This is a genomic window from Allobosea sp. 10L417 (assembly GCF_056395485.1).
This window is the reverse complement of record NZ_JBFTJP010000007.1, coordinates 112745-168284: the sequence shown is the minus strand read 5'-3', so window position 1 is coordinate 168284 and position 55540 is coordinate 112745. Positions and strand designations below refer to the sequence as shown.

The window sequence follows — 55540 nt, the reverse complement described above, 5'->3', positions numbered from 1 at the left end:
AGGCGCCGGACGCCTCATCTTTGCTGCGGCCCTGACCCTCGTCACGCTGGTTTCCGCCGGCCTCGGCATCTGGCAGGTGCAGCGGCGTAGCTGGAAGCTCGACCTGATCGCCCGGGTCGAGGCGCGGATTCACGCCGCGCCCGTGACTGCACCGGGTCCGCTGGAATGGCCGGCCATCGCGGCTGATACTGCCGAGTATCGCCGCGTCGCCATGCAGGGCCGTTATCTTGAGACGCCTGAAACACTGACGATGGCGGTGACCGAACGCGGCCCGGGCTTCTGGGTGATCGCCCCCTTCCGCGCCGATTCGGGTTTCACGGTCCTCGTCAACCGCGGTTTCGTGCCGGAGGATCGGCGCGGGGTCGAAGAGCGGCGCAAGGTGGCCGGCGAACAGGCGAGGGTGGTCGGGCTGTTGCGGCTCACCGAGCCGGGCGGCGGCTTCTTGCGCGCCAACGATCCCGCCGCGGGCCGCTGGTATTCTCGGGACGTTGCCGCGATCGCCTCGGCGCGAGGGCTTGGCGAGGTCGCGCCCTATTTCGTCGATGCCGACGCGGCGAGCGAACCAGGGCCGTTGCCGCAGGGCGGCATGACCCAGGTCAGCTTCCGCAACACGCATCTGATCTATGCGCTGACCTGGTTCTGCCTTGCCCTTTTGAGCGCCGGAGGCCTCATCTTCGTGCTGAGAGGCAAGGCCCGCGAGGAAGCGCCGGCCTCATAGTTCCAGCCGGCTCAGCCCTCGCCCTGCAATTGCCCGAGTTCATGCAGCAGCGCCGCGCCCGTCCTGATCCCGCTCTGGAAACAATCCAGTGTCATGTTTTCGTTCGGGGCGTGGTTGGCTTCATCATGGTTGGCATAGGGCGTGACATAGGCGGGGATGCCGAGGATCTTGGTGAAGACGTAGTTCGGCAGGCTGCCGAAACCGGCCGGGATCAGCAGCGGCTCCTCGCCATGGGCGGCGACGAAGGCGCGGCGTAGCGGCACCGTATAGCGCGAGGCGATCTGCGTCTTCGAGGGCTGCATGCCGGTTTCCTCGACGATGAACTCGACCTCCGGCGCATGCTTGGCGACATGGGCCGCAACCTTGCGCAGGATGTCCTCCGGGTCCTGCGCCTCGACGAGGCGGATATCGCATTTCACCAATGCCTCGTTCGGCAGCACGGTCTTGGTGCCCGGCCCGCCGTAGCCGCCGTGGAAGCCGTTGATCGTCAGCGTCGGCTGGAAGCACAGGCGATCATAGAACGGCCGGTCGAGCGGCGCGTCGAGGCGCTTGAGGTCGAGCCCTTGCTTGAATGCGTCCAGATCGAGCGGCAGGCGCTCGATCGCCTCCAGATCCTCGGAGGTCGGCGGCTGGACGTCGTCGTGCAGGCCCTCGATGGTAATCTCGCCATTGGCGTTCTTCATGGTGGCGAGCAGGTGGACCAGCGTCCAGATCGGGTTCGGCACGACACCGCCGAAATTGCCGGAATGGACGTCGCGGCTGGCATGGCGGCAGCGTAAATCGAAGGAGACGACGCCGCGCGAGCCGAACTTGATGGTGGGCGCGCCGCTGGCATGGCGCGGGCCGTCGGCGGTGACGGCGAGATCGGCCTTCAGCTTGTTCTGGTTGGCGCGCACGAAGCCGGCGATGCGCGGGCTACCGATCTCCTCCTCGCCCTCCAGCAGCAGGATGACATTGCAGGGCAGTTCGCCATGGACCTTGAGATGGGATTCGATCGCGAGGATCTGGGCGAAGTGCTGGCCCTTATTGTCGCCAACGCCGCGTGCATAGAGCCGGCCGTCTCGAATCGTGGGCTCGAAGGGCGGGGAAACCCATTTGTCGAGCGGGTCCGGTGGCTGCACGTCGTAATGGCCGTAGAGCAGCACAGTCGGCTTGCCCGGTGCCTTCTCCCAGCGGGCGAGGACCATGGGATGACCCTCGGTCTGCACGAGGCTGGTCTCGAGCCCGATCTCCGTCAGCATCTCGACCAGCAGCGCCCCGACCTCGGCGATGCCGATATTCTCGGCGCTGATGCTGGGGTGGCGCAGATAGGCGATCAGCCGGTCGAGGAAGGCGCTGCGGTTGGCTTCGATATGATCGAAGACCGGAGCAAGGGCGTCAGAGGAAGCCATTTCGTTATAGGCCTTTGCAGAAGAACGTTGCGATTGTGAATCAAGGGCGGCCCCGCAGGTCGGGCCAGCTCCCGAGCACGGCGCGGGCAGCCTAGAAGTTGATCCTGCAGCTCTCAACCGGTGCGCCTCGCCATTCCTGCCACAGCAGCCATGCGGCAAGGACAGGCCGCGAGGTCGACCGCCATACGCCCTCCGCCTGCGACGTCATGCTGATTTTCGAAAGCCGTCGTGGCGGCTACGCCGGTTTACGTTCGCGATCCGACGCGGCAGAACGGGTGGCAGCGGACCGTATTCAACACCTCGCGGCCGCTTCTGGGGATCATCAATGTTTAGAACGCCGGACTTCGACGAGCTGATCGACCGCCGCGGAACCCATTCCGCCAAATGGGACATGATGGAGAAGAATTATGGCGTGTCGGCTTCCGACGGCATCGCCATGTGGGTGGCGGACATGGATTTCCGGCCACCGGCCTGCGTCCAGCAAGCGGTCGAGCGCATGGCGAGCCATGGCGTCTACGGCTATTTCGGCGATGACCGCACGAACAGCGACGCCATTCGCTGGTGGATGAAGACCCGGCACGGCTGGGATGTCGCGCCGGAGGCGATCTTCACCACCCACGGCCTGGTCAACGGCACGGCGCTCTGCGTCGATGCCTTCACCGCGCCGGGCGACGGCGTCGTGCTGATGACGCCGGTCTACCACGCCTTTGCCCGCATCATCCGCTCCGCCGGGCGGCATGTCGTGGAGTGCCGGCTGGCGACAGAGGACGGGCGCTACGTCCTCGATATCGCTGGCTGGGATGCGCAGATGACCGGCCGTGAGCGGATGCTGATCCTGTGCTCGCCGCATAATCCCGGTGGGCGCGTCTGGACCGGCGACGAACTCCGCGAGATCGCCGCCTTCTGCAAGCGCCACGACCTGATTCTCGTTGCCGACGAGATCCACCACGATCTGGTCATGCCGGGATTCCGGCACACCGTCATGCCGCTGGCCGCTCCCGACATCCTCGATCGGCTCGTGATGATGACGGCGACCACCAAGACCTTCAACATCGCGGGCGCCCATATCGGCAATGTCATCATCCCCGACGAGGCTCTGCGCGAGCGGTTCCGCGCGCGGATGAACGCGCATGGCATCTCGCCCAACTCCTTCGGCATGGCGATGGCGACGGCCGCCTACAGCCCCGAAGGGGCGGCCTGGGTCGATCGGCTCGTGGCCTATATCGACGGCAATCGGAAGCTGTTCGACGACGGGGTGAATGCCATTCCCGGTCTGCGCTCGATGCCGCTTGAGTCGACCTATCTCGCCTGGGTGGATCTCGCGGGAACCGGCATGGAGCGGGCGGAGTTCACCGCCCGTGTCGAGAAGCAGGCGAAGATCGCGGTGAACCACGGACCGAGCTTCGGGGCCGGTGGCGACAGCTTCCTGCGCTTCAATCTTGCGACGCCGCGCGCCACCGTGGTCGAGGCCGTCGAGCGGCTGCAGCAAGCGTTCCGCGATTTGCAGTAGCGCTGCTGGACGGGCGGCTACGCCCGGCCGGCAGAACGCGCACTGCGCTCGGTGCGGGACAGCGACCGCGTCCCGCATCCATCTCTCCGCTTTCCGTCGAGCCCGCTCCGGCTTATTGATGGGGGCGGGAGACCTCATGAGACGCATCTCCGGATACCGTCGCCACCGCCTCGCTGACATCGGATAGCCGATGACGGCCGACGCTCCCCACCACGTCGTCATCGTCGGGGCCGGCTTCGGCGGGCTGGAAGCGGCGCGCAACCTTGCCGCCGCGCCGGTCAACATCACGGTCGTCGACCGGCGCAACCACCACCTCTTTCAACCGCTGCTCTATCAGGTCGCGACGGCGTCTTTGCCGACCTCGGAGATCGCGTGGCCGGCGCGCTCCCTGCTGCGGCGCTATCCGAACGTCACGACGTTGCTGGGCAGCGTCGTCGGCGTCGATGCGGACGCCAAGACTGTGCTGATCGATGGCGAGCCAGCGCTCGCTTTCGATAGCCTGATCCTCGCGACCGGAGCGCGCCACGCCTATTTCGGCCATGACGAATGGGAGCCCTATGCGCCCGGCCTGAAGACGCTGGAAGACGCGACGAAGATCAGGCGGCGGATATTGTCAGCCTTCGAACAGGCAGAGTGGGAGACCGACGAGACCCGGCGTGCCGAGCTGCTGACCTTTGTCATCATTGGCGCCGGGCCGACTGGCGTCGAGCTCGCCGGGACGATCGCCGAGCTGGCGCATGACACGCTGCGCGCCGATTTTCGCAATTTCGATACGCGCAACGCGCGGGTGGTTCTGGTCGAGGCGGGCCCGCGCATCCTGGCGGGCTTCACCGAGGACCTTTCGGCTTATGCCGAGCGGGCGCTGATCGGCCTCGGCGTCGAGGTCCGGACCGGGCACGCCGTGTCGCGCTGCACCGAGGACGGTATCGCGCTTGGCGATGCCTTCCTGCCGGCGAAGACGATTTTGTGGGCGGCGGGCGTTGCGGCCTCGCCGGCGGCTGAATGGCTGGGAGCGCCAGCCGACCGGGCAGGGCGGGTGATGGTCGAGCCCGATCTCTCCGTACCCGGCCACGCCGAGATCTTCGTGGTCGGGGATACGGCCCATGTCGTCTCGGCCGACGGCAAGCCCGTGCCAGGCGTGGCGCCCGCGGCGAAGCAGGAAGGGCGATACGTCGCCGGGGTGATCAAGGCCCGGCTGAAGGGCGCCGCCGCGCCGCCGCCCTTCGCCTACAGCAATGCCGGCAACCTCGCGACCATCGGCAAGCGCGCGGCCATCGTCGATTTCGGCTGGATCAAGCTGAAGGGGCGCATCGCCTGGTGGACCTGGGGTATCGCGCACATCTTCTTCCTGATCGGCCTGCGCAATCGCCTCGCCGTCGCGCTGAACTGGCTGTGGATCTATGTCAGTGGGCACCGCAGCGCCCGGCTGATCACGCAGGGACCGACGAAAGGCGGCGAAACCGACGTTCCTCGCTGACGGGCTGCCTGGCGCTCGTCAGGAGGGGAAATCCTCTGGCCTGAAGAAGGGCGTATCCTTCAGCTCGGGCTCGTCGAAGGCCTCGAGATCGCGGCGGATCTCGGCAATGTCCTGCCGGAAGAATGCCGCAACGATAGCCTGCGCCGCGCGCTCGCCGGCGATGGCGACACCGGGGATGTCGCTCGCGATCGCGCCATGGCTGACGAGGGCGCCGTGGTTGACGAGGTGGATACGCGAGAGCTCGGCCGGCGCGCCCGCGACACGCGGCTGCAATTCAAACCCCGGGCCGAGATAGGGCGCCCGCGCCAGTGCCGGGCGCGCAAGCGCGGCGGGCGGCACGTAGCGATCGCTCCAGCGCGCGATAAGCGGGGTCAACTCTGCCAGTTCCGGGATTTTGGCCGCATCGACCTGGAAGCCCGTCGCGACGATGAGGAAGTCGTGCCGGCGTTCGAGCCGGCCTTCCGGCGTGTCGATGTCGAGCACGACCTGCGCGCCCTCGCGCCGGACGCTCGCCACGCTGTGGCGGAAGCGAATATCGAGCCCGTCGGATTTCAGGGCACGTAGCACCGTTTCGTGTGGCGGCGGCGCCAGCATGTCATCGAGATAGGCTGCGAGCGCCCAGCGATCGGCATCGGGCAGGGCGCCCCAGCCATGGAAGTAGCCGGGATTGGCCGAGCCGCGGCCCTTGTTGATCTGCGGCAGATGCGGCCGGCGCAGATACATCTCGACGCGCGCCGCGCCTTGCTCCAGCGCCGTCGCGGCATTGTCCCAGGCCGAGGCGCTGCCGCCGATCACGCCGACCGACTTGCCGCGGAGCCCTGCGAAATCGATTGGGTCGTTGCCGTGGGCGGCGACGGTCGGCCTCAGCTCATGCGGCACGACATCCGGCCAGACATCGCCGCCCGCACCGCCACGCCCGGTGGCGAGGACGACATGGCGGGCAAAAACGCTCTTTGAGCCTTCGGCGGTCTCGATGTCGAGCGCGAGCAGGCCGTCCTGCGGCCGCAGCTTCGTCAGCGCGCTGCGATGCTGCACCGGCAAGGCCAGCACCCGCTGGAGCCAGCTGAGATAGTCGACCCAGGCAGCGTTGGGGATCTTGTAGAGCGCGTCCCAAGCCGCTTCGCCGAAGCTCGCCATGTACCAGGCGGCGAAGGTCAGCGAGGGGACGCCGAGGGCTGGCCCGGTCAGCGTCTTGGGCGAGCGCAGCGTGTCCATGCGCGCATAGCGGTTCCACGGGCCTTCGCGGCCCGGCTCGTTGGCATCGAACAGGCGGATATTGACGATGCCCTTGGCGAGCAGAGCCGAGGCGGCGGCGATGCCGTTCATGCCGGCGCCGATGATGGCGACGTCGAGGACCGGTTCACCTGCTTCCGTTGTCCGCGGATGGAGCCAGGGCTTTGCCGGGAAGCCGAGCAGGGCGAGGTCGCACCTCACCTGCGCTTCATGCCGGGCAAGGCCGTCGGCGATCGGGACCGGTGTGGCGATGCGCTTCATGATGGAACCTCCGCTGTTTCGCGGACGGCCCCCGCCGTGCCGAAGCTCTGGCCGGGGATCGAGGCGAGCAGGGCCTGCGTATAGGGGTGCTTGCGCTGGCCGAAGACCTCGGCCACCGTTCCGGCTTCCACGACTTCGCCGTTCTTCATCACCGCGACGAGATCGCAGACCTGCGCCGCCACGCGCAAATCATGGGTGATGAAGACGATGGACAGCCCGAGCCGCTCGCGCAGGCCGGCGAGAAGCTTCAGCACCTGCGCCTGCACGGAGACGTCGAGCGCCGAGACCGGCTCGTCGGCGACGAGGACGTCGGGTTCGAGCGCCAGCGCCCGCGCCAAACCGATGCGCTGGCGCTGGCCGCCTGAGAACTCGTGCGGATAGCGGTCGACCGCCGCCGGATCGAGCCCGACGAGGCCGAAGAGCTCGCGGGCACGCTCCAGCGCCTGCTTGCGCGGCATGCCGTTGACGACGAGGCCCTGAGCGACGAGGTCGCCCACCTTGCGGCGCGGGTTGAGCGAGGCGAAGGGATCCTGGAACACCATCTGGATATGCCGGCTGCGCGCCCGCATCTCGGCGCGGGAGAGCTTGGTCAAATCCTCGCCGTTCAGACGGATCGCGCCTGTGTCGGGATCGATCAGCCGGATGATGCAGCGCGCCAGCGTCGATTTGCCGGAGCCGGATTCGCCGACGATGCCGAGTGTCGCGCCCTTCGGCAGGGTCAGCGATACGGCCTTCACGGCGTTGGTGACGCGCTGGCCGCGGCCGAGGAAGCCGCCGGTGCGATAGGTCTTCGAGACGTTCTCTATCGTCAGGATCGCCTCGTCCGAAAGCGGGCGCGGCGGCGGCGGTTCGAGCGCCGGCACGGCCGCAATGAGCTGGCGGGTATAGGGGTGGCTGGGGCGGCTCAGGACGGTTTCGGGATCGCCCTGTTCGACGACCAGACCGTGCTGCATGACCACCACGCGATCCGCGATCTCGGCGACGACGCCGAAATCATGGGTGATGAAGAGCACGGCGGTGCCCTTGCGCGCCTGCAATTCGCGGATGAGCTTCAGGATCTGCGCCTGGGTGGTGACGTCGAGTGCCGTCGTCGGCTCGTCCGCGATCAGCACCTTCGGGTCGAGCGCCAGCGCCATCGCGATCATGGCGCGCTGGCGCTGCCCGCCCGAGAGCTCGTGTGGATAGGCCTTGGCCGCGCGCTCCGGCTCTGGGATCTGGACTTCCGTCAACAGGTCTTGGACACGGGCCGCGATCGCGCGTTTGCCGAGGTCGGTGTGGATGCTGAGCATCTCGCCGATCTGGTCGCCGATGCTGCGCAGCGGATTCAGCGCCGTCATCGGCTCCTGGAAGATCATGGCGATGCCGGCGCCGCGAATCTTTCGCATCTCGGCTTCGCCTAGCGCGGCGATGTCGCGGCCCTCGAAGAGGACGCGGCCGCGCTCGATCGCGACGCCGGTGGGAAGCAAGCGCATGATCGCATTGGCCGTCATCGACTTGCCGGAACCGGATTCGCCGACGACGCAGACGATCTCGCCCGCCTTCAGCTCCAGCGAGACGTCCTGCATCGCGTAGGGGCGGTCGGCTCCCTCCGGCAGGGCGACGGTGAGCCCGTCGAGAGTGAGGATCGCGCTCATCGTCCCTTGAGCCTCGGGTTGAGGGCGTCGTTCAGCCCCTGGCCGACGAGCGACACGCCGAGCACGGTAAGTACGATCGCGAAGCCGGGAATGGCCGAGACGTACCACTGCACGCGCAGCACGTCGCGGCCGAGCCCGATGAGGTTGCCCCAGGAGGCGACATTGGGATCGGAGAGCTTGAGGAAGGCGAGCGAGCTTTCGAGCAGGATCGCGACCGCCATGACGACGCTGGCGTAGACGATCACCGGCGGCAGGGCGTTGGGCAGGATCTCGCCGAAGATCAGCTTGAGATCGGAGAGGCCGATGGTGCGCCCGGCCTGTACGAACTCGCGGTTGCGCAGCGAGAGGAACTCGGCGCGGGTGAGACGGGCCGGTGCCGGCCAGGAGACGATGCCGATCGCGACCATCACCGTCGGCAGCGTCGAGCCGAAGACGACGACGAGGACCAGCAGCAGCAGGAAGTTCGGCAGGGTCTGGAAGGCTTCGGTGATGCGCATCAGCACAGTGTCGACCTTGCCGCCGTAGAAGCCGGCGAGCGCGCCGATGACGATGCCGATCGCAACGGCGATGACCGTGGCGATCACACCGATCAGCAGCGATATGCGTGCGCCATAGAAGATCTGGGCAGCGATGTCGCGGCCGGAATTGTCGGTGCCGAGCAGGAAGCGCGGGTTGGCCAGCGGCCATTGCAGCGGCCGGCCGGCGAGCGCCAGCGGATCGCGCGGGAAGAGCCAGCCGGCGCTCGCCGCCATGGCGAGGACGAGCAGCAGAAGGAACAGGCCGATTACGGCTGGCGGGCTGCGGAAATAGCGCTTGAGGGCGTCCATCGCTCAACCCTCCGGTGCGATGCGCGGGTCGAGCCGCGCGTAGAGGAGATCGACGATGAAGTTCACGACGATGACCAGCAGCGCCGAGACGAAGACGATGCCGAGCAGCGTGTTGAGGTCGCGCTGGATCACCGATTCATAGGCGAGGCGGCCGAGGCCCGGCAGCGAGAAGACACTCTCGACGACGACCGAACCCCCGAGCATCGTGCCGGCCTGCAGGCCGATCAGCGTCACCATCGGCAGCAGCGCGTTGCGCAGGACGTGGCGGGTGATGACGCGGGTCTCGTCCAGGCCCTTCGAGCGGGCGGTGCGGACGAAATCGAGGTTCAGCACCTCCAGCATCGCGCCGCGCATCAGCCTGAGATAGATGGCGAGGTAGATCAGACCCAGCGTCAATGTCGGCAAGATGAGATGGCGCGCGATGTCGAGCGTGCGGGCGAAGCCTGTCAGCCCGGCGCCGATATCCTCGAAATCGCCGGCCGGCAACCATTGCAGATGAACGGAGAAGACGACGATCGCCATCAGCCCGAACCAGAAGGACGGTGTGGCGTAGAAGATCAGGCCGAGCGTCGAGATCAGCGTGTCCTGCCAGCGATTGACGTCGCGCGCGGCGAGGACGCCGAACACGATGCCCGCGAAGAAGGCGAAGGAAAGCGCGGATGTCATCAGCAGCAGCGTCGCCGGCAGGCGCTCGACGATGACGCTGGCGACCGGCTTGCCGTAGATGGCGGAGTGGCCGAGGTCGAAGCGGACCAGCCGCCAGAGATACTGGCCGAGCCGCTCGGCGGTGGAGAGATCGAGCCCGTAGAAGCGGCGCAGCTCTTCGGCGAGTTTCGCGTCGCCGCCGCCCATCTGCGCCATCATGGCATCGACGGTGTCGCCGGGTGCGAACTGCAACAGCAGGAAGATGCCGATCAGGATCAGCAACAGCGTGGGGATCGAGGCGACGAGCCGCCGCCCCGCAAGGGTGAGGATACGCATGGTCTACGCGCCGTGTTGCTGCGGGCCGGGCGGAAGGGCGGCCCGCTCTCCTGTTCTCACTCGGCCAACCAAAGGTCGTGCCAGCTCGACGAGCCCCAGCGCGGGGTGTTCGAGTGGTTGCGGGCCTTGGCGCTGATCGTGGTGACGAAGATCTGCTCGATCGGCATCCAGATCGGCAGTTCCGTGTTCACCTTGCGGACGAAATCGCCGTAGAGCGCCTTGCGCTTGGTGGGATCGACCTCGGTCGCGGCGTCGTCGATGATCTTGTCGACGGCCTCGTCCTTCCAGTCCCATTGATTGGTCCAGGGCGCGCCCTTGGGTTGGCCGGAGCGGTACCAGACCGTCGTCGAGACGGCTGGGTCGTTGCGGTACTGGTGCCAGCCGGTGGCGAGGTCGAAGTCCCAATCGTTGTAGACGCTCTTCAGGAAGCCGCCGCCATCGACGCGCACGATATCGACCTTGATGCCGATTTGCGCCAGCGACTGCTGGATGAAGGTGGAGAACAGCGAGATGTCCTCGCCCCAGGGGGCAGGGGTCAGCCGGAGCGAGAAGCGCGTGCCGCCGGCGCCGGGCTTGTAGCCGGCCTCGTCGAGCAGCTTGACCGCGAGCGCCTTGTCGAACGGGTACTGCGGGCCGTTGTCGGCCGGGTAGAAATCGGTCGAGACCGAGGGGATCGGCCCGGTGCCGCGCTTGGCGAAATCGCCGAGGAAATTCTCGATGAAGAAGGGGATGTCGAGCGCATGCGCGATGGCGCGGCGCACGCGGATATCGGCGAGTTCCTTGCGGCGGAAGTTGAACTCGATCGTGTTGGTGCGGGCGTTGCCCTCATTGCCCTTGGTCGAGACGATGAAGCGCTTGTCCTGCGACAGGCGGGCCATGTCGGAGATCGTCAGGCCGGAGAACGGGCTGTAATGCAGCTGGCCGGCTTCGAGCTGTGCCGCGGCGGCCGAACGGTCGGTGATCACGCGCCAGATGATGCGGTCGAGATAGGGCGCGTTCTCGCGCCAGTAGTTCGGGTTGCGGTCGGCGATGATGTGCTGGCCGCGCTCATAGGTGACGAACTTGAACGGGCCGGTGCCGATCGGTGCGAGGTTGACCGGGTTGTTCCGGATGTCGCCCTTGCCCTCATAGAGATGGCGGGCCGAGACGTAGCCGAGGTCGGGCAGGGCGCGCAGCAAGAGGTTCAGCGGCATCGGCCGCTCGTAGCGGAAGATCGCTGTGTAGGGATCGGGCGTGTCGACGGCCGTGAGGAAGAGCTGCAGCGTCGTCCCGTAGTTCAGGATCTTCTTCCACATCTCCATCGCGGTGAACTGGACGTCCGCCGAGGTGAAGGGCTGGCCATCATGCCAGGTCACGCCCTTGCGCAGCTTGAAGGTGATGGTCTTGCCGTCGGGCGCCGCCTCCCAGCTTTCGGCGAGCACGCCGACCGGGTTGCCGTTTGCGTCGAGATCGACCAGCGCCTCCTGAATCTTGCCACCGATGATGTAGACGCCGGTCGAGGCCTGGAGGCTCGGATTGAGTTGGCGCTGCTCGGCGCCGTAGTGAACGCCGAAGACGCCGCCCTTGCGCGGCGTCTCCTGCGCGAAGGCCTTGAACGGGTTGACGACATTGGCCGCGATCGCGGCGGAGGTCATCAGGATTGAACGACGGGTGAAGTCCATGGAGGTCCTCGACGATCTGAGCTCGGAGGCTGAAAGGCGGAATGCAGGAGCCGTGCCGGTCAGGCCGGCACGAAGCTGAGCACGGAGCCGGAGGCGCGGGCTGCGGGCACGCTGGCGGCTTCGCCGTGGCGGATCGCGCCGGATGCTGCTGCGGCAGCGTCGAGATCGCGCGTGGCCAGCACGAGCGCAGCGACGCCAAAGGTTGCCGCGCCTTCCCGCACCGCATCCGGATAGCGCTCGGCAAAGGTCTCGGCGGCATAGAACAGGATGTCGGCGCGCGAACGGCCGGAAGCGACGCGCCAGACCGTGCCTTCCTGCCGAACCGGCTCGTCGATCAGCCGCGAAAGATGTTCGGCGGCCGCCTGCGGATCGGCCGACAGGGTCTCGATACGCCGGATGGCGACAGCGCCGTTGGCGTGCTTCTGCAGCACCGGCACCCAGACGTTCTCCCGCGTCAGATGCTGGCAGGCGAAGATACGGATACCGCCGGGCTGCTCCTCGAGCGGCCAGCGGAAGACATTGAACTTGGCGTCGGCCTCGCCGCCGCCGGGGAGCGGTACCGGTCGGCCGAAATGCACCGGGCCGATCGCAGGAAAGCCCCGTGCCGTGATCTCGGCCGCGCCGGCCGCGGCGTCGTCGGTGGTGAAGGCGATGCGCTCAATGCCCTCGTGCTTCGCCAGGAAGTCGCGCGTGGGCTTGTTCTGGTCGGTCTCGGAGACGATCCCGAGCAGCTCGAGATAGTCCTCCTGCAGCATGATCGTGTGGTTGGCCGAGCCCATATGCGGCGAATGCAAGCCGAGAGGCGAAATCGTGAAGCCTAGCCCCTCCCAGGCCTTCGCCGAGAGAGCGAGATCGCGAACGGCGACGACGACATGGTCGACGCCGAGAACATGATTGAGAGACATCCAGCCGGTCCGATATGGTGCCGCTCGCGGCGGCGTAAGTGAAGAATTTCCTTCTTCGGTCGGCAATCTAGTCGGGCGGTATGGGGAATGTCCTTATCTTTGTTTCCGATTTTAGAGATGAATGATCTCCTTTTCGCGGTCGGCGCCATGCGGGCCGGCTGCGCTGGATACGCTGCGGCGCGGCGGTCGAATCGCGCTTGATTTTGCATCAAAGCGGGCATATACCCGCAACTATGTCCATCGCCTGTTACTGCACACGCCTCAAGACCGTGACCCGCAAGATTGCGGGGCTGTATGACGGCGCTTTGGCGCCGGTGGGGATTAACATCGCCCAGTTCGCGATCCTCAGGAACGTCCGGAGGCATCAGCCAGTCAGCCTGACGGAACTGGGCCGGCTTCTGGAACTCGATCGATCGACCATGGGGCGCAATATCCGCGTGGTCGAGAAGATGGGTCTGGTACAACTTGGGCGCGGCGAAGATCAACGGGAGCTGGTCGTGTCGCTGAGCGCGCAGGGGGAGGCGATTCTGGAAGAGGCATCTCCGCTCTGGGAGACGTGCCAGCAGGATATCACCGGGCGTCTTGGCGCAGAGCGTCTCAAGGCTCTCAACGAGCTGAGCGATCTTCTCTGATCGTTTAATCTTAAGCGGGTATATACCCATAAATTGGATGCTCTCATGTCGCAGATAGCCATCTCCGCCGAGAACTCGGCATTACCCCGCTTCTTCGCCCGCCGGGGCATCCACTACGGCTGGGTGGTCGCGGCGGTCACCTTCCTGACCATGCTGGTGACGGCCGGGGCGGTCGGTGCGCCCGGTGTTCTGATCGGCCCGCTGCATCAGGAGTTCGGCTGGTCGACCGCGGAGATCTCGTCCGCCTTCGCGATCCGCCTGGTGCTGTTCGGGCTGATCGGGCCGTTCGCCGCTGCTTTCATGAACCGCTTCGGCGTCCGGCGCGTCGCGGCCGTCGCCCTGACGCTGATCGCTGCGGGCGTGCTGGGCTCCTTCGCCATGACGACGCTCTGGCAGCTCATGCTGTTCCTGGGCGTCGTCGTCGGCTTCGGCACGGGGCTGACCGCCATGGTGCTGGGCGCGACGGTGGCGACACGCTGGTTTTCGGCGCGCCGCGGCCTCGTGATCGGGCTGCTGACTGCCAGCACGGCGACCGGCCAGCTCGTCTTCCTGCCCTTGCTCGCCTCGCTCACGGAAACGCTCGGCTGGCGCAGCGCACTCTCCTTCGTGCTGGGCATGCTGCTGCTGGCCGCCGTCGCAGTTTTGGTGCTGATGCGTGACCGGCCCTCCGACCTCGGACTTGCGCCTTATGGAGCGACGGCTCTCGCGCCCGCACCCGCGGCACCGGCGACGCTGGGCGCGATGCTCGCCTCGCCGCTCGTCGCGCTGAAGGATGCCTCTCGCTCTGGCATCTTCTGGGCGCTGTTCGGCACTTTCTTCGTCTGTGGCGCCAGCACGAACGGCCTGGTGCAGACCCATTTCGTCTCGCTATGTGGCGATTTCGGCATGGCGCCGGTCGCCGCGGCGGGCATGCTCGCGGTCATCGGCATCTTCGATTTCGCCGGCACGGTGGGCTCGGGCTGGCTGTCCGACCGCTTCGACAGCCGTAAGCTCTTGTTCTGGTATTATGGCCTGCGCGGGCTCTCGCTGATCTACCTGCCCTTCACCAGCTTCAGCTTCTACGAACTCTCGATCTTCGCGGTGTTCTACGGTCTCGACTGGGTGGCGACCGTGCCGCCGACGGTGAAGCTCGCGGCCGACCGCTTCGGCGAACGCGCCAACCTCGTCTTCGGCTGGATCTTCGCCGGCCACCAGCTCGGCGCCGCAACCGCCGCCTGGGGCGCGGGCTTCAGCCGCACGGTCTATGCGAGCTATCTGCCGGCCTTCTTCATCGCCGGTGTGCTCTGCCTGATCGCCGCGCTCGCCATCGTGTCGGTGCGCGAGCCGCGCGAACGGGAGCTCGTCCCGGCCGCCGCATGAAGGTTGACGTTGCCATGCCGGCTGGCGCGCATATCTACGGATGATGATCGCGATTCCGTTCGACAACTCCTATGCGCGCCTGCCGGAGCGGTTCTATGCCGCGGTGAACCCGACCGCGGTGGCCGCGCCTCGTCTGATCAAGCTCAACGAGGCCCTGGCCCGGCAGCTCGGCCTCGATCCGGACTGGCTGAAGGGGCCGGACGGCGTCGTGATGCTGGCCGGCAACAGCCTGATCGAAGGGGCGCTCCCGATCGCGACGGCCTATGCCGGGCATCAATTCGGCGGCTTCAGCCCGCAGCTCGGCGACGGCCGGGCGATCCTGCTTGGCGAAGTGGTGGACCGTGACGGCCGGCGCCGCGACATCCAGCTCAAGGGAGCCGGCCCGACGCCGTTCTCGCGGCGTGGCGACGGCCGGGCCGCGCTGGGGCCGGTGCTGCGCGAGTACGTCCTCAGCGAAGCCATGGCGGCGCTCGGCGTGCCGACGACGCGGGCACTCGCCGCGGTGCTGACGGGTGAAACCGTCCGGCGCGAGACGCTGCTGCCCGGCGCCATCCTGACCCGCATCGCCGCCAGCCATATCCGGATCGGAACATTTCAGTTCTTCGCCGCCCGGCGTGATGTCGAGGCGCTGCGCCTCCTCGCCGACCATGTCATCGCCCGGCACTACCCGCAGGTGGCGGATGGCGACGCACCTTATCTGGCTCTGCTTGAAGCGGTGGTTGCCGCGCAGGCCGACCTCGTCGCGCGCTGGATGCTGATCGGCTTCATCCATGGCGTGATGAACACCGACAACATGTCGATCGCCGGCGAGACGATCGACTACGGTCCCTGCGCCTTCATGGACAGCTACGACCCCGCCACGGTCTTCAGCTCGATCGACGAGCACGGCCGCTATGCCTATGGCAACCAGCCGCCGATCGCGCTGTGGAACCTGACGCGCTTGGCCGAGGCGCTGCTGCCGCTGCTGGCGGAGGACCAGGAGAATGCGGTCGCGGTCGCGCAGGAAGCGGTCAATCGTTTCAACGAACTGTTCCAGGCCAGTCTGATCGCGGGCTTTCGTCGGAAACTCGGCCTTTTCACCGAAGCGCCGGATGACGTCCTGCTCATCAAGGCATTGCTCGAAACGATGCAGCGCGGCCATGCGGACTTCACTCTGACCTTCAGGCGGCTCAGCCATGACGCCGTTGGCAACGGGCAAAGCTGCCGCGAACTCTTCACCAATCCCGCCGAGTTCGACGATTGGCATGGTCGCTGGCAACAGCGGCTGCAGCAGGAGAGCCTCTCCGCGGAAGAGCGGCAGCGCGCGATGCACAGCATCAATCCGCTGTTCATTCCGCGGAATCACCGCGTCGAGGCCGTGATCGAGGCGGCAACCGAGCGGGGCGATCTGGCGCCATTCGAGGAACTGCTCGCCGTCCTGGCGAAGCCCTATGACGAGCAGCCGGGCCGGGAGGAGTACGCTCGGCCGCCCGCCGTACATGAGCGCGTGTTGGCAACCTTCTGCGGTACCTAGCGTTTTTGCGCTTGCCGCTGGGGGGCCGGATCTGTGGGCCGCTGCCGGTTGGGCAGCGGCCGCGTCGTCAGTGCTGGCCGAGATAAAGTTCGGCCGCCTTGGGATCGTCGAGCAGGCTTTGGGCGAGGCCTGCGAGGGCGACCTTGCCGCCGTCGAGGATGCAGCCATTGTCGGAGATCGCGAGCGATTGGCGCGCGCGTTGCTCGACGACCAGAACCGAGACGCCGAGATCGGGCAGGCGTTTGATCAGGGCGAAGGCCTCGGCCACCTTGGCGGGGGCCAGGGCCGCCGTCGGCTCGTCGAGGATCATCAGCCGCGGGCGCGTCATCAGCGCGCGAGCGAAGGCGAGTTGCTGGCGCTCGCCGCCGGAGAGCGACCCGGCGCGGGCACGCTTGCGCTCGCCCAGCAGCGGAAACGCCTCGAACAGCTCGCGGATGCGCTGTGCCTGATCGCGTACGCCGACGACGACCTGCAGGTTCTCCAGGATGCTCATCGAGCCGAAGACGTTAGCGACCTGCGGGACGTAGCCGATGCCGGCGGCGATGCGATCCTCGGTCGTCAGGGGCAGCAGGTCGCGCCCCTCGAACTGGATTCCGCCGGAGACCCGTGGCAGCAGGCCGACGATCGCCTTCGCCAGCGTCGACTTGCCGGCGCCGTTGGTGCCGGCCACGGTCAGGACCTCGCCCTTCTGCAGCGACAGCGAGATGCCGTTGAGGATGTCGACCTCGCCGTAGCCGCCGCGGACATCCTTGATTTCAAGCAGCGTCACGACACGCCTCCGAGATAGGCTTCGCGCACGACGGGATCCTCGAGCACGGCGGCGGGCGCCCCCTCGGCCAGAACCTTGCCGCGATCCATGACTGCGAGCCGCGGCACGAGGCGGGTCAGCGCCTCCAGATCGTGCTCGATGATCACGAAGCCGATGCCACGTGTATTCAGCTCCTCGATTCGCTCCATGATCTCGCCGATCAGCACGGGATTGACGCCGGCGAAGGGCTCGTCGAGCAGAATGAGCTTGGGCTCGACCATCAAGGCGCGGCCGAGTTCGAGCAGCTTCTTCTGGCCGCCGGAGAGCTTGCCCGATGGCACGTCGGCGACCTTGCCGAGCTTGAGGAAGGCGATGGTGCGCTCCACCTTCTCCGCGATCGCGGCCTCCTCCTTGCGGACCTGACCGGGGCGGAAGAACAGGCCGAGCAGGCTCTCGCCGGTCTGATCCGGGGCGGAGGCCATCAGGTTTTCGCGGACGGTCAGATGCGAGAACTCGCGCGGCACCTGGAAGGTGCGGACCATGCCGGCGCGAGCGCGCTGCGGCGGGGAGAGGGCGTCGATCGGATCGCCGTTGAGCCGGATCTCGCCCGCATCGGCCGGGACGAAGCCGGAGATGACAGAGAACAGCGTCGACTTGCCGGCGCCGTTCGGCCCGATGATGCCGAACAGGGCGTCGGTCTCGATCGTGAGGCGCACGCCGTCAAGGGCCTGGAAGCCGCCGAAGGACTTGGTGATGTCGCGGATTTCGAGGGTCATCGCTTGGTGTAGTCCCCCATGAGCCCCTGCGGCCGATAGATGATGAACAGGATCAGCAGCAGGCCGACGAGGCCGATCCGGACGGAGGCCATGTCGACCTCGGAGATGCCCGGCACGATATCGCGGATGAAGCGCGAGCCTTCGAGGAAGGCCATCAGGATCACTGAGCCGATCACCGCGCCGGAAACGCGGCCGACGCCGCCCATGATGATCGCCATCCAGACATAGAAGGTGACGAGCGGGATGTACTGCTCGGGCACGATATAGGTGATGTAGTGCGCATAGAAGGCGCCGGCGATGCCGGCGAGCGCCGCGCCGACAACCAGCACCTGGATCTTGAAGCGCGGCGGGTCCTTGCCCAGCGCCTGCACGGCTTCCTCGTTGTCGCGGATGGCTTCGATGATGCGGCCGAAGGGCGAGCGCGCGATCCGGCGGATCATCCAGGCGGCGGCGATCGTGACGGCAAGGATGGTGGCGAAGGTGGCGATCTGGCCGGCCGCGCCGCCGAGGCCGGAGTAGAGCCGCGGAATGCCGGGAATGCCCTGCACGCCTTGGGTCAGCCAGCGCTCGCTGGTCAGGACGATGCGCACAACCTCCGAGAAGCCGAGTGTGACGATGGCGAAGTAATCGTCACGCAGGCGCAGCGAGACCAGCCCGATCGGCCAGGCCGCCACGGCCGCAAACAGGGCCGCGCCCGCGAAGCCCACAATGAACGGCGCGCCGTTGAGCACGAGCAGCGCGCTGGCATAGGCGCCGATCGCGAAGAAGCCGACATGGCCGAAATTGATCAGGCCGGTGAGCCCGTATTGCAGCGTCAGGCCGAGGCTGAGCAGGACATAGATCAGCGCGATGATGCCGATCGCGACGAGATAGGCTTCCATCAGCGCACTCCCTCGACGCGGCCGAACAATCCGCGCGGCCTGACCAGCAGGACGGCGAGCATGATCAGGAACGCGATCGCGATCTTGTAGGTGAAACCGACGAAGGGGGTCGAAACCTCCTGCATGGCGCCGAGGATGAGCCCGGCGACGACGGCGCCGACCGGCGAGCCGATGCCGCCGAGGATCGCCGCGGTAAAGGCCGGCAGCAGCATCTCCCAGCCGAATTCGGGCGTCACGATCGTCTTCATGCCGAGCATCATGCCCGCGATGCCGGCGACGGCGCCGGCGAGCAGCCAGAGCGCGATCATCACGCGGCCCGGGCGGATGCCGGAGACACGGGCGAGATCGCGGTTGTCGGCGACGGCGCGCATCTGCCGCCCGATCGCCGTGAGATAGAGCAGGGCGAAGACCGCAATCAGCGTGACGAGCGCGACCAGCGCCATCTGCAGGTCGAGCGGCAGGATGCGCAGCCCGCCGAAGACGTAGGGGCGCGAGAGCGGCACCTGGAAGACCTGCTGGCCATGGCCGAAGGCGACGCCGAGCGCGGCCCGCAGCACGAAGGCGACGCCGATCGAGGCGACGAGAAGCGCGACGACGGAGCGGTTGGCGAGCTTCCGGAATACGCTCCAATAGGCGAGCAGCAGCACGATGCCGGTCGCGCCGGCCGCGCCGAGCCCGGCGAGGATGAAGGAGCCGCTGGCCTTGTGGGCCGCCAGAGCCGCATAGGCGCCGAGCGTCATGGAGTCACCGGTCGCGGCGTTGGGGAAGCGCGCGATCCCGAAGACGAGCGTGATCGAGAGTGCCGCCAGGCCGATGACGAGGCCCTGGAATAGCCCGTTTATGAAAAGCTGAGCGTAGAACATGGAGCAACCTGGTCGGGCATCGCCGCGGCCGGAGCCTGCGGCCCCTGCAGGCGATGGCCTGCAGGGGCGATGCGTCAGATGTTGACGACGTAGCGCCGGTTGAGCTTGCCGCCTTCGATGAAGAAGACGCCGAAGGATGGGGAGACATCGCCATACTGGTCGAAATCCAGCACGGAGGACGCGCCCTCATAGTTGATCTTGCCCTTCTTCAGCGCTTCCTTGCCCTCGGCATAGCTGTAGACCTTCGTGCCGCCGGGGTTCGAGACCTCGCGGATCTTGGCGTTGATCGCCGCCGTCTCGGTGGAGCCGGCCGCTTCGATCGCCAGGGCGAGCGCATTGACCATGTCCCAGGTCATGGCGCTGAAGATGTTCGACTGGCCGGACTGCCCGGTCGTCTTCTCGTAGACCTCGGCATACGCCTTGAAGGACGGAGCCGTCTCGTTCGAGATCGAATCGACCGAGATCACGCCTTCGACGACCTCCGGGCCGGTCGCCTTGACCAGATCGGGGTTGGCGGCCCAGCCGGGGATGATCCACTTGACCGGCTGACCGGTCTGGAACCACTCGCGCATGATGATCGTGGTGTCCGACAGATAGGAGCCGGTGACGATCACGTCCGGGTTGGCAGCGAGGATCTTCTGCAGCTCGGAGCGATAGGACGCCTGGTTCGGCTCGTAGACGACGCTCTCGACGACCTTGTTGCCCTTCGCCTCCCAGGCCTTGCGGAAGCCCTCGGTGTTGCCGATGCCGGAGGCATTGTTGAAGGCCATGGTGGCCGGGCGCTTGAAGCCCTCCTTCACGCAGATCTCCGCGAAGGCCCGTCCGAAGCGGTCGTTCGTCGCCTGGAAGCGATAGGACAGGCCCTTGGCATTGGCCGGCGGAACCGAGAGCGCCGGCGCGCCGGAGGTGTTCATCAGGATGATGTTGGCGTCGTTCGTCAGCGGCACGACGGCGAGGGAGACGCCAGAGGACCAGGTGCCGAGGATGGCCTGGACCTTGTTGACGTCGATCAGCTTCTTGGCGGCGAGGACGCCGGCCTGCGGGCTGGTCTGCGTGTCTTCGGAGACGACCTCGAGCTTGCGGCCGGCGGCGCCGCCGGCGGCGTTGACGATCTCGGCGGCGGCAATGATCATCTTCTGCATGCCGGAGCCGTAGGGCGCGCCGGCACCCGTCACCGGGCAGAGCGCGCCGATGCGGAAGACGCCCTGCGACTGGGCGCGCAGGACGGAAGGCGCAGCGATCAGCGCCGAAGCGGCGCCGAGCGTGCCGATGAACTGACGACGGTTGGTGGTCATGGCCTGTTCCCTTTTTGGTTAGTTCAGTTCGTTCTTGATGAAGTCGCCGTTCTTCATGATGACCGGCATGTTGCGCCCCTGTCCCGTCAGGAGCGAGAGATCGGCCAGCGGATCGCCGTCGACCACGATGAAGTCGGCATAGGCATCGGGCTTGATGGTGCCGATCTTGCCGGGCATCCCGATCAACTCGGCCGCGTTGACGGTCGCCGAGCGGATGACCTCGATGGCAGGCAGAACGCGTCCGCGGATAATGAATTCCTCCGACTGGTGCCGGTGCATGGCGCCGAGCAGATCGGTGCCATAGGCCATGGTCACGCCGGCCTCGCGCATGATCTCGAGCGATTCCAGACCGCGCAAGCGGACATCGTCGATCTTGGCGACGGAGGAGGGGGGCAGGCCGTAGGAGGCGCCTTCGTTGTTCAGCGCCTCATAGGTGACGAGCGTCGGGCAGGCGATCGCACCCCGCTCCTGCATCAGGCGGGCGGTCGCGGCCTGGACGAGGTTGGCGTGCTCGATCGAGCGTACGCCAAGCTTCACGGCGCGGGCGATGCCCTCGTCGGTGTAGAGATGCGCAGCGACATAGGTCTGGGCGTTGTGGGCTTCCTCGACGATCGCGGCGATCTCCGCGTCGCTGAAGCCGAGGAAGGCGATGGGATCGGTCGGCGAGGCGATACCGCCATTGGCCATGATCTTCACGAACTGGGCGCCCTGGCGGATCTCGTCGCGGGCCGCGGCGCGGCAGGCGTCGACACCGTCGCAGATGCGGCCGAGCGAACCGAGCTGGTGGGTCTGGTAATCAGGCCTGCGGTTGTCGTAGCGGCCGCGGAAATCGGCATGGCCGCCGGTCTGCGACAGGGCCTTGCCGCAGATGACGAGGCGCGGGCCGACATAGAGGCCCTGTTCCTGCGCCTCGACGAGGGAGTAGGTCGCGCCGCCGACGTCGCGAACGGTGGTGAAGCCGCGGTGCAGCATCTCGCCCATCAGCTTCGCGGCCTGCAGCGCGACGAGCGCATCCGGGAGGAGCGCATTCTGGCCGAAATTCGCGGAGTTGGCGATGACGTGGACGTGGCAGTCGATCAGGCCGGGCATCAGGGTCCGGCCCTTGAGATCGATGCGACGCGCGCCGGCATCGGCGATCGGGCGGTCGGAAACCTCGCGGATCAACCCGCCTTCGACGCGCACGAAGCGGTCGTGCTCGCCTTGCGCGCTGGTGCCGTCGAGCAGCCTTGCGTTCTCGAAAATGATCGCCTGTGTCATGGGTGCACGCCTTGTTCTGTCAGATCGGAAAGGGCGCCTTCGCCAGCGCGGCCCTGCTGCGAATGTTCGGCAAGAACCGTCTTCCAGAAGCCGAGAAGGCGCGCATAGTAGGCAGCGTCGTCGCGCAGGATGGTCTGCAGGCTCATGCCGCGCATCAGGCAGAGCGTGGCGTTGAAGGCCGCCTCCACCTCGGGCTTCTGCAGGCCGGTTCCGTCGAAGAAATCCTGCCAGGTGCCGTCGAGCGCCGTATGAAACTCTCGCGTCACCGAGACCAGCTGCTCACGCAGATAGGGATTGTGCCGTGCGGCGGTCACATGCTCGAGCGTGACCAGGAACAGCTTGCCGGAGAACAGCTCCCACATCCGATCGACAAAGTCGGAGAGGGACAGGCTGCCGGCTTTGACCAGTTCGGCGACCTGCCGGATCTCGCCGATCCAGCTATGGAGCAGATGGCTCACGGACTGGACGATCAGATCGTCCTTGCCGGAAAAATGGTGGTTCAGCGCGCCGCGGGTGACACCTGCCCGCCCCGCGATCTCCGACGTCGTCGCGAGCGCGTAGCCCCGCTCGACCAGCAGATCGAGCGTCGCGTCGATCAGGCGCGCCCGCGTTTCCGTCGAGCGTTCCTCCTGCGTCCGGCGCTGTTTGTCGGCTGATGGCGGCATGCCCGAACTCTAGCAGTTGGAAACAAACAGACAAGCATGCATGTTTGTTTTTTCCGATGTTGCGCACAGCGGCATTGGGAGGACACAAAGATGCGGTCAGCGAACGGAGCCAAGACGATGCGGATTACAATCGGCCATGAGGAATTCGAGGTTCGCATCGACGGGGCCGACTCGGCGCCCGCGTTGCTGCTGTCCAATTCGCTCAGCTCGGACATGTCGATGTGGGACGACCAGATTCCGCTTTGGTCGCGGCATTTCCGGGTGATCCGCTACGATCAGCGCGGCCATGGCCGCAGCATCGTTTCGCCTGCTCCCTATACGATGGAGCAGTTGGGCCGGGATGCGCTCGGCGTGCTCGATGCGCTCGGCGTCGAACGCGCGCATTTCTGCGGGCTCTCGATGGGCGGCATGGTCGGCATGTGGCTCCTGGCGCATGCGCCGGAGCGGATCGACCGGGCCGTCCTCGCCAACACCGCAGCCTATATGGGCCCGGCCGATCTCTGGAACGGACGAGTCGCGGCAGCGGAAAGTGGGGGCATGGAGGCGCTTGTCGATGCGACGATCGCGCGCTGGTTCCCGGAGCCCTTCCGCGCCGCGGCGCCCGCGACCATCGAGCGGATGCGGGCCATGATCCTGGGGACGCCGGTCGCGGGCTATCAGGGATCGTGCCTGGCGATTCGCGACATGGATCAGCGGGAGTCGATCAAGGCGATCCGCAATCCGGTGCTGGTCATCATCGGGTCGAAGGATCCGGCGACCAAGCCTGCCGATGGCGAGGCCATCGTCGCTGCGATCCCGGGCGCGCGCAAATGCCTGCTCGATGCGGCGCATATCTCGAACATCGAGCAGGCCGAGCAATTCGCCGCGGAGGTCGATGCGTTTCTCCGCTGATGGGAGGCGGGGCTGTCGCGGCCCTGCCGGCCATGGTGGAGATCCGGTCAGCCGCCATCTGGCTGCATAGGCTCGTCACGGGATTTGCGCGATCATATGTGAAAAGCTGTCGATGACGCTTGGCCCCAGCGGCCAGGATCGCTTCTGATCGCAGCATCGCAAACGGACATGGCCGACCGATGACGCTCGCCCTGATCAAGCGCCTGCTCGAGCCGGCCTCGACCACCGTGATTGCCGGCGTCGGCGAAACGGATGAGCTGGCGAAACAAATCCAGGCGGGCGCCTATCGGGGCAAGCTGGTCGTGCTCTCCGGGGAGGACGATCTGCCGTCCATGCCGCCTTCCGATCTCGTCATCGCCCCCAGCGCGGCTGCGGAACGGGCGCTGGCTGCAGCCAAGGACCGCGGCTGCGGCGGCGTGCTGGTGCCGGATGGGGACGCTGCCGACCGCGACCGACTGGGTGCGGCAGCCCGTGCCGCCGGGGTGAGATTGATCGGGCCGTCGTCTCTCGGGATCGCGGCCCCCCGCCTCGGCCTCAACGCGACCGCGGTGCCCGTGCAGCTTTCAGTCGGCACGCTGGCGCTGGCCGCGCAGTCCAACTCGGTGGCTGCCGGCATCCTGGCCTGGGCGGGGCGTCGCGAGATCGGTCTGTCGGGGGCCGTGGTGGTCGGCGAGGGGGCGGATGTCGACATCGCCGATTGCCTCGATCATTTCGCCACCGATCCGCATACGAGGACGATTCTGCTGGCCATCGACGAGGTCACGGATGCCGCGCGCTTCCTCTCTTCGGCACGCGCCGCAGCGCGGATCAAGCCCGTGCTGGTTCTGAAGCCGCCACGTCTCGACGACAGCCTGTCGGCCTTGACTCATGCGGGGCTGATCGTGACCAGCGATGCCGCGCATGACGCGGCCTTTCATCGCGCCGGATTGTTGCGCGTAAACGATCTCGACGAGCTCTTCGCCGCCGCCGAGACTCTCGGCCGGGCCCGGGCGGCCGATGCGGGCCGGCTCGCCATCGTCAGCAACGGGGAGGGGCTGGCCGCCTTGGCCGCCGGCCGGTTGCGACAGGCGGCTGGCTCCCAGCTACGGCGCCGGGAGCCAGAGATCGTCCGCAGCCCGCAGGATTATCACGAAGCGGTCTCGCGCCTGCTGGCGGAGGAAACGGTCGATGCGGTGCTGGCGCTCAACGCGCCGGTCGCGCCATCCGATCCGTTGGATTGCGCCCGCGCGGTGGTCGACTCCCACCGCGACGCGCGGGCCAAGCCGGTTCTCGCTGCCTGGGTCGGAGCGGGGGAAAGCGCGGCGGCGATTTTTGCTGCCGCCGGTATTCCCTCTTTCGCCACGGAACAGGAGGCGGTCGTCGGGTTTCAGCACCTCACCCGCCACGCCCGGCTGATCAAGGAGCTGATGGCGACGCCGCCATCGATCGACGATGACGACCCGCCCGACGTCGCTGCCGCCGAGGCGATCATCGCGCAGGCGCTCGGGGAGGGCCGAAGCTGGCTCGAGCCTGATGAGGAGACGCGTCTGCTCGCCTTGTTCCGGATCCCGACGCTCGATCTCATCATCGCTCCCGATGCCGATGCGGCCGTTGCAGCAGCCGGAGCGCAGTTCGAGGGTGGGCGGACGGTCGCGCTCAAGATCGTCTCCCCCGACGTTCCGCACAAATCGGATGTCGGCGGCGTCGAGCTCGACCTTGGCAATGAAAGCGCTGTCCGCGCGGCCGCGGAGCAGATGGCGGAGCGCCTACGCCGGCAGCGTCCGCAGGCCCGTCTGACCGGCTTCATGGTGCAGCCGATGGCGCACCGTGCCAAGGCGCGGGAGCTGATCGCCGGATTCGCCACCGATTTCTGTTTCGGCCCGGTGATCGTGTTCGGCCGGGGCGGAATCGCGGCGGAGCTGATCGCCGATACGCATGTCGCGTTGCCGCCGCTCGATCTGGCTTCGGCCGAGAACCTGATCTCGCGAACCCGCGTCTCGCGTATCCTGGCGGCCTATCGCGATGTCCCGGCGGCCGACCGGCGTGCGATCGCCACGCTGCTGGTCGCGTTGGGCAAGATGGCGTCCGAGCTGCCGCAGATCCGCGAACTCGATCTCAATCCGATCCTCGCAGATGCGAATGGTGCCGTGGTGGTGGATGCACGCATCGCGCTGGAACCCGACCCCGCCCGCCGCCGGCGTCCGGCGATCCGCCCCTATCCCGGGGCCTGGACGAGGCGGCTGGAGCTGGGCGAGCGGCGCTTTTCGGTCCGCCCGATCAAGCCGGAGGACGAACTCCTGATCGGCGCGATGCTGAACAGGGTGACCCCGGAGGATTTGAGGCTGCGCTTCTTCGCGCCGCTCAAATCCTTCAGCCACAACTTCCTCGCGCGCCTCACCCAGCTCGACTACGCGCGGGAGATGGCCTTCATCGCGACCGAGGATGGGAGCGGCGACGCCGCCGGCGCGGTCCGGCTGCATGCCGACCCCGGACATGTCGAGGCCGAATACGCGATCCTGCTTCGCTCGGACCTGAAAGGCATGGGACTGGGCCGCGCTTTGATGGTCCTGATGATCGACTGGGCCAGGGCAGAGGGCATCCGCCGCGTCCATAGCCAGGTGCTGGCGGAGAACGGGCCTATGCTCGCTCTCTGTCACAGTCTCGGCTTCGCAATCGCTCTCGATCCCGATGATGTTTCGGTCAAGCGGGTCACGCTGCGCTTGGATGGGCCAGGCCTTTCGGAGGCGGCGGAGAGGCCCTGAACGCGGTTGAAGGGAATGAGCGGCCGCGTTTGCGGACACTCAAACCTCGGGAGACGGACGAAGCGCCGCTCCCTACCAGGGGCGTCGCGGGCCGGTGTCGATGTGGATCAGCCCGTTCCAGTAGACATGGTGCCCGCCGACCTCCGGCAGGCTGCGCACCCATTCCAGGACGATGCGCGGGCGCACGCCCGGGACACGGAAGTCCATCGCCTGGCAGCCCTTGTGATAGGAGCCGCGCCGCGCGCGCCAAGGCGGCCGCCAGGTCGAGGTCACCTTCACCGCTCCATAGCGATCGGCAATCTTGCCGAGGGTCTGCTTCAACTGGTCGGGCAGGCAGGTGATCGAGGTGCCGGGGTCGGTCGAGATGCCCGGACGCTCGGGCTTCTCGTTCGGGTCGAAGTCGGGCTCGGCGCCGGCCTTCTGGCCCGGCGTCAGCTTCGGCCACTCCACGCCTTCGTCGTCGTCCGGTTCGCCGGGGGCGGGCGGGGTGCCTTCGGCGGGCGGTGTCATGGAGGCCGGGGTATTCTCAGGCGTTTCGGGCGCCGGAGTCGCGGGAGGTGTGTCCTGCGCGGTGCTGCGGATTGACGGCGCCGTCACGGGTGCCGCCGGAGGCACGACGATATCGGGCAGTTTCGGAGTGCCCTCCAGATCGAGATCGAACGGCCGCTGCGGTGGCAAGGGCGCGCGGACGCGCTCGCCCTCCTGGGCCATGGCAGACGTCGCGGAAAGCAGAAGAACAAGCGCCGGGACGACTCCGGCGCGCAGGCAAGCGGGCTTCATCGCGCCGCACGAACCACTGCCGGATTCGACTCGAAGGCAGGCTGAAACGGCTTGGGCATCGAAGGCCTTTCGGGCGTGGCAGGCTTGCCGGCCGGGAACGATTCGGCACGGCGAACGGGCTTGTGCCCGTCACAGCGGCTGAAAATACGCGTTTCCGACGGAATTCCGCCCGGAATGGCGGAGAGAGTGTGCGGACGCAGACGAATTCTGCCCCATCCTGCGCTGCATTCAACCCGCTCGCGCGATTGTGCGGCGCGGCGGAGTCTTGCTTCATTCTAATCGAGGGTCTAAGCGACTGGGCAGCGAGCCGTTACGCGGCCGTCCGAAGTGAGTTCGACCATGCAAGCTCTCCCGGTTCAGTCTCTTCTGACCGACTATCTCCCGCTGGTGCTGTTCATCGGCGTCTCGGCGGTCATCGGCCTGGCCCTGCTGATCGCCCCCTTCGCGATCGCCTATTCGAAGCCGGATGCGGAAAAGCTTTCGGCCTACGAATGCGGCTTCAATGCCTTCGACGATGCCCGCATGAAGTTCGACGTCCGGTTCTACCTGGTCTCGATTCTCTTCATCATCTTCGATCTCGAGGTCGCGTTCCTGTTCCCCTGGGCCGTCGCCTTCGGCAAGCTCGGCTGGTATGGCTTCTGGTCGATGATGATCTTCCTCGGCGTGCTGACCGTGGGGTTCGTCTACGAGTGGCGCAAGGGCGCGCTGGAGTGGGACTGACTGTCGGATCGCGGGCGGACTTCCGCTTCATATCTGGCAGGCAAAGGTTCACGAGGATTAGGTCATGGCAATCACAGCGATCGATCGCGGCGACCCGCTCGTCGCGCCGGCACCGCGGGGGCTTCTCGGCCCGGACGGCAAGCCGGTCGGCACGCGTGATCCGTTCTTCGTCGAGATCAACAACGAGCTGGCCGACAAGGGCTTTCTCGTCACCGCCACCGACGATCTGATCAACTGGGCTCGCACGGGCTCGCTGATGTGGATGACCTTCGGTCTGGCCTGCTGCGCCGTCGAGATGATGCAGCTCTCGATGCCGCGCTACGATGTCGAGCGCTTCGGCTTCGCGCCGCGCGCCTCACCTCGCCAGTCCGACGTGATGATCGTCGCGGGGACGCTGACCAACAAGATGGCTCCGGCCCTGCGCAAGGTCTACGACCAGATGCCGGAGCCGCGCTACGTCATCTCGATGGGGTCCTGCGCCAATGGCGGCGGGTACTACCACTACAGCTATTCGGTGGTGCGGGGCTGCGACCGCATCGTCCCGATCGACATCTACGTCCCGGGCTGCCCGCCGACGGCAGAGGCGCTGCTCTACGGCGTGCTGCTGCTGCAGAAGAAGATCCGGCGCACCGGCACGATCGAGCGCTGAGCGCTCCGTCGGTCGATGCTGCAGGCGATGAAGGTGAAACGATGAGCGAAGCGCTCGTAAAACTCGGCGAAGAGATCAAGGCCGCGCTGCCCGGCGCGGTGACGGAGGCGGTCGTCGCCTTCGACGAGCTGACGGTTCATGCCGAGGCAGCTACGATCGTCGAGGTCCTGCGGGTGCTCTACAGCGATCCGCGCTTCCGCTTCGTCAATTTCACCGATATCGCCGGCGCCGATTATCCGGGCCGCGAGAAGCGCTTCGACGTGGTCTACCATCTGCTGGCGCCGCACCATAACCGCCGCATCCGCGTGAAGGTGCAGACCGACGAGGCGACGCCCGTTCCCTCCGTCGTCGACGTCTTCCCGGCGGCAAACTGGTTCGAGCGCGAAGCCTACGATTTCTACGGTATCCTCTTCTCCGGCCACCCGGACCTGCGCCGCATCCTCACCGATTACGGCTTCGAGGGCTATCCGCTGCGCAAGGACTTCCCGCTGACCGGATTCGTCGAGGTGCGCTACGACGACGAGCAGAAGCGTGTCGTCTACGAGCCGGTGAAGCTCAACCAGGAATTCCGCAACTTCGATTTCCTCTCGCCCTGGGAAGGCACGGACTACGTGCTGCCCGGTGACGAGAAGGCGAAGGGGGCGTGATGGCGGCCGGCGCGGAAAAACTGTCCGGCGGCTGCCTGTGCGGCGCGGTGCGGTTCAGCGCCGTGCCGACGAAGCGCGAGATGGACGTCTGCCATTGCGGCATGTGCCGGCGCTGGAGCGGCGGGGTCTTCATGGCCGTGCCCTGCGGCGAAGTGGCAATCGAGGACGAGAGCCAAGTCGGTAGCTATGTCTCTTCCGACTGGGCCATGCGCCAGTTCTGTCGCAATTGCGGTTCGAGCCTGTTCTGGCGGCTGCGCGAGGGCGGGGACCATGTCGCTGTGGCCTTCCAGAGCTTCGACGACACCAGCTCTTTCGCGTTTCTCGAAGAGATCTTCATCGACGAGAAGCCGGCGCTCTACGACTTCGCCGGCGAGCGCCCGCGGCTGACGGGCGCAGACGTGATGGCGCGCTTCCAGGCGCAGCAGGAAGGCCGGCAATGAGCGGGCGCAACCTCAGCAACCTGACCGTGGCGGCCTGTGCCCTGGTCGGTGTCGGCTTGTCGGCTTGCCAGCCTGCCAGCAGGATCGGGCCCAACCGCGATGCTTCGACCAGCGTCGGCCAGATCACGCTGCATGACGGCAGCAAGGCTCGCTTCACTCTGGGTGAGATTGGTGTCGAGGTTCCGGCTGCGCGCATTTGGGCCGCCGCCTGTCCGAAGGAGCTGCGGCTGAGCTTCTTCCTCCAGTCCTCCTCGTTCCGCGATCTCGCCCTGGAAGGGCAGGAGGCCGCCGGTCCCGAGGCCGTCAAGAAGGCGGAAGCGGAAGCCGAGCGTTTGTCCAAGCGGCCCGGGGGCTGCGCGACGATGCGGCAGCGGATTGTCGCGGACCCTGCCGCCAACAAATTTCTCGACCCGAGACGGGGCTAAGAGATGTCCGAGCATAATATCCGCAACTTCTCGATCAACTTCGGTCCGCAGCACCCGGCGGCGCATGGCGTGCTGCGACTCGTGCTGGAACTCGACGGCGAGGTGGTCGAGCGCGTCGATCCGCATATCGGCCTGCTGCATCGCGGCACCGAGAAGCTGATCGAGGCCAAGACCTATCTGCAGGCGCTGCCCTATTTCGACCGGCTCGACTATGTCGCGCCGATGAATCAGGAGCATGCCTATTCGCTCGCGGTCGAGCGTCTCGCCGGCGTGACCGTGCCGCGCCGCGGTCAGCTCATCCGCGTGCTTTATTCCGAGATCGGCCGCATCCTCTCGCATCTGCTGAACGTCACCACGCAGGCGATGGACGTCGGCGCCCTCACGCCCCCGCTCTGGGGCTTCGAGGAGCGCGAGAAGCTGATGATCTTCTACGAGCGGGCCTGCGGCGCGCGTATGCACGCGGCCTATGTCCGCCCCGGCGGCGTGCACCAGGACATCCCGGTCTCGCTGATCCACGACATCGCCGAATGGTGCGATCCGTTCCTCAAGGTCTGCGATGACCTCGAAGGACTGCTCAGCGACAACCGCATCTTCAAGCAGCGCAACGTCGATATCGGCGTGGTCGATCTTGAGACCTGCTGGAAATGGGGCTTCTCTGGCGTGATGGTGCGCGGCTCCGGCGCGCCATGGGATCTGCGCAAGTCGCAGCCCTATGAGTGCTACGAGGAGATGGAATTCGACGTTCCCGTCGGCAAGAACGGCGACTGCTACGACCGCTACCACATCCGCATGGAAGAGATGCGCCAGTCGGTGCGCATCATGAAGCAGTGCTGCGAGAAGCTGCTGGCAGCCGATGGCGGCGGCCCGGTCTCTTCGCTCGACGGCAAGATGGTGCCGCCCAAGCGCGGCGAGATGAAGCGTTCGATGGAAGCGCTGATCCACCACTTCAAGCTCTACACCGAGGGCTACAAGGTGCCGGCCGGCGAGGTCTATGCCGCCGTCGAGGCGCCGAAGGGCGAATTCGGCGTCTATCTGGTCTCGGACGGCACCAACAAGCCCTATCGCTGCAAGATCAAGGCCCCGGGCTTCGCCCATCTCCAGGCCATGGATTTCATGTGCCGCAAGCACATGCTCGCCGACGTCTCCGCGATCCTCGGCTCCCTTGATATCGTCTTTGGTGAGGTGGACCGCTAATGTCCGTCCGTCGTCTCGCGCCTGATCCTGTCCAACCGGCCTCCTTCGCCTTCACCGCGGCGAACGAGAACTGGATCGACCAGCAGATCGCCAAGTATCCGGCCGGCCGCCAGGCTTCCGCCGTCATCCCGCTGCTATGGAAGGCGCAGGAGCAGGAGGGCTGGGTCTCGCGGGCCGTGATCGAGACCGTCGCCAAGCGCTTGGGCATGGCGCCGATGCGGGTGCTGGAGGTCGCGACCTTCTACACCATGTTCAACCTGCAGCCGGGGGGCGAGTTCTTCGTTCAGCTCTGCGGCACGACGCCCTGCGCGCTGCGCGGCGCGGAAGCGCTGAAGAAGGTCTGCGAGGACGTCATCGGCCCGCAATCGACCGTGACCGCCGACGGCAAGCTCTCCTGGCTCGAGGTCGAGTGCTTGGGCGCCTGCTGCAACGCGCCGATGGCACAGATCAATGTCGACTACTACGAGGACCTGACGCCGGCGAATTTCCGCCAGCTCCTCGACGATCTCCGCAATGGCCGCCCGACCAAGCCCGGCCCGCAGAATGGCCGCACCGGCTCCGAGCCGGAAGGTGGCCCGCAGACTCTGACCGACAAGGCCCTCTATGACGGCTCGATGATCGGCGCCGGCGACTGGCAGAGGCGCATTGGCGAGCAGCGCAAGGCTGCTGCCGAAGCCGCTGCCGCCAAGGCTGCCGCCGAGGCGGAAGCGAAGAAGGCTGCAGAAGCCGAGGCGAAGAAGGCCGAGGCCACGCCGGCCGCTGTCGCCGAAAAGCCCGCCAGCGAGACGGCCGCCGCCGCCCGCCCGAAGCCGTCCGAGCCGACCCAGCCTTCCAGCGCCGCCAACGATACGCCGGCCGCCAAGGGCAAGGTCGAGAAGAAGGATGTTGCCGAGGCTGCCAAGCCTGCCGTTGCGACAAAGGCCGAGCCCGCCGTCGAGGAGAGCAAGCCCGAGCCCGCCGTCGAGGAGAGCAAGCCCGAGCTGCTGACCGCTGCGCGCGGCGGCGAGGGTGACGATCTCGAACTGATCTGGGGCGTCGGGCCGAAGCTGGCCAAGATGCTCAATGAGATGGGGATCTGGCACTACGACCAGATCGCCAAATGGACACCGGCGGAGCTCGCCTGGGTCGATGCACGCCTGACCGGCTTCAAGGGCAGGGCGGTGCGTGACGACTGGATTGCTCAGTCGAAGAAGCTCGCGACGGGCTGGCGCCCGGAGTCGAAGCTTGGCGACAAGCCGGCAGAGTGAGGCACTAGGACATGCTCGCAGATCGCGATCGCATCTTCACCAATCTCTACGGCCTGCACGACCGTACCCTGAAGGGTGCGATCCAGCGCGGCGCCTGGGATGGCACCAAGTTCCTGCTGGAGCAGGGCCGGGACTGGATCATCGACGAGATGAAGAAGTCCGGCCTGCGCGGCCGCGGCGGCGCCGGCTTCCCGACCGGACTGAAATGGTCGTTCATGCCGAAGCAGAGCGACGGGCGCCCGCACTATCTCGTCGTCAACGCCGACGAGTCGGAGCCCGGTACCTGCAAGGACCGCGAGATCATGCGCAACGACCCGCATACGCTGGTCGAGGGCTGCCTGATCGCCTCCTTCGCCATGGGCGCGCATGCGGCCTACATCTATATCCGCGGCGAATATATCCGCGAGCGCGAGGCGCTGCAGCGCGCCGTCGACGAGGCCTATGAGGCCAAGCTCATCGGCAAGGACAACGTCCACGGCTATCCCTTTGATCTCTATGTGCATCATGGCGCCGGCGCCTATATCTGCGGCGAAGAGACGGCGCTGCTGGAGAGCCTCGAGGGCAAGAAGGGCATGCCGCGGCTGAAGCCGCCATTCCCCGCCAATATGGGCCTCTATGGCTGCCCGACCACGGTGAACAACGTCGAGTCGATCGCGGTCGCTCCGACCATCCTGCGCCGCGGCGCGAGCTGGTTCTCGTCGATCGGCACGCCGAACAATGTCGGCACCAAGCTCTTCTGCGTCTCCGGCCATGTGAACAAGCCCTGCAACGTCGAAGAGGCGATGGGCATTCCCTTCCGCGAACTGATCGAAAAGCATTGCGGCGGCATCCGCGGCGGCTGGGACAATCTGAAGGCGGTCATCCCCGGCGGTTCCTCGGTGCGCATGGTGCCGGCCGAGCAGATCATCGACACGCCGATGGATTTCGACTCGCTTTCGAAGCTGCGCTCCGGCCTCGGCACGGCGGCGGTGATCGTGATGGACAAGTCGACCGACATCGTCCGCGCCATTGCCCGCATCAGCCATTTCTACAAGCATGAGAGCTGCGGCCAGTGCACGCCTTGCCGCGAAGGCACGGGCTGGATGTGGCGCGTCATGGAGCGCATGGCGGAAGGCCGCGCCCAGAAGCGCGAGATCGACATGCTGCTCGACGTCACCAAGCAGATCGAGGGCCACACGATCTGCGCGCTCGGCGATGCCGCGGCTTGGCCGATCCAGGGCCTGATCGCGCATTTCCGTCACGAAATCGAGCAGCGCATCGACGACTATGCCGCCAACCCGCACAGCGAGCCTGTGCGCCTGATGGCGGCGGAGTGAGACCATGACGAAACTCCTCATCGACGGCATCGAGGTCGACGTACCCGCCGAGCACACGGTGCTCCAGGCCTGCGAGGCGGCGGGCGTCGAGGTGCCGCGCTTCTGCTTCCACGAGCGGCTCTCGATCGCCGGCAACTGCCGCATGTGCCTCGTCGAGGTGAAGGGTGGCCCGCCGAAGCCGCAGGCCTCCTGCGCCATCGGCGTGCGCGATCTGCGCCCCGGCCCGAACGGCGAGCCGCCGGTCGTCTCGACCAAGTCGCCGATGGTCAAGAAGGCCCGCGAAGGGGTGATGGAGTTCCTGCTCATCAACCACCCGCTGGATTGCCCGATCTGCGACCAGGGCGGCGAGTGCGACCTGCAGGACCAGGCCATGGCCTATGGCGCGGATACCTCGCGCTTCGCCGAGAACAAGCGCGCGGTCGAGGACAAGTATATCGGCCCGCTGGTCAAGACGACGATGACGCGCTGCATCCAGTGCACGCGCTGCGTCCGCTTCACCACCGAGGTCGCCGGCGCCTCCGATCTCGGCGCCATCGGCCGCGGCGAGGACATGGAGATCACCACCTATCTCGAGCACGCGATGTCGTCGGAGTTGCAGAGCAACATCGTCGATCTCTGCCCGGTCGGCGCGCTGACATCCAAGCCCTACCAGAACAAGGCCCGGCCCTGGGAGCTCTCGAAGACCGAGAGCATCGATGTGATGGACGCCGTCGGCTCGGCGATCCGCGTCGACTCGCGCGGCAAGGAAGTGATGCGCATCCTGCCCCGCCTCAACGAGGCGGTGAACGAGGAGTGGATCTCCGACAAGACCCGCCATGTCGCCGACGGCCTCAAGACCCAGCGCCTCGACCGGCCTTATATCCGCGAGAACGGCCGTTTGCGTCCGGCAAGCTGGAACGAGGCCTTCGCCGCCATCGCCAGCAAGGTGAAGGCCGCGAGCCCTGAGAGGATCGGCGCCATCGCCGGCGACCTCGCCGCGGTCGAGGAGATGTTCGCGCTGAAGGCGCTGATCGCCGCGCTCGGCTCGGCCAATCTCGACGCCCGCCAGGACGGCACCAAGCTGCATCCGAAATTCGGCCGCGCATCCTATGTCCTCAACGCCGGCATCGCCGGCATCGAAGATGCGACCTCGCTGCTGATCATCGGCTCGAACCCGCGCCGCGAGGCGCCGATCCTGAATGCCCGCATCCGCAAGCGCTGGCTGCGCGGCGACTTCAAGATCGGTGTCATCGGCGAGAAGGCCGACCTGACCTACTCCTACGACTATCTCGGCGCCGGCCCGGAGACGCTGGCCGATATCGTCAAGTCGGCCGCCGCCGCCGGCGGCAAGCCGATGGTGCTGATCGGGCAGGGGGCTCTTGCCCGCGCCGATGGCGAGGCCGTGCTCTCGCTAGCCGCCAAGGCGGCGCAGTCGCTGGGCGCGATGACCGAGGGCTGGAACGGCTTCGGCGTGATCCACACCGCCGCCGCCCGCGCCGGTGCGCTCGATCTCGGCTTCGTGCCAGGCGAGGGTGGTTTGGATGCGGCCGCTATGGCCCAGCCGGGCGCGCTCGACGTGCTCTTCCTGCTCGGCGCCGACGAGATCGAGGTGCCGGAAGGCGCTTTCGTGGTCTATCAGGGCACGCATGGCGACAAGGGCGCTCACCGCGCCGACGTCATCCTGCCGGGCGCGGCCTATACCGAAAAGTCCGGCACCTATGTGAACACCGAAGGCCGGGTGCAGATGGCGGATCGTGCCACCTTCCCGCCGGGCGACGCCCGCGAGGACTGGGCGATCCTGCGTGCGCTCTCCGCGGCGCTCGGCAAGACGCTGCCCTTCGACTCGCTGTCCGGCCTGCGCAAGGCGCTCTACGAGGCGCACCCGCATTTCGCGGCGCTCGACGGCCTCCCGGCCAACGACGCGGCGGAGATCGGCAAGCTCGCCGGCCTCGGCGGCAAGACCGACAAGGCGGGCTTCGCCCCGGCCGTCAGCGACTTCTATCAGACCAACCCGATCGCACGTGCCTCTGCCGTGATGGCGGAATGCTCGGCGCTGGCTTCGGGCCGGCACCAGCAGGCGGCGGAGTAACCGGCCATGAACTGGGACCTCGTCCTCGATATCGCGATCATCCTCGGCAAGAGCCTGCTGCTGCTGGTCTGCCTACTGGTCTTCATCGCCTATATCCTGCTCGCCGACCGCAAGGTCTGGGCGGCGGTGCAACTGCGCCGCGGCCCGAACGTGGTCGGTCCCTGGGGTCTGTTCCAGAGCTTCGCGGACCTGATCAAGTTCGCGCTCAAGGAGCCGATTATCCCGGCCGGCGCGAACAAGGGGCTCTTCCTGCTGGCGCCCTTCATCTCCTGCCTGCTGGCGCTCGGCGCCTGGGCGGTGATCCCGGTGGCGGAAGGCTGGGCCATCGCCGACATCAATGTCGGCGTGCTCTATATCCTCGCGATCTCCTCGCTCGGCGTCTACGGCATCATCATGGCCGGCTGGGCGTCGAACTCGAAATATCCGTTCATGAGCGCTCTGCGCTCGGCGGCGCAGATGGTGTCCTATGAGGTCTCGATCGGCTTCGTCATCATCACCGTGTTGCTCTGCGTCGGCTCGCTGAACCTATCCGCCATCGTCGAAGCCCAGCAGAACCGCGGGCTCGCCCATGCGCTCGGCGTTCCCTGGCTCAGCATCCTGAACTGGTACTTCCTGCCGCTCTTCCCGATGTTCGTCGTCTTCTTCGTCTCGGCGCTGGCCGAGACGAACCGGCCGCCCTTCGATCTGGCCGAGGCGGAATCGGAGCTCGTAGCGGGCTTCATGGTCGAGTATTCCTCGACGCCGTACCTGCTGTTCATGCTCGGCGAATACGTGGCGATCATGACCATGTGCTCACTGACGACGATCCTGTTCCTCGGTGGCTGGGCGCCGCCGGTCGCGCTGCCGCCCTTCACCTGGCTGCCCGGCGTGTTCTGGTTCGCGCTCAAGATCTGCCTGGTCTTCTTCATGTTCGCGCTGGTGAAGGCCTTCGTGCCGCGCTACCGCTACGATCAGCTGATGCGCCTGGGCTGGAAGGTCTTCCTGCCGCTTTCGATCGCGAGCGTCGTTCTGGTGGCGCTGGTGCTGCAGCTGACGGGCTGGGGTCCGGTCGGCGGATGAGTTTGGCCGCGATCTCCGGAATTGCATTCGGCATGATCGCAGCACTGGTTCTTTACGGCTCGGCGTGCTGGTGGGCGCGGCGAAGCCGGATATTCGATGCGCTGGCCGTGGCGCTCGGAGGGGCGGTGGCCGCCGCGGTTGTCGGTGGCTTCGGCGGATACAAGGCTGTTCAGTGGCTCGGGCTGCTGACGGCATGAATATGGCGGGTTGGCTCGGTGCCTTGATCGGGTTCGGGCTGGGTCTGCTAGAATACCGGCTGATGACGGCCGTGGTGATCGGGGCGCTCAGGCGCACGGATCACTCCACGACCGAGGCTGAGAAGAATGATTATGAGCGCCGCATCCGCATCCTGCGGTGGGCGCTGATGGCAATGACGATCGGCTTCACGCCGATCCTGGGTTTCGTGATTGGCCGGACTTTGTTCGGCTGAGGATGGAAGGACGAAGGCGATGTCACTCGCGCAAGCCGCAAGGGGCCTGCTGCTGAAGGAGTTCGTCGGGGCGATCGGCCTGTCGATGCGCTACTTCTTCAAGCCGAAGGCGACGCTGAACTACCCGTTCGAGAAGGGCCAGCTCTCGCCGCGTTTCCGTGGCGAGCACGCGCTGCGCCGCTATCCGAACGGTGAGGAGCGCTGCATCGCGTGCAAGCTCTGCGAGGCGATCTGCCCGGCGCAGGCCATCACCATCGAGGCCGGCCCGCGCCGCAACGACGGCACGCGCCGCACCACCCGTTACGACATCGACATGACGAAGTGCATCTATTGCGGCTTCTGCCAGGAGGCCTGCCCGGTCGATGCCATCGTCGAGGGGCCGAATTTCGAGTTCGCGACCGAGACCCGCGAGGAGCTGTTCTACGACAAGGACAAGCTGCTCGCGAACGGCGCGCGCTGGGAACGCGAGATCGCGCGCAACATCGCGATGGATGCGCCCTATCGGTAGCTGCCGTCATGCTCGGGCTTGACCCGAGCATCTCGTGCAGGAAGAGGCTCCGACGCCTCGTTCTGCCAGAGATTCTCGGGTCTGCGCTTCGCTTCGCCCGAGAATGACGTCCTAGAACGAGACCAGACCCGCCGCGCGGTTGTCGCGTCCGGAGGGCCTGTTTATAGACGCTCCAAATTGCTCCGGGCTCCCTGAGTCCCGGCGCACGAACCAAACGAGGACCGCGCCGAAAAGGGGCGGGAAGGGCTGGCCGAGATGAATGCCGCAGCGGCTTTCTTCTATCTCTTTGCAGGCGTTACCGTGGCATCCGCCTTCATGGTGGTGGCCTCGCGCAATCCCGTGCACTCGGTGCTGTTCCTGATCCTGGCCTTCGTCAATGCGGCCGGGCTGTTCATGCTGCTCGGCGCCGAGTTCCTCGCGATGCTGCTGGTGGTCGTCTATGTCGGCGCGGTCGCGGTGCTCTTCCTCTTCGTTGTGATGATGCTCGACGTCGATTTCGCCGAGTTCCGCCAGGGGTTCCTGAACTATCTGCCGGTGGGGGCGCTGATCGGCTTCATCTTCGCCGTCGAACTGCTGCTGGTCGTCGGCGCCTGGGTGATCGACCCGCAGATCGTCAAGGCGCCGGTCGCCGCGATCCCCGCCGGCATGACCAATACCGAGGCGCTCGGCCGCGTGCTCTACACCCAGTATGTCTACTACTTCCAGGCGGCGGGTCTCGTGCTGCTGGTCGCCATGATCGGCGCGATCGTGCTGACGCTGCGCGAGCGCCACGGCATCAAGCGCCAGCACGTCCCGACCCAGAACGCCCGGACCAAGGACGCGGCGATGGAGGTCAAGCAGGTGCCCTCGCGCGCCGGCGTTCCCGAGGAGATGGCATGATGACGATCGGACTGGGCCATTATCTCGCCGTCAGCGCCATCCTGTTCACGCTCGGCGTGCTCGGCATCTTCATCAACCGCAAGAACGTCATCGTCATCCTGATGTCGGTCGAGCTCATCCTGCTCTCGGTCAACCTGAACTTCGTCGCCTTCTCGAGCTTCCTGAACGACATCGTCGGACAGGTCTTCGCGCTGCTGGTGCTCACGGTGGCGGCGGCTGAGGCCGCGATCGGCCTCGCCATTCTCGTCGTCTACTTCCGCAACCGCGGCACGATCGCGGTGGAAGACATCAACATGATGAAAGGCTGAGCGCTGCCTGGCGCCTGGACCTCACGACCATGTATCACCTGATCGTCTTCCTCCCCCTGATCGGCTTCCTGATCGCCGGCCTCTTCGGCCGGCTGATCGGCGCGCGCGGCTCCGAGATCGTCACGACCTCGCTGCTCATCGTCTCGGCAATCCTGTCCTGGGTTGCCCTCGTCCAGGTCGGCTTCGGCTCCGGCACGACGCGCATCCAGGTTGCCAGCTGGATTTCCTCCGGCAGCCTGCAGGTCGACTGGGCCTTCCGCGTGGACACGCTGACCGCCGTGATGCTGGTCGTCGTCAACACCGTGTCGTCGCTCGTGCACCTCTACTCGATCGGCTACATGCACGAGGATCCGCACCGGCCGCGCTTCTTCGCCTATCTCTCGCTGTTCACCTTCGCGATGCTGATGCTGGTGACGGCGGATAATCTCGTCCAGATGTTCTTTGGCTGGGAGGGCGTCGGTCTCGCCTCCTATCTGCTGATCGGCTTCTGGTACCAGAAGCCTTCGGCCAATGCCGCGGCGATGAAGGCCTTCATCGTCAACCGCGTCGGCGACTTCGGCTTCTCGCTCGGCATGTTCCTGGTTTTCGTGCTGTTCGGCTCGGTCGCCTTCGACGCGATCTTCCCGCGCGCCGGCGAGTTCGTGAACCAGGGCTTCCGCTTCCTCGGCTATGACTGGAACGCACTGACCCTGACCTGCCTGCTGCTGTTCGTCGGCGCGATGGGCAAGTCGGCCCAGTTCCTGCTCCACACCTGGCTGCCGGACGCGATGGAAGGCCCGACCCCGGTCTCGGCCCTCATCCATGCCGCGACCATGGTCACTGCCGGTGTCTTCATGGTGGCGCGCCTGTCACCGCTCTTCGAGTATGCTCCCGTCGCACTCACCGTCGTCGTCGTCATCGGCGCGACCACGGCCTTCTTCGCCGCGACGGTCGGCCTCGTGCAGAACGACATCAAGCGTGTCATCGCGTATTCGACCTGCTCGCAGCTCGGCTACATGTTCGTCGCGCTCGGCGTCGGCAATTACGGCGCCGGCATCTTCCACCTCTTCACCCACGCCTTCTTCAAGGCCTTGCTCTTCTTGGGCGCCGGCTCGGTCATCCACGCGATGCACCACGAGCAGGACATGCGCCGCATGGGCGGCCTGCGTAAGCACATCCCGCTGACCGCGGCGGCGATGACGATCGGCACCCTGGCGCTGACCGGCGTCGGTATCCCCGGGACGGTTTTCGGCTTCGCCGGCTTCTTCTCGAAGGATGCGATCATCGAGAGCGCCTATGCCTCGGTCGGGCATGGTGGCTTCGCCAGCTCCTATGCCTTCATCCTGCTGGTCGTCGCCGCCTGCATGACGTCCTTCTATTCCTGGCGGCTCTATTTCATGACCTTCGAGGGCGCACCGCGCTGGGGCCATGGCCATGACTCGCATGGTCACGACGACCATGCCCATGCCGCGCACGGTCACGACGATCATGCGCACGGCCACGACGATCACGGCCACGGCCATGATCACACGCCGCATGAGAGCCCCTGGGTGATGCTCCTGCCGCTCGCCCTGCTTTCGGTCGGTGCGATCTTCGCTGGCGTCGCCTTCAAGGAATACTTCGTCGGCCACGACTTCGAGCATTTCTGGAAGTCGTCCCTGTTCATGGGCAAGGACAACCACATCCTGCACACCATGCACGAGGTGCCCAAGTGGGTGGTGGCATCGCCGTTCGTGGCGATGGTGATCGGCTTCGTGCTCGCCTACTGGATGTATGTCCGCCGGCCGGACATTCCGGGCAAGCTCGCGGCTGCGAACCCGGCGCTGTACCAGTTCCTGCTGAACAAGTGGTACTTCGACGAGCTCTACGACTTCCTGTTCGTGCGCCCGGCGAAATGGCTCGGCCGCTTCCTCTGGAAGAAGGGCGATGGCCTGGTCATCGACGGCCTCGGACCGGACGGCATCTCGGCACGCGTGGTCGATGTGACCAATCGGGTGGTCCGGCTGCAGACCGGCTATCTCTATCACTATGCCTTCGCGATGCTGATCGGCGTCGCCGGGCTGGTGACTTGGTATCTTGTGACCCGCGGGTGAGATGATGTCCTTCGGTTTCGGTATCCTCACCGGTCTTCTGGTCCTGCCGCTGGTCGGCGCTGCCTTCATCCTGGCGCAGCGCGGCGATCAGGCCTCGGTCGACTCCAACGCCCGCTGGGCGGCGCTGATCACGACGGTGCTGACCTTCGTGCTCGCCTGCGTGGCCTGGAGCCGCTTCGACACGGCCAACCCCGGCTTCCAGATGGTCGAGACCCATGGCTGGGTCTCCGACGCCATCAAGTTCAAGCTTGGCGTCGACGGCTTTTCCTTCCCCTTCATCGTGCTGACGGCGTTCCTGATGCCGTTCTGCATCCTCGCCTCCTGGACCTCGGTCGAGAAGCGGGTGGCAGAGTACATGGTCGCCTTCCTGATCCTGGAGACGCTGATGATCGGCGTCTTCGCGGCGCTCGACCTCGTGCTGTTCTACCTGTTCTTCGAAGCCGGCCTGATCCCGATGTTCCTGATCATCGGTATCTGGGGTGGCAAGCGGCGCGTCTACGCCTCCTACAAGTTCTTCCTCTACACGCTGCTCGGCTCGGTGCTGATGCTGCTGGCGGTGATGGCGATGTACTGGAACGCCGGTACGACCGACATTCCGGCGCTGCTCGCCCACAAATTCCCGGCCGGCATGCAGACATGGCTGTGGCTGGCCTTCTTCGCCTCCTTCGCGGTGAAGATGCCGATGTGGCCGGTCCACACCTGGCTGCCCGACGCGCACGTCGAGGCGCCGACGGCCGGTTCCGTCATCCTGGCGGCGATCCTGCTGAAGATGGGCGGCTACGGCTTCATCCGCTTCTCGATCCCGATGTTCCCGGAGGCGTCGCATTATTTCGCGCCGCTGGTCTTCGCGCTCTCCGTCATCGCCATCGTCTACACCTCGCTGGTGGCGCTGATGCAGGAGGATATCAAGAAGCTGATCGCCTACTCCTCGGTGGCGCATATGGGCTTCGTCACCATGGGGCTGTTCACCCTGACGCCGCAGGGCATCCAGGGCGCGATGTTCCAGATGATGAGCCATGGCCTCGTCTCGGGCGCGCTCTTCCTCTGCGTCGGCGTGATCTACGACCGCATGCACACCCGCGAGATCGCGGCCTATGGCGGGCTGGTGAACCGCATGCCGCTCTACGCGGTGGTGTTCATGGTCTTCACCATGGCCAATGTCGGCCTGCCGGGCACCGCCGGTTTCGTCGGCGAGTTTCTGACGCTGGTCGGCGCCTTCCGCGCCAATCCCTGGGTTGCCTTCTTCGCGACCTCCGGCGTCATTCTCTCGGCGGCCTATGCGCTCTGGCTCTACCGCCGGGTCGTCTTCGGCGAGCTCGTCAAGCCGGAGCTCAAGGACATCAAGGACCTGAACGGCCGCGAGATCGCGATCCTGGTCCCGCTCGTCCTGCTGACGATCTGGTACGGCGTGCAGCCGCACACGATCCTCGACGCCTTCGCGGCGCCGACCGAAGCGCTCATCAAGAACTATCAGGCTGCCCTCACTGTCGCGAAGACGGCAGTGGCGGCCGTGCAGTAAGGTCTCGTCATGGCTCTGCCCGCTCTCGGCCCGGCCCTGCCGGAAATCATCCTCGCCGTCGGCGCCATCGCGATGGTGCTGGTCGGCGCGATCCAGGGTGAGCGCGCGACGCGCCTGCTCGAAGGCCTCGCCCTCGTGCTGCTCGCGGTCGCCTTGGTGCTGGTCGTTTCGGCCGGCGGCAAGCTCCTGACCTTCAACAACGGCTTCATCGCCGACGGCTTCTCCCGCTTCATGAAGGTGCTGACGCTCATCGGCGCCGGCGCCACGATCCTTCTCTCCGCCGATACGCTGCGGCGCGAGGGGGCGATGCGCTTCGAATTCCCCATTCTCGTCGTGCTCGCGACCATCGGCATGATGATGATGATTTCGGCCAACGATCTCATCAGCCTCTATGTCGGACTCGAGCTGCAGTCGCTGGCGCTCTATGTCGTCGCGGCGTTCGACCGCGACAATGCGAAGTCGACCGAGGCGGGCCTGAAGTATTTCGTGCTCGGCGCGCTCTCCTCCGGCATGCTGCTCTATGGCGCCTCGCTGGTCTACGGCTTCACCGGCACCGTCACCTTCACCGGCATTGCCGCGGCGACGCAGGGCGGCCATGCCGGCATCGGCCTGATCTTCGGCATCGTGTTCATCGCCGCCGGCGTCGCCTTCAAGATCTCGGCCGTGCCGTTCCATATGTGGACGCCGGACGTCTATGAGGGGGCTCCCACCCCGGTCGCCGCCTTCTTCGCCTCGGCTCCCAAGATGGCCGCCATGGCGATGGTGGTCCGCATCTTCGTCGGCGCCTTCCCGGGCGCCATCCAGGACTGGCGCCAGATCATCGTCTTCATCTCGATCGCCTCGATGGCGCTCGGCGCCTTCGCCGCGATCGGCCAGCGCAATATCAAGCGCCTGCTCGCGTATTCCTCGATCGCCAATATGGGTTACGCGCTGGTCGGTCTCGCCGCCGGCACCCCCGGCGGCGTGCAGGGCGTCATGACCTATATGGCGATCTATCTCGCCACGACGCTCGCCGCCTTCGCCTGCGTGCTGATGATGCGCCGTGACGGAAAACTGGTCGAGGACATCTCGGAGCTTGCCGGCCTGTCCCGTACCAATCGCTGGATGGCGTTCGCGATGTCGATGATGATGTTCTCGCTCGCCGGCATCCCGCCGCTCGCCGGCTTCTGGGCGAAGTGGTACGTCTTCCTCGCCGCGATCGAGGCCAAGCTCTACGTTCTCGCCGTCGTCGGCGTGATCACCAGCGTCGTCGGCGCCTATTACTATCTGCGCCTCGTCAAGGTGATGTATTTCGACGATCCGAAGCCGGCCTTCGAGACCGCGGATTACGGCGTGCGCACCGTGCTGCTGTTCTCGACCATCTTCGTGCTGGTGCTTTCGTTGCTGCCGGCGCCGCTCTTCAATGCGGCCGAGGCGGCGGCGAAGTCGCTCTTCTGAGCCGACGGCGCGTGCTCGGCGAAGCCGCCCGCGCAGCGGGCTACCGGCTGATCATCCGCGACGAGGTCGCCTCGACCATGGAGGAGGCCCGCCGCGCGCTCGATCAGGGCGAACCCGGCAAGCTTTGGATCGTCGCCCGCAGCCAGAATGCCGGCAGAGGCCGGCATGGCCGGCAATGGGGCTCGCCGCCCGGCAATCTCTATGCGAGCCTGCTGCTGACCGACCCGTGCGAGCCGGCGCTGGCACCGCAACTCGGCTTCGTGGTGGGCCTTGCCCTGCACGATGCCGCGGCGAAGCTGCTCGGCGCGGCCGCGTCCGGGCTGAAGCTGAAATGGCCGAACGATCTGCTGCTCGATCGCGCCAAGACCTCGGGCCTGCTGCTCGAAGGCGAGAGCCGGGCAGGGCGGCTCAACGTCATCGTCGGCTGCGGCGTGAACATCGCTTCCTGCCCCTCCGACACACCCTATCCCGCGACCTTCCTCAAGGCGGCAGCGCCGCAGGCCAATGTCGAGACGATGCTGACGGGGCTGAGCGACGCCTTCGCCCAGCGCTTCGCCATCTGGTCCCAGCCCGGTGGCTTCGGGCCGATCCGTGCCGCCTGGCTCGAGCGCGCCGCCTTTCTCGGCGAGACCATCACCATCCGCCTGCCTGACGGTCCGCTGGCGGGGCGATTTGTCGGTCTCGACCCGACAGGGCGTCTCGAACTCGAAACGGAAGCCGGCCGGCGCGTCATCGATGCGGGCGATCTCTTCTTTGGAGCGGCCTGAGATGCGCGGGCGGCCATGCTGGCCTGCCGCGTCACGACCATGCTAGAGGAATTCGTCGGTTCCACGCGGTCATCCCGGGCGGCCGAAGGACGACCCGGGATCCATGCCGGAACGCGAGCCGGAATCGCGCCGGCATGCATCCCGGATCTCCGCTTCGCTTCGTCCGGGATGCACCGCGTATCCCGCAAGATCTCCCGGCAAGTCGGCATCGGCGCGCAATGATGCGCTGTTGGCGACTGCCATGCCTTCAGGATTGCCAGTGACCCGCTCCAGCGACCAGCTCGTTTTCGTTCCCCTAGGCGGCCTCGGCGAGATCGGCATGAACGCCGCCCTCTACGGCTTCGGGCCCGAGGGGAGACGCAAATGGATCCTGGTCGATTGCGGCCTGTCCTTCGCCGGCCCGGAAGCGCCGGGCGTCGATATCGTCCTGCCCGATCTGCGCTACATCATCGAGGAGCGGGCGAACCTCCTCGGCATCGTCATCACCCATGCCCATGAGGACCATATCGGCGCGCTCGCCGCGCTCTGGCCTTCGCTGCGGGCGCCGGTCTACTGCACGCGCTTCGCCGCCGGCCTCCTCGCGACGCGCCGGCTCTCGGAGCCGGGCGCGCCGAATGTCGAGATCAACGTCGTGCCGCAGGGCGGGCGCATCACGCTCGGGCCGTTCGACATCGAATATGTGCCGGTTGCGCATTCCATCCCCGAGTCGAATGCGCTCGCCATCCGCACCCCGGCCGGCCTCGTCGTCCACACCGGCGATTGGAAGATCGACCCGACGCCGCGCGTTGGCCTGCCGACCGACGAAAAGCGCCTGCGCGAACTCGGTGAGGAGGGCGTGCTGGCCCTCGTCTGCGACTCGACCAATGTCATGCGCGACGGCATCAGCCCGAGCGAGGCCGACGTCGCCGCCAAGCTGAAGGAGCTGGTGGCCTCCGCGCCCGGTCGTGTCGCCGTCACCACCTTCGCATCCAACGTGGCGCGGCTGCGTGCGGTAGCCGAGGCCGCCATGGCGAATGAGCGCGAGGTGGTGGTGGTCGGCCGCGCGATGGATCGCGTCATCGATGTGGCCCGCGAATGCGGCTATCTCGACGGCATCCCTGCCTTCCGTCCCGTTGATGCCTATGGCTACCTGCCGCGCGACAAGGTGGTGGCGCTGTTGACCGGCAGCCAGGGCGAGCCGCGCGCCGCGCTCTCGCGCATCGCCGCGGATGACCATCCCGAGATTGCGCTTTCCGCCGGAGACCGCGTGATCTTCTCGTCGCGCACCATCCCCGGCAACGAGAAATCGGTCGGCAACATCCTGAATGCGCTGGCCCGCGACAATATCGAGATCATCACCGACCGCACCCATCTCGTGCATGTCTCCGGCCATCCGCGTCGCGAGGAGATGGCGAGGCTCTATGGCTGGCTGAAGCCGCAGATCGCCATCCCAGCCCATGGCGAGGATCTGCATCTCGCCGAGCACGAGACCTTCGCCCGCAGTCTTGGCGTGAAGCATGTGATGCGCGCCGGCAATGGCGACGTCGTCGCGATTTCGGGTGAGGGCGCGAGGAAGGTCGACGAGGCCCCGCATGGCCGGCTCTACCAGGACGGCTCCTTGCTGGTGAACGCCCTTGAGAAGACGCTGCAGGAGCGACGGCGGCTCTCCTTTGCCGGTATCGTCTCGATCGCGGTCGCCGTCGACGAGAAGGGCGGCATCGCGGGCGAGCCGGAAATCGCGGTGCTCGGCCTGCCGCCACGCACCCGCGATGGCACGGATTTCGACGAGTACGTCGCCGATACCGTCAGTGAGCTGCTTGACGGCATCCCCAAGGCTCGCCGCCGTGACCCCGAGGCCCTTCGCAACGCGCTGGAGCGCGGCGTGCGCAGCGCTGTCAACGAGGAGTGGGGCAAGAAGCCACTGGTGCATGCGCTGGTGGTCGAGGTGTAGAACAGGCGCAGCGCCGCCGGGCTGGAGAAGACGAAGATGATCGGACGCCTCAACCATGTCGCCATCGCGGTGAAGGATCTCGCGGCCTCGACTGCACTCTATCGCGACACGCTGGGTGCGCGCGTCTCGCAGCCGCTGCCGCAGCCGGAACATGGCGTCACCGTGGTCTTCGTCGAGCTGCCCAATACCAAGGTGGAACTGCTGGAGCCGCTTGGCGCCGACTCGCCGATCGCGAAGTTCCTCGAGCGCAATGCCGATGGCGGCGTCCATCACATCTGCTACGAGGTCGACGATATCCTCGCCGCTCGCGACCGGCTGAAGGCGCAGGGCGCGCGGGTCCTCGGCTCCGGCGAGCCACGCATCGGCGCCCATGGCAAGCCCGTGCTCTTCCTGCATCCCAAGGATTTCCTCGGCACGCTGGTCGAACTGGAACAGGCCTGACAGTCATGACCGAGATCGCTTTCCTCGGCCAGCCGGAACCCGGCTCGCCACGCCCCTTCAGCGCGGCGACCGTCGCTGGTGGGATGGTCTTCGTTTCCGGCCAGTCGGCGCCGCACGATCCCGCTCTCGGTATCTTCCGGGGCGACACGGCCGCGGAGCAAGTACGCAATGCCTTGCTTCGCATAGGGGAGATCCTGAAGGAGGCCGGCAGCTCGCTCGATCGCGTCGTGCAGATGACCATGCTGATCACCGATCCCGCCGACTACGCTGCCTGCAACGCGGAGTATGTCAGGCATTTTCCCAACGGCTTGCCGGCGCGCCATACCGCACGCTTCGGCGTGCCGACCGAGGCCCGGGTCGCTTTCGCCTGCATCGCCCTCGCGGGGAGGGGCGCATGAACATCGTTGGCGGGCTCGCGCTCTATTTCGTGATCTGGTGGATCACGCTCTTCGCCGTGCTGCCCTTCGGCATCCGCAGCCAGCACGAGACGGGTGACGTCGTCGAGGGAACCGAGCCGGGTGCGCCGATCCTGCCGGGGCTGCTCAAGAAAGCCGCGATCACCTCGGTCGTCGCCGCCGTGATTTTCGCCGGCGTCTGGTACGTCTGGGTGACCTACGACATCTGAAACGGCGCACTCGCAGGGCTCTGCCGGCAGGATAGGGATCGGAAGGCGCTGCCGTGTCTGGCAGACGCGCGCCATGCTAGGGCAGGACGCTTCCGATCGCTGTGGGATGAGGAAAAGCTTCGGCAGGTAGAGCGGCGGGGCAGCCGGCAAAGAAAAAGGCAAGGCCGATGCCTTGCCTTGGATAGTCTTTTTTTACCGCAGTATCGGCGCGCGTCTGGTTGCGTGCGACTCGGATACTAGGCGGGCGTTTGTCCTCCCGAGACCTGGTCCGCAGCGCCATGGCTAGCAAGGCGCTCCCAGCGGGAGATGACTTAGCTGATTGTGACGGCTCTGTCATCAGTTTAGACAAATGCAGCCTTAAATTTTTGCAAGTTTGATCTCCATTGCACTTGTGCAGTGCAGCAATGGTATTTTCTGCCGGTACCCGTGGCGGCGGCCGTTAGGGCAGGTGCCTTGTTCCGGTCAAAGGATATCGCTACCTACGGCCATCCGCCGGACTTGCCGGTGGCCATGGAGATTTTCATGCTGCGCAGCTCGCTCGCCGCCCTTGCCGTCGTCGCCTCGCTCGGTTTCGCCCAAGCCCAGAGCCCCAAGCCCGATCCCGAGAACACGGTCATTCTCGAGACCAAGGACGGCCCGGTGACGATCCGCCTGCGGCCGGACCTTGCGCCGAAGCATGTCGCCCAGATCAAGACGCTGGTGAAGCGCGGCTTCTATGACGGCGTCGTGTTCCACCGCGTCATTGACGGCTTCATGGCCCAGACCGGCGACCCGACCGGCACCGGCACCGGCGGCTCGGACCTGCCGAACATTCCCGCCGAGTTCAGCCAGACGCCCTACAAGGTCGGCTCCGTCGGCATGGCGCGCTCCCAGTCGCCGAACTCCGCCAATTCGCAATTCTTCATCTGCTATGAAGGCTGCGGCTCGCTGACCGGCAGCTACACGCTCTTCGGCGAGGTGGTCTCCGGCATGGATGCCGTGCGCAAGATCAAGAAGGGCGCCCAGGGCAGCGGTCAGGTCACCAATCCGGACAAGATCGTTCGCATGCGGATGGCTTCCGACGCCAAGTGAGATGAAGCCGGGGAGGGGCGGGACCATGTTGCGGACGATCCTCACCGGCACTCTCGCGGTGCTTTTGCTCGGCGGCGTGGCGCTCGCGCAGGATACACGCGATCTCGGCCTGCCGCCTGCCTCCGGCTCGCAAAACCCTGTTCTGCCTCCGCCATCCGGCTCGCAGAACCCGATCCTGCCGCCGCAGAGCGGCCAGCGCTACAACCCCGGTATCGGCGGCCCCTTCGGCGGTGACAACGATATTCCTGGCATGCAGCAGCGCCGCATCGGCTCGCAGAGCCTGCTGCGCCGCAATGGCGAGATCGGCCTGATCGGTTCGGTTTCGCCGGAGACGCGGCCGGAGGAAGGGGAGACCGTCGCCACTCTGGCCGATATTGCGCCGGCGCTGCGGCGTTGCTGGACGCCTCCGCCGCTGCCGGGCGATCTGACAGGCGCGATGGTCTCGCTTCGCTTCAGCCTGCGCCGCGACGGCAGCCTCTTCGGGCAGCCGCGCGTGACCTGGGAGACGCGACGCGGCGATCCCGCGTTTCAGCGGCGCTTCAGCGATTCCGCTGTTGCCGCCATCCATTCCTGCACGCCGATGAGGTTGTCGAAGGGCCTCGGAGCGAGTATCGCGGGGCGACCCTTCATCATCCGTTTCCACGGCCGTGTGCCGCCTAACGAAAGGCAGAGCTAATGTCGCTCGATCCCGAAAACACCATCGTGATGGAAACCACCAAGGGCCGTGTGGTCATCAAGCTGCGCCCCGACCTCGCTCCCGGCCATGTCGAGCGGATCAAGCTGCTCGCCCGCGAGGGCTTTTATGACGGCATCGTCTTCCATCGCGTCATCGACGGCTTCATGGCGCAGGTCGGCTGCCCGCACGGCACCGGCACCGGCGGCTCGAGCTATCCCGACCTGAAGCAGGAGTTCAACGCCGAGCCGCATGTGCGCGGCGTCTGCTCGATGGCCCGCGCCCAAAACCCGAACTCGGCCAACAGCCAGTTCTTCATCGTGTTCGACGACGCGCGCTTCCTCGACAAGCAGTACACCGTCTGGGGCGAGGTCGTGGAAGGCATGGACAATGTCGACAAGATCAAGCGCGGTGAGCCGGTGCGCGATCCCGACTCGATCGTCTCGCTGAAGGTGATGGCCGACGCGGCCTGAGGTTTTGAAAAAGGGCGAGCCCTCGTCCTGAGGAGCCGCGCCTGCGCGGCGTCTCGAAGGGCGGTTCCAGCGGGCGCTGGAACATCCTTCGAGACACGAGCTTCGCTCGTTCCTCAGGATGAGGGCTCGCTGTTTTTGGACGAGACTCGCTCGCCATGGATGTCGGCCTATTCGATTTCGAGCTGCCGGAAGACCGGATTGCGCTGAGGCCCGTCAGTCCGCGCGACGCCGCGCGGCTGCTCGTGGTGCGCCCTGACGCGCCCGAGCCGCTCGAGGATCGCGGCATTCGCGATCTCGTCTCGCTGCTCCGGCCGGGCGACGCGCTCGTCCTCAACGACACGCGCGTCATTCCCTCCCGCCTGCGCGGACGGCGCTATCGCGGCGCGGATTCAGCCCGCATCGAGATCATGCTGCACAAGCGCGAGAGCGACGATCGCTGGCTCGCCTTCGCCCGGCCGGCCAAGAAGCTGGCGCTGGGCGAGACCGTGGTCTTCGATTCCGAGGGGGCCAGCAATGCCTGCGAGCTCGGCCGCCTGCAGGCCGAGGTTGTTGGCAAAAGCGAGGGCGGCGAGGTCGAGCTGCGGTTCAGCCTGACCAGCGCCTATCTCGACGAGGCGATCGCGCGGCTCGGAGAATTGCCGCTGCCGCCCTACATCGCCGGCAAGCGCCCGACCGACAGCGCCGACACCACCGACTACCAGACCAATTTCGCCCGCAACGACGGCGCCGTGGCGGCGCCGACCGCAGGCCTGCATTTCACGCCGGAACTCCTGGCCGAGCTGGAGGCACTCGGCGTCTCCCGCCATTTCGTGACGCTGCATGTCGGCGCCGGGACGTTCCTGCCGGTGAAGGCGGAGAATACCGACGACCATCGCATGCATGCCGAATGGGGCACGGTCTCGGCCGAGACGGCGGCTGCCCTCAACGCCGTCAAGGCGAAGGGCGGGCGGATCGTCTGCGTCGGCACCACCTCGCTGCGCCTGATCGAGAGCGCGGCGGCCGAAGATGGCACCATCCGGCCTTTCTCGGGCGACACCGCGATCTTCATCACGCCGGGCTATCGCTTCCGGGCGGTCGACCTGCTGATGACGAATTTCCACCTGCCGCGCTCGACGCTGTTCATGCTCGTCTCCGCCTTCTGCGGGCTCGACATGATGAAACGCGCCTATGCCCATGCGATCGCGGCGAATTATCGCTTCTATTCCTACGGCGACGGCAGCCTGCTCTTCCGGGCGGATCGATCGTAGAGCGAAGCACGCTGTCATTCCGGGGCGTGCCATAGGCGCGAACCCGGAACCCCCAACCGGGCGAGCCCTGGCCCGATCGGACGTCGGGCCTGATCGTGGTTTCCGGGTTCTTCGCTTCGCGAAGCCCCGGAATGACAAGTTGGCCATTGCGCCTTTGTCTCGGGCGTGACGATCCATTCGCTGAACCGGCTCGCCTTCCCGGTCTGAAAATGCTACCGGGCTCCCAACAGGGATTTTGACAGTCAAATGGCCGATATTTTTCGCGAGATCGATGAGGAAGTCCGGCGCGACAAGGCGGCGGAGCTTTGGAAGAAATATGGCTGGCTCGTCACCGGCCTCGCAGTCCTGGCCGTCGTTGCGGTAGCGGGCTGGCAATTCTGGCAGCATCGCGAGATCCAGGCCTCGCAGGCCGTGGGCGCGCGCCTCGAAGCGGCCCTGAAATCCTCCCGCGACGGTGACAGCACGCAGGCCGAGACGATCCTGAAGGAGCTCGCCAGCAGCGCGCCCGCAGGTTATCGCCTCATCGCCCGTTTCCGCCTCGCCGCCGAAACCGCCAAGGGCGACGCTGCTGCCGGCATCGCCGCCTTCGATGCGCTCGCCAACGACGCTACGCTGGACGCGACCTATCGCGACCTCGCCAAGCTGCGTGCCGGCATCCTGCGCGTCGATCTCTCGCCCTATGCGGAGGTCAAGACGGCGCTGGAGCCGCTGGCGAGCCCGCAGGGTGTCTGGCGCCATTCTGCCCGCGAATTCCTCGGCATCTCCGCGCTCAAGGCCAACCAGTTCGACGAGGCCGGCCGCTGGTTCGATGCCGCGATCACCGATCCGCAGGCGCCGCAGGCTCTGCGCCAGCGCGTGGAACTGTATCTCGCCCTTGTCCGCGGCGGGCCCGTCACGGTGAAGAACTGAACCGGAGCCTGGCTCCCAACGCTTCCGTCACCCCGTTCCGGCCTTGCGGCCGGGCCGGAGTGACGATGGAATGTGAAGTCTGATGACAGCCATCGTCGCCCTCATCGGCCGGCCCAATGTCGGCAAGTCGACGCTGTTCAACCGGCTCGTCGGCAAGAAGCTCGCGCTGGTCGACGACTGGCCGGGCGTCACGCGCGATCGCCGCGAGGGCGACGCCACGCTTGGCCATCTGCGCTTCAAGGTGATCGACACCGCCGGTCTGGAAGAAGCGGACAAGGAATCGCTCGCCGGCCGCATGCGCGCCCAGACCGAGACGGCGATCGCTCAGGCGGATGTCGTGGTGTTCATGATCGATGCGCGCCTCGGCCTGACGCCGATGGACCAGCCCTTCGCCGATCTGGTGCGCCGCTCCGGTAAGCCCGTCATCCTGCTCGCCAACAAGGCGGAGGGAAAGAAGGGCACGGAGGGCATCATCGATTCCTATTCGCTCGGCCTTGGCGACCCCGTGCCGTTCTCGGCCGAGCATGGCGAGGGCACAGCCGATCTGCTTGAAGCGCTGGTGCCCTTCATCCCGGACGAGCCCGAGGAAGAAGAGGACGACGCTTGGGAGGATGTCCCGGCGGCTGAGGCGGACGAGGACGACAATCCCGACCGGCCGCTGCGTGTCACCATCATCGGCCGTCCGAACGCCGGCAAGTCGACGCTGGTCAACCGCATCATCGGCGAGGAGCGTCTGCTGACCGGCCCCGAGGCCGGCATTACCCGCGACACCATCTCGGTCGATTGGGAATGGCGCGGCCGTAAGGTCAAGCTCTTCGACACGGCCGGCATGCGCAAGCGTGCCCGCATCGAGGAGAAGCTGGAGAAGCTCTCCGTCGCGGATTCGCTGCGTGCCATCCGCTTCGCCGAGGTCGTGGTCGTGCTGCTCGACGCCACCGTCCCCTTCGAGAAGCAGGACCTGACGCTGGTCGACCTGACCGAACGCGAGGGACGGGCCGTGGTGATTGGCCTCAACAAATGGGACCTCGTCGCCGACAAGCAGGGCCTGCTTGCGGAGCTCAAGGAGAAAGCCAACCATCTGCTGGCGCAGGTGCGCGGCGTGCCGATCGTGCCGCTGTCCGGTCTCGCCGGTGAGGGCATCGACCGGCTGATGCAGGCGGTGTTCTCGGCCTATGAGGTCTGGAACCGCCGCGTCTCGACCGCGCGGATCAATCGCTGGCTGGAAGGCGTGCTCTCGGCTCATCCGCCGCCGGCCGTGGCCGGGCGGCGCATCAAGATTCGCTATATGACGCAGGCCAAGGCGCGCCCGCCGACCTTCGCGCTGTTCGGCAACCAGCTCGAGCATCTGCCGATCTCCTATGTCCGCTATCTCGTGAACAACCTGCGGGAAGGCTTCGACCTGCCGGGCACGCCGATCCGGCTGCACCGGCGCGGCGGCCAGAATCCCTATGACAAGGAGCGCAAGGGCTGATGCGGATCGCGGTCGTCGGCGCCGGAATCGCCGGGCTTTCCACCGCCTGGTCGCTGAACAAGCGCGGGCACGACGTCACGCTCTTCGAGCAGGCGCCGCAGATCCCCAACCCCTACGCTGCCTCCGGCGATCAGCATCGCATCATCCGCCGTGCCTATGCCGGCGCGGACGGCTATGCCCGCACCATCAGCGAGGCGTTCGAGGCCTGGGAGGAGCTCTGGGCCGATCTGGGCATGAGCCATTACGTACCCTGCGGCACGCTTGGCGTCTCGCAGACGCCGGATGACGAAGGCGACGCCTATCTGCAGGGGTTCGACCGAGTCGGCTCGCCCTACGAGCTCTATGAGCCGGCGGAAGCATCCCGGCGCTACCCCTTCCTCGACGCCGCTGCGATCCGCTACGCCTACATCAACCGGGAGGGCGGCGCGCTCTTCCCGGCCCGCATCGCGGCCGGGCTGGTGCGCCTGCTGCGCGAGCGCGGAGCCATGATTCGCGAGGGCGTGGAGGTTGCCGCCATCGACCCGGAGGCGGGCAGGCTGACCCTGGCCGATGGCGAGCAGGCGAGCTTCGACCGCGTCGTGGTGTCGGCCGGGGCCTGGGTACTGAAACTGCTGCCCGATCTCGCCGAGACCCTGACCACCTATCGCACCGCGGTGGTCTATCTCGATCCGCCGGAGGATCTCAAGGCAGCCTGGCAGGCGGCGCCGGTCATCGTCGATGTCGGTGGCACGATCGACGGCTACGTCCTGCCGCCGGTCGATGGCACCGGTCTCAAGTTCGGCGCCGGCATCCACAAGCGCCCGCGCCAGCCGGCCGAGGAGCGCGAGCCGCGCCTGGGCGAGGGCGAGATGCTGCGCGACTATTTCTCGCCCCCCTTCGCGCGCATCGCCGAGTACCGGGTCGATCGCGTCGTGACCTGCGCCTACACCTTCACCGCGGACCGCAAGTTCCTCTCACGGCAGATTGGCCGGGTGACTGCCGTCTCGGCCTGCTCCGGCCATGGCTATAAGTTCGGAGCCTCGGTCGGCCGGCGCGTGGCAGCGGCTGTTGAGAACGGCGATCAGGCCGGGCTGCTGCGCTGGCTCAGGGCCGAGTGAGCACGGCGAGGCGCGCATGCTCGAAACCGTGAGCGCGCTCTTCGTCGACCGGGACCGGAAGGTGCTGCTTGGGCTACGCGCCGTCTGGAAGCAGGCCTGGCCCGGCCATTGGGATGCGATCGGCGGGCGCGTGGAGCCCGGCGAGGCGCTGGAGCGCGCTTTGATCCGCGAGTGTCGCGAGGAGGTCGGGCTGACGCCGACCCGCTATGAACTCGTGCTGTCGGAAGCGGAGCGCTTTCCCGCGCGCAACGGCGCGGCGCTGCACCACATCTATGTCGTCAGCGCCTGGGAGGGCGGCGAGGCTGCCAATCTCGTCGACGAGCATGACGAGATCCGCTGGTTCAGCCTGGAGGAAATGGCGGCTCTCCCGAACCTGACCATTCCCGACCTGATCACGCTCGCGCGGGCCTCGCAGGGCTGACGCAGCCGGCTCAGGCCGGCAGCTGCGGGCTCAGCACCTTGCCCTGCGGGAAGTCGAAGATCTTGCCGCTCTCGGTCCAGTCCGGCGAAGCGAGCCGGACCAGATGCGGCGCCAGATCCTCCGGCGTCCTCAGCGTCATCGGGTCCTCGCCCGGCATCGCCTCGGCGCGCATGCGGGTGCGCAGCGGCCCCGGATTGACCAGCATGACCTTGACCGGCGTCGTCGCGGTTTCGGCTGCGTAGGTGCGCCCCAGCGCCTCCACGGCGGCCTTGGAGATCGAGTACGGCCCCCAATAAGCGGTGCATTTATGGGCGGCGCCGGAGGACATCAGCAGGGCGCGGCCCGCATCCGAAGCGCGGAGCGCGGGATCGAGCGATTTGATCAGCCGCCAATTGGCGGTGACGTTGATGTTCAGCACCTTCGCCCACTCCTTCTCGGTCTCATGGCTGAGCGGCGTGAGGGAGCCGAGGATGCCGGCATTTGCCAGCAGGATGTCGA

At 66.6% G+C, this 55540-nt stretch carries 55 protein-coding genes (2 of these 55 cut by a window edge); 39 read left to right on the top strand and 16 right to left on the bottom strand.

Going from position 1 to position 55540, the window contains the following annotated elements; translation table 11 throughout:
• Positions 1-718 carry the 3' portion of an SURF1 family protein gene (locus AC1DE3_RS18160; protein ID WP_476852628.1) on the top strand. Its footprint begins 32 nt before the window's first position, so the window shows 718 of its 750 coding nt (coding positions 33-750); its start codon lies off the left edge, out of view; the stop codon is at positions 716-718.
• 11 nt (positions 719-729) lie between these two features.
• Here AC1DE3_RS18160 and AC1DE3_RS18155 read toward each other — a convergent pair whose 3' ends face one another.
• On the bottom strand, positions 730-2109 hold the full coding sequence (locus tag AC1DE3_RS18155) for a M20/M25/M40 family metallo-hydrolase (protein ID WP_476778639.1): 1380 nt from the start codon (positions 2107-2109) through the stop codon (positions 730-732).
• 325 nt (positions 2110-2434) lie between these two features.
• On the opposite strand from AC1DE3_RS18155, the gene AC1DE3_RS18150 reads away from it, so the two are divergent.
• Together AC1DE3_RS18150 and AC1DE3_RS18145 are read left to right on the top strand one after the other, a co-directional pair.
• Entirely contained in the window at positions 2435-3619 is a 1185-nt protein-coding gene (locus tag AC1DE3_RS18150) for a MalY/PatB family protein (protein WP_476778638.1), read from the top strand.
• Positions 3620-3809: 190 nt separating this feature from the next.
• Positions 3810-5096, top strand: coding sequence for an NAD(P)/FAD-dependent oxidoreductase (locus AC1DE3_RS18145; protein ID WP_476778637.1), 1287 nt, complete (start codon positions 3810-3812; stop codon positions 5094-5096).
• Between the two features lie 18 nt (positions 5097-5114).
• Here the strand turns inward: AC1DE3_RS18145 and AC1DE3_RS18140 are convergent, their stop codons facing one another.
• Genes AC1DE3_RS18140 through AC1DE3_RS18115 form a run of 6 tightly spaced genes read right to left on the bottom strand, consistent with a single transcriptional unit; the run spans position 5115 to position 12598 of the window.
• Entirely contained in the window at positions 5115-6590 is a 1476-nt protein-coding gene (locus tag AC1DE3_RS18140) for an NAD(P)-binding domain-containing protein (RefSeq protein WP_476852627.1), read from the bottom strand.
• Positions 6587-8224, bottom strand: a complete 1638-nt coding sequence (locus AC1DE3_RS18135; protein WP_476852626.1) for an ABC transporter ATP-binding protein — start codon at positions 8222-8224, stop codon at positions 6587-6589. Before AC1DE3_RS18135 ends, AC1DE3_RS18140 begins: the two co-directional genes overlap by 4 nt.
• Complete coding sequence (locus tag AC1DE3_RS18130) at positions 8221-9051, bottom strand: ABC transporter permease (protein ID WP_476778634.1); 831 nt, start codon at positions 9049-9051, stop codon at positions 8221-8223. The genes AC1DE3_RS18135 and AC1DE3_RS18130 overlap by 4 nt, the downstream gene beginning before the upstream one ends.
• A 3-nt stretch (positions 9052-9054) precedes the next feature.
• On the bottom strand, positions 9055-10032 hold the full coding sequence (locus tag AC1DE3_RS18125; RefSeq protein WP_441512703.1) for an ABC transporter permease: 978 nt from the start codon (positions 10030-10032) through the stop codon (positions 9055-9057).
• A 56-nt stretch (positions 10033-10088) separates the two neighbouring features.
• Positions 10089-11693, bottom strand: coding sequence for an ABC transporter substrate-binding protein (locus AC1DE3_RS18120; RefSeq protein ID WP_476852625.1), 1605 nt, complete (start codon positions 11691-11693; stop codon positions 10089-10091).
• A 59-nt stretch (positions 11694-11752) separates the two neighbouring features.
• Positions 11753-12598 carry a VOC family protein gene (locus tag AC1DE3_RS18115; protein ID WP_476778632.1) on the bottom strand — a complete coding sequence of 282 codons (846 nt, stop codon included), beginning with the start codon at positions 12596-12598 and terminating at the stop codon, positions 11753-11755.
• Between the two features lie 233 nt (positions 12599-12831).
• On the opposite strand from AC1DE3_RS18115, the gene AC1DE3_RS18110 reads away from it, so the two are divergent.
• Genes AC1DE3_RS18110 through AC1DE3_RS18100 form a run of 3 tightly spaced genes read left to right on the top strand, consistent with a single transcriptional unit; the run spans position 12832 to position 16102 of the window.
• Complete coding sequence (locus AC1DE3_RS18110; RefSeq protein ID WP_476852624.1) at positions 12832-13230, top strand: MarR family winged helix-turn-helix transcriptional regulator; 399 nt, start codon at positions 12832-12834, stop codon at positions 13228-13230.
• A gap of 45 nt (positions 13231-13275) precedes the next feature.
• A complete protein-coding gene (locus AC1DE3_RS18105) occupies positions 13276-14589 on the top strand; it encodes an MFS transporter (protein ID WP_476778630.1) in 1314 nt (437 codons plus the stop codon).
• Between the two features lie 40 nt (positions 14590-14629).
• Positions 14630-16102 (top strand): protein adenylyltransferase SelO, encoded by a 1473-nt coding sequence (locus AC1DE3_RS18100; RefSeq protein ID WP_476778629.1) that lies wholly within the window; start codon positions 14630-14632, stop codon positions 16100-16102.
• 67 nt (positions 16103-16169) lie between these two features.
• Here AC1DE3_RS18100 and AC1DE3_RS18095 read toward each other — a convergent pair whose 3' ends face one another.
• From AC1DE3_RS18095 to AC1DE3_RS18065, 7 genes are all read right to left on the bottom strand, one after another.
• Positions 16170-16871 carry an ABC transporter ATP-binding protein gene (locus AC1DE3_RS18095; RefSeq protein WP_476778628.1) on the bottom strand — a complete coding sequence of 234 codons (702 nt, stop codon included), beginning with the start codon at positions 16869-16871 and terminating at the stop codon, positions 16170-16172.
• Entirely contained in the window at positions 16868-17626 is a 759-nt protein-coding gene (locus AC1DE3_RS18090; protein ID WP_476778627.1) for an ABC transporter ATP-binding protein, read from the bottom strand. The genes AC1DE3_RS18095 and AC1DE3_RS18090 overlap by 4 nt, the downstream gene beginning before the upstream one ends.
• Positions 17623-18507 carry a branched-chain amino acid ABC transporter permease gene (locus AC1DE3_RS18085; RefSeq protein ID WP_441512695.1) on the bottom strand — a complete coding sequence of 295 codons (885 nt, stop codon included), beginning with the start codon at positions 18505-18507 and terminating at the stop codon, positions 17623-17625. The genes AC1DE3_RS18090 and AC1DE3_RS18085 overlap by 4 nt, the downstream gene beginning before the upstream one ends.
• A complete protein-coding gene (locus AC1DE3_RS18080; protein ID WP_441512694.1) occupies positions 18507-19370 on the bottom strand; it encodes a branched-chain amino acid ABC transporter permease in 864 nt (287 codons plus the stop codon). The genes AC1DE3_RS18085 and AC1DE3_RS18080 overlap by 1 nt, the downstream gene beginning before the upstream one ends.
• Positions 19371-19444: 74 nt before the next feature.
• Positions 19445-20665 (bottom strand): ABC transporter substrate-binding protein, encoded by a 1221-nt coding sequence (locus AC1DE3_RS18075; protein WP_476778626.1) that lies wholly within the window; start codon positions 20663-20665, stop codon positions 19445-19447.
• A gap of 18 nt (positions 20666-20683) precedes the next feature.
• Entirely contained in the window at positions 20684-21922 is a 1239-nt protein-coding gene (locus AC1DE3_RS18070; protein WP_476778625.1) for a metal-dependent hydrolase family protein, read from the bottom strand.
• Positions 21919-22587, bottom strand: a complete 669-nt coding sequence (locus tag AC1DE3_RS18065; RefSeq protein ID WP_476778624.1) for a TetR/AcrR family transcriptional regulator — start codon at positions 22585-22587, stop codon at positions 21919-21921. The genes AC1DE3_RS18070 and AC1DE3_RS18065 overlap by 4 nt, the downstream gene beginning before the upstream one ends.
• Positions 22588-22704: 117 nt before the next feature.
• Between AC1DE3_RS18065 and pcaD the strand changes: the two genes are divergently transcribed.
• Positions 22705-23478: a 3-oxoadipate enol-lactonase gene (gene pcaD / locus AC1DE3_RS18060; protein WP_476778623.1), complete on the top strand. Its 774-nt coding sequence runs from the start codon at positions 22705-22707 to the stop codon at positions 23476-23478.
• A gap of 179 nt (positions 23479-23657) precedes the next feature.
• Positions 23658-26219, top strand: coding sequence for a bifunctional acetate--CoA ligase family protein/GNAT family N-acetyltransferase (locus AC1DE3_RS18055; protein WP_476852623.1), 2562 nt, complete (start codon positions 23658-23660; stop codon positions 26217-26219).
• Positions 26220-26291: 72 nt separating this feature from the next.
• On the opposite strand, the gene AC1DE3_RS18050 is transcribed toward AC1DE3_RS18055, so the two are convergent.
• Positions 26292-26930, bottom strand: a complete 639-nt coding sequence (locus AC1DE3_RS18050) for a YcbK family protein (RefSeq protein WP_476778621.1) — start codon at positions 26928-26930, stop codon at positions 26292-26294.
• A gap of 408 nt (positions 26931-27338) precedes the next feature.
• On the opposite strand from AC1DE3_RS18050, the gene AC1DE3_RS18045 reads away from it, so the two are divergent.
• The 31 genes from AC1DE3_RS18045 (at position 27339) to AC1DE3_RS17895 (ending at position 55042) form a co-directional block, all read left to right on the top strand.
• The gene (locus tag AC1DE3_RS18045; RefSeq protein ID WP_441512687.1) at positions 27339-27719 is read left to right on the top strand and encodes an NADH-quinone oxidoreductase subunit A; all 381 of its coding nucleotides are present in this window, start codon (positions 27339-27341) and stop codon (positions 27717-27719) included.
• A 64-nt stretch (positions 27720-27783) separates the two neighbouring features.
• A complete protein-coding gene (locus tag AC1DE3_RS18040; RefSeq protein WP_149128770.1) occupies positions 27784-28368 on the top strand; it encodes a NuoB/complex I 20 kDa subunit family protein in 585 nt (194 codons plus the stop codon).
• A gap of 41 nt (positions 28369-28409) precedes the next feature.
• Positions 28410-29015, top strand: coding sequence for an NADH-quinone oxidoreductase subunit C (locus tag AC1DE3_RS18035; RefSeq protein ID WP_476778620.1), 606 nt, complete (start codon positions 28410-28412; stop codon positions 29013-29015).
• Complete coding sequence (locus AC1DE3_RS18030; protein ID WP_441512685.1) at positions 29015-29455, top strand: GFA family protein; 441 nt, start codon at positions 29015-29017, stop codon at positions 29453-29455. Before AC1DE3_RS18035 ends, AC1DE3_RS18030 begins: the two co-directional genes overlap by 1 nt.
• Complete coding sequence (locus AC1DE3_RS18025) at positions 29452-29880, top strand: hypothetical protein (protein ID WP_441512684.1); 429 nt, start codon at positions 29452-29454, stop codon at positions 29878-29880. Before AC1DE3_RS18030 ends, AC1DE3_RS18025 begins: the two co-directional genes overlap by 4 nt.
• Positions 29881-29883: 3 nt before the next feature.
• Positions 29884-31074 (top strand): NADH-quinone oxidoreductase subunit D, encoded by a 1191-nt coding sequence (locus AC1DE3_RS18020; protein WP_476778619.1) that lies wholly within the window; start codon positions 29884-29886, stop codon positions 31072-31074.
• The gene (gene nuoE / locus AC1DE3_RS18015) at positions 31074-32321 is read left to right on the top strand and encodes an NADH-quinone oxidoreductase subunit NuoE (protein WP_476778618.1); all 1248 of its coding nucleotides are present in this window, start codon (positions 31074-31076) and stop codon (positions 32319-32321) included. Before AC1DE3_RS18020 ends, nuoE begins: the two co-directional genes overlap by 1 nt.
• Positions 32322-32332: 11 nt before the next feature.
• The gene (gene nuoF, locus AC1DE3_RS18010) at positions 32333-33637 is read left to right on the top strand and encodes an NADH-quinone oxidoreductase subunit NuoF (protein ID WP_441512681.1); all 1305 of its coding nucleotides are present in this window, start codon (positions 32333-32335) and stop codon (positions 33635-33637) included.
• A gap of 4 nt (positions 33638-33641) precedes the next feature.
• Positions 33642-35705, top strand: coding sequence for an NADH-quinone oxidoreductase subunit NuoG (nuoG, locus tag AC1DE3_RS18005; protein ID WP_476778617.1), 2064 nt, complete (start codon positions 33642-33644; stop codon positions 35703-35705).
• A gap of 6 nt (positions 35706-35711) precedes the next feature.
• Complete coding sequence (nuoH, locus tag AC1DE3_RS18000; RefSeq protein WP_441512679.1) at positions 35712-36764, top strand: NADH-quinone oxidoreductase subunit NuoH; 1053 nt, start codon at positions 35712-35714, stop codon at positions 36762-36764.
• Positions 36765-36766: 2 nt separating this feature from the next.
• Complete coding sequence (locus AC1DE3_RS17995) at positions 36767-36961, top strand: hypothetical protein (RefSeq protein WP_476778616.1); 195 nt, start codon at positions 36767-36769, stop codon at positions 36959-36961.
• On the top strand, positions 36958-37194 hold the full coding sequence (locus AC1DE3_RS17990; protein WP_476852622.1) for a hypothetical protein: 237 nt from the start codon (positions 36958-36960) through the stop codon (positions 37192-37194). The genes AC1DE3_RS17995 and AC1DE3_RS17990 overlap by 4 nt, the downstream gene beginning before the upstream one ends.
• A gap of 19 nt (positions 37195-37213) precedes the next feature.
• Entirely contained in the window at positions 37214-37702 is a 489-nt protein-coding gene (gene nuoI / locus AC1DE3_RS17985; RefSeq protein WP_038367698.1) for an NADH-quinone oxidoreductase subunit NuoI, read from the top strand.
• Between the two features lie 255 nt (positions 37703-37957).
• Positions 37958-38581 (top strand): NADH-quinone oxidoreductase subunit J, encoded by a 624-nt coding sequence (locus tag AC1DE3_RS17980; protein ID WP_441512676.1) that lies wholly within the window; start codon positions 37958-37960, stop codon positions 38579-38581.
• Positions 38581-38889 (top strand): NADH-quinone oxidoreductase subunit NuoK, encoded by a 309-nt coding sequence (nuoK, locus tag AC1DE3_RS17975; RefSeq protein ID WP_061968159.1) that lies wholly within the window; start codon positions 38581-38583, stop codon positions 38887-38889. Before AC1DE3_RS17980 ends, nuoK begins: the two co-directional genes overlap by 1 nt.
• A 29-nt stretch (positions 38890-38918) precedes the next feature.
• Positions 38919-40961 (top strand): NADH-quinone oxidoreductase subunit L, encoded by a 2043-nt coding sequence (nuoL, locus tag AC1DE3_RS17970; protein ID WP_476778614.1) that lies wholly within the window; start codon positions 38919-38921, stop codon positions 40959-40961.
• A gap of 4 nt (positions 40962-40965) precedes the next feature.
• Entirely contained in the window at positions 40966-42480 is a 1515-nt protein-coding gene (locus AC1DE3_RS17965; RefSeq protein ID WP_441470614.1) for an NADH-quinone oxidoreductase subunit M, read from the top strand.
• A 9-nt stretch (positions 42481-42489) separates the two neighbouring features.
• Positions 42490-43917 carry an NADH-quinone oxidoreductase subunit NuoN gene (nuoN, locus tag AC1DE3_RS17960; protein WP_441512674.1) on the top strand — a complete coding sequence of 476 codons (1428 nt, stop codon included), beginning with the start codon at positions 42490-42492 and terminating at the stop codon, positions 43915-43917.
• 11 nt (positions 43918-43928) lie between these two features.
• A complete protein-coding gene (locus tag AC1DE3_RS17955) occupies positions 43929-44684 on the top strand; it encodes a biotin--[acetyl-CoA-carboxylase] ligase (RefSeq protein WP_476778612.1) in 756 nt (251 codons plus the stop codon).
• Positions 44685-44943: 259 nt separating this feature from the next.
• Positions 44944-46614, top strand: coding sequence for a ribonuclease J (locus AC1DE3_RS17950; RefSeq protein WP_476778611.1), 1671 nt, complete (start codon positions 44944-44946; stop codon positions 46612-46614).
• Between the two features lie 36 nt (positions 46615-46650).
• Positions 46651-47055: a methylmalonyl-CoA epimerase gene (gene mce / locus AC1DE3_RS17945; protein WP_441512671.1), complete on the top strand. Its 405-nt coding sequence runs from the start codon at positions 46651-46653 to the stop codon at positions 47053-47055.
• Positions 47056-47060: 5 nt separating this feature from the next.
• The gene (locus AC1DE3_RS17940; protein WP_476778610.1) at positions 47061-47453 is read left to right on the top strand and encodes a RidA family protein; all 393 of its coding nucleotides are present in this window, start codon (positions 47061-47063) and stop codon (positions 47451-47453) included.
• Positions 47450-47680: a DUF1467 family protein gene (locus AC1DE3_RS17935; protein ID WP_441512669.1), complete on the top strand. Its 231-nt coding sequence runs from the start codon at positions 47450-47452 to the stop codon at positions 47678-47680. Before AC1DE3_RS17940 ends, AC1DE3_RS17935 begins: the two co-directional genes overlap by 4 nt.
• 522 nt (positions 47681-48202) lie before the next feature.
• Positions 48203-48751 carry a peptidylprolyl isomerase gene (locus AC1DE3_RS17930; protein WP_476778609.1) on the top strand — a complete coding sequence of 183 codons (549 nt, stop codon included), beginning with the start codon at positions 48203-48205 and terminating at the stop codon, positions 48749-48751.
• 25 nt (positions 48752-48776) lie between these two features.
• Positions 48777-49427 carry a hypothetical protein gene (locus AC1DE3_RS17925; RefSeq protein ID WP_441512667.1) on the top strand — a complete coding sequence of 217 codons (651 nt, stop codon included), beginning with the start codon at positions 48777-48779 and terminating at the stop codon, positions 49425-49427.
• Complete coding sequence (locus tag AC1DE3_RS17920) at positions 49427-49897, top strand: peptidylprolyl isomerase (protein ID WP_441512666.1); 471 nt, start codon at positions 49427-49429, stop codon at positions 49895-49897. Before AC1DE3_RS17925 ends, AC1DE3_RS17920 begins: the two co-directional genes overlap by 1 nt.
• Before the next feature lie 155 nt (positions 49898-50052).
• Positions 50053-51144 carry a tRNA preQ1(34) S-adenosylmethionine ribosyltransferase-isomerase QueA gene (gene queA / locus AC1DE3_RS17915; protein ID WP_476778608.1) on the top strand — a complete coding sequence of 364 codons (1092 nt, stop codon included), beginning with the start codon at positions 50053-50055 and terminating at the stop codon, positions 51142-51144.
• Positions 51145-51390: 246 nt separating this feature from the next.
• Entirely contained in the window at positions 51391-52053 is a 663-nt protein-coding gene (locus AC1DE3_RS17910; RefSeq protein ID WP_476778607.1) for a tetratricopeptide repeat protein, read from the top strand.
• Between the two features lie 82 nt (positions 52054-52135).
• Positions 52136-53524, top strand: a complete 1389-nt coding sequence (der, locus tag AC1DE3_RS17905; RefSeq protein WP_476778606.1) for a ribosome biogenesis GTPase Der — start codon at positions 52136-52138, stop codon at positions 53522-53524.
• Positions 53524-54621 carry an NAD(P)/FAD-dependent oxidoreductase gene (locus AC1DE3_RS17900; protein ID WP_476852621.1) on the top strand — a complete coding sequence of 366 codons (1098 nt, stop codon included), beginning with the start codon at positions 53524-53526 and terminating at the stop codon, positions 54619-54621. The genes der and AC1DE3_RS17900 overlap by 1 nt, the downstream gene beginning before the upstream one ends.
• 16 nt (positions 54622-54637) lie before the next feature.
• Positions 54638-55042, top strand: coding sequence for an NUDIX hydrolase (locus AC1DE3_RS17895; RefSeq protein WP_476778604.1), 405 nt, complete (start codon positions 54638-54640; stop codon positions 55040-55042).
• A 10-nt stretch (positions 55043-55052) separates the two neighbouring features.
• On the opposite strand, the gene AC1DE3_RS17890 is transcribed toward AC1DE3_RS17895, so the two are convergent.
• On the bottom strand, positions 55053-55540 hold the 3' portion of the coding sequence (locus AC1DE3_RS17890) for an SDR family NAD(P)-dependent oxidoreductase (RefSeq protein ID WP_476852620.1). It continues 253 nt past the right edge of the window; only the last 488 of its 741 coding nucleotides appear in the window; its start codon lies off the right edge, out of view; its stop codon occupies positions 55053-55055.

Excerpts from the sequence above, each read along its gene's own strand:
- AC1DE3_RS18155 (WP_476778639.1), bottom strand. The coding sequence starts at position 2,109 with ATGGCTTCCTCTGACGCCCTTGCTCCGGTCTTCGATCATATCGAAGCC.
- AC1DE3_RS18150 (WP_476778638.1), top strand. The coding sequence starts at position 2,435 with ATGTTTAGAACGCCGGACTTCGACGAGCTGATCGACCGCCGCGGAACC.
- AC1DE3_RS18145 (WP_476778637.1), top strand. The coding sequence starts at position 3,810 with ATGACGGCCGACGCTCCCCACCACGTCGTCATCGTCGGGGCCGGCTTC.
- AC1DE3_RS18140 (WP_476852627.1), bottom strand. The coding sequence starts at position 6,590 with ATGAAGCGCATCGCCACACCGGTCCCGATCGCCGACGGCCTTGCCCGG.
- AC1DE3_RS18135 (WP_476852626.1), bottom strand. The coding sequence starts at position 8,224 with ATGAGCGCGATCCTCACTCTCGACGGGCTCACCGTCGCCCTGCCGGAG.
- AC1DE3_RS18130 (WP_476778634.1), bottom strand. The coding sequence starts at position 9,051 with ATGGACGCCCTCAAGCGCTATTTCCGCAGCCCGCCAGCCGTAATCGGC.
- AC1DE3_RS18125 (WP_441512703.1), bottom strand. The coding sequence starts at position 10,032 with ATGCGTATCCTCACCCTTGCGGGGCGGCGGCTCGTCGCCTCGATCCCC.
- AC1DE3_RS18120 (WP_476852625.1), bottom strand. The coding sequence starts at position 11,693 with ATGGACTTCACCCGTCGTTCAATCCTGATGACCTCCGCCGCGATCGCG.
- AC1DE3_RS18115 (WP_476778632.1), bottom strand. The coding sequence starts at position 12,598 with ATGTCTCTCAATCATGTTCTCGGCGTCGACCATGTCGTCGTCGCCGTT.
- AC1DE3_RS18110 (WP_476852624.1), top strand. The coding sequence starts at position 12,832 with ATGTCCATCGCCTGTTACTGCACACGCCTCAAGACCGTGACCCGCAAG.
- AC1DE3_RS18105 (WP_476778630.1), top strand. The coding sequence starts at position 13,276 with ATGTCGCAGATAGCCATCTCCGCCGAGAACTCGGCATTACCCCGCTTC.
- AC1DE3_RS18100 (WP_476778629.1), top strand. The coding sequence starts at position 14,630 with ATGATGATCGCGATTCCGTTCGACAACTCCTATGCGCGCCTGCCGGAG.
- AC1DE3_RS18090 (WP_476778627.1), bottom strand. The coding sequence starts at position 17,626 with ATGACCCTCGAAATCCGCGACATCACCAAGTCCTTCGGCGGCTTCCAG.
- AC1DE3_RS18085 (WP_441512695.1), bottom strand. The coding sequence starts at position 18,507 with ATGGAAGCCTATCTCGTCGCGATCGGCATCATCGCGCTGATCTATGTC.
- AC1DE3_RS18080 (WP_441512694.1), bottom strand. The coding sequence starts at position 19,370 with ATGTTCTACGCTCAGCTTTTCATAAACGGGCTATTCCAGGGCCTCGTC.
- AC1DE3_RS18075 (WP_476778626.1), bottom strand. The coding sequence starts at position 20,665 with ATGACCACCAACCGTCGTCAGTTCATCGGCACGCTCGGCGCCGCTTCG.
- AC1DE3_RS18070 (WP_476778625.1), bottom strand. The coding sequence starts at position 21,922 with ATGACACAGGCGATCATTTTCGAGAACGCAAGGCTGCTCGACGGCACC.
- AC1DE3_RS18065 (WP_476778624.1), bottom strand. The coding sequence starts at position 22,587 with ATGCCGCCATCAGCCGACAAACAGCGCCGGACGCAGGAGGAACGCTCG.
- pcaD (WP_476778623.1), top strand. The coding sequence starts at position 22,705 with ATGCGGATTACAATCGGCCATGAGGAATTCGAGGTTCGCATCGACGGG.
- AC1DE3_RS18055 (WP_476852623.1), top strand. The coding sequence starts at position 23,658 with ATGACGCTCGCCCTGATCAAGCGCCTGCTCGAGCCGGCCTCGACCACC.
- AC1DE3_RS18050 (WP_476778621.1), bottom strand. The coding sequence starts at position 26,930 with ATGGCCCAGGAGGGCGAGCGCGTCCGCGCGCCCTTGCCACCGCAGCGG.
- AC1DE3_RS18045 (WP_441512687.1), top strand. The coding sequence starts at position 27,339 with ATGCAAGCTCTCCCGGTTCAGTCTCTTCTGACCGACTATCTCCCGCTG.
- AC1DE3_RS18040 (WP_149128770.1), top strand. The coding sequence starts at position 27,784 with ATGGCAATCACAGCGATCGATCGCGGCGACCCGCTCGTCGCGCCGGCA.
- AC1DE3_RS18035 (WP_476778620.1), top strand. The coding sequence starts at position 28,410 with ATGAGCGAAGCGCTCGTAAAACTCGGCGAAGAGATCAAGGCCGCGCTG.
- AC1DE3_RS18030 (WP_441512685.1), top strand. The coding sequence starts at position 29,015 with ATGGCGGCCGGCGCGGAAAAACTGTCCGGCGGCTGCCTGTGCGGCGCG.
- AC1DE3_RS18025 (WP_441512684.1), top strand. The coding sequence starts at position 29,452 with ATGAGCGGGCGCAACCTCAGCAACCTGACCGTGGCGGCCTGTGCCCTG.
- AC1DE3_RS18020 (WP_476778619.1), top strand. The coding sequence starts at position 29,884 with ATGTCCGAGCATAATATCCGCAACTTCTCGATCAACTTCGGTCCGCAG.
- nuoE (WP_476778618.1), top strand. The coding sequence starts at position 31,074 with ATGTCCGTCCGTCGTCTCGCGCCTGATCCTGTCCAACCGGCCTCCTTC.
- nuoF (WP_441512681.1), top strand. The coding sequence starts at position 32,333 with ATGCTCGCAGATCGCGATCGCATCTTCACCAATCTCTACGGCCTGCAC.
- nuoG (WP_476778617.1), top strand. The coding sequence starts at position 33,642 with ATGACGAAACTCCTCATCGACGGCATCGAGGTCGACGTACCCGCCGAG.
- nuoH (WP_441512679.1), top strand. The coding sequence starts at position 35,712 with ATGAACTGGGACCTCGTCCTCGATATCGCGATCATCCTCGGCAAGAGC.
- AC1DE3_RS17990 (WP_476852622.1), top strand. The coding sequence starts at position 36,958 with ATGAATATGGCGGGTTGGCTCGGTGCCTTGATCGGGTTCGGGCTGGGT.
- nuoI (WP_038367698.1), top strand. The coding sequence starts at position 37,214 with ATGTCACTCGCGCAAGCCGCAAGGGGCCTGCTGCTGAAGGAGTTCGTC.
- AC1DE3_RS17980 (WP_441512676.1), top strand. The coding sequence starts at position 37,958 with ATGAATGCCGCAGCGGCTTTCTTCTATCTCTTTGCAGGCGTTACCGTG.
- nuoK (WP_061968159.1), top strand. The coding sequence starts at position 38,581 with ATGACGATCGGACTGGGCCATTATCTCGCCGTCAGCGCCATCCTGTTC.
- nuoL (WP_476778614.1), top strand. The coding sequence starts at position 38,919 with ATGTATCACCTGATCGTCTTCCTCCCCCTGATCGGCTTCCTGATCGCC.
- AC1DE3_RS17965 (WP_441470614.1), top strand. The coding sequence starts at position 40,966 with ATGTCCTTCGGTTTCGGTATCCTCACCGGTCTTCTGGTCCTGCCGCTG.
- nuoN (WP_441512674.1), top strand. The coding sequence starts at position 42,490 with ATGGCTCTGCCCGCTCTCGGCCCGGCCCTGCCGGAAATCATCCTCGCC.
- mce (WP_441512671.1), top strand. The coding sequence starts at position 46,651 with ATGATCGGACGCCTCAACCATGTCGCCATCGCGGTGAAGGATCTCGCG.
- AC1DE3_RS17940 (WP_476778610.1), top strand. The coding sequence starts at position 47,061 with ATGACCGAGATCGCTTTCCTCGGCCAGCCGGAACCCGGCTCGCCACGC.
- AC1DE3_RS17935 (WP_441512669.1), top strand. The coding sequence starts at position 47,450 with ATGAACATCGTTGGCGGGCTCGCGCTCTATTTCGTGATCTGGTGGATC.
- AC1DE3_RS17930 (WP_476778609.1), top strand. The coding sequence starts at position 48,203 with ATGCTGCGCAGCTCGCTCGCCGCCCTTGCCGTCGTCGCCTCGCTCGGT.
- AC1DE3_RS17925 (WP_441512667.1), top strand. The coding sequence starts at position 48,777 with ATGTTGCGGACGATCCTCACCGGCACTCTCGCGGTGCTTTTGCTCGGC.
- AC1DE3_RS17920 (WP_441512666.1), top strand. The coding sequence starts at position 49,427 with ATGTCGCTCGATCCCGAAAACACCATCGTGATGGAAACCACCAAGGGC.
- queA (WP_476778608.1), top strand. The coding sequence starts at position 50,053 with ATGGATGTCGGCCTATTCGATTTCGAGCTGCCGGAAGACCGGATTGCG.
- AC1DE3_RS17910 (WP_476778607.1), top strand. The coding sequence starts at position 51,391 with ATGGCCGATATTTTTCGCGAGATCGATGAGGAAGTCCGGCGCGACAAG.
- der (WP_476778606.1), top strand. The coding sequence starts at position 52,136 with ATGACAGCCATCGTCGCCCTCATCGGCCGGCCCAATGTCGGCAAGTCG.
- AC1DE3_RS17900 (WP_476852621.1), top strand. The coding sequence starts at position 53,524 with ATGCGGATCGCGGTCGTCGGCGCCGGAATCGCCGGGCTTTCCACCGCC.
- AC1DE3_RS17895 (WP_476778604.1), top strand. The coding sequence starts at position 54,638 with ATGCTCGAAACCGTGAGCGCGCTCTTCGTCGACCGGGACCGGAAGGTG.